The 57671-nt window shown below is 63.3% G+C and carries 49 protein-coding genes and 3 tRNA genes (1 of these 52 cut by a window edge); 25 read left to right on the forward strand and 27 right to left on the reverse strand.

Translation table 11 applies throughout. From position 1 onward, the window contains the following. Positions 1 to 205: 205 nt before the first annotated feature. Positions 206 to 520 (reverse strand): SCP2 sterol-binding domain-containing protein, encoded by a 315-nt coding sequence (locus tag EA795_RS05030; RefSeq protein WP_014852905.1) that lies wholly within the window; start codon positions 518 to 520, stop codon positions 206 to 208. Positions 521 to 583: 63 nt separating this feature from the next. After that, positions 584 to 1297, reverse strand: coding sequence for a histidine phosphatase family protein (locus EA795_RS05035; RefSeq protein ID WP_115027750.1), 714 nt, complete (start codon positions 1295 to 1297; stop codon positions 584 to 586). A gap of 171 nt (positions 1298 to 1468) precedes the next feature. On the opposite strand from EA795_RS05035, the gene sohB reads away from it, so the two are divergent. From sohB to EA795_RS05085, 10 genes are all read left to right on the forward strand, one after another. Continuing rightward, complete coding sequence (gene sohB, locus EA795_RS05040; protein WP_058076835.1) at positions 1469 to 2494, forward strand: protease SohB; 1026 nt, start codon at positions 1469 to 1471, stop codon at positions 2492 to 2494. Between the two features lie 10 nt (positions 2495 to 2504). Continuing rightward, entirely contained in the window at positions 2505 to 3497 is a 993-nt protein-coding gene (locus EA795_RS05045) for a YhdH/YhfP family quinone oxidoreductase (protein ID WP_115027751.1), read from the forward strand. 315 nt (positions 3498 to 3812) lie between these two features. Next, on the forward strand, positions 3813 to 3884 hold the full coding sequence (gene pqqA / locus EA795_RS05050; protein WP_014852901.1) for a pyrroloquinoline quinone precursor peptide PqqA: 72 nt from the start codon (positions 3813 to 3815) through the stop codon (positions 3882 to 3884). A gap of 242 nt (positions 3885 to 4126) precedes the next feature. Continuing rightward, complete coding sequence (gene gacA / locus EA795_RS05055) at positions 4127 to 4771, forward strand: response regulator transcription factor GacA (RefSeq protein WP_014852900.1); 645 nt, start codon at positions 4127 to 4129, stop codon at positions 4769 to 4771. Further along, a complete protein-coding gene (gene uvrC / locus EA795_RS05060; RefSeq protein WP_115028543.1) occupies positions 4768 to 6591 on the forward strand; it encodes an excinuclease ABC subunit UvrC in 1824 nt (607 codons plus the stop codon). Before gacA ends, uvrC begins: the two co-directional genes overlap by 4 nt. Before the next feature lie 33 nt (positions 6592 to 6624). Next, complete coding sequence (gene pgsA, locus EA795_RS05065) at positions 6625 to 7182, forward strand: CDP-diacylglycerol--glycerol-3-phosphate 3-phosphatidyltransferase (protein WP_014852898.1); 558 nt, start codon at positions 6625 to 6627, stop codon at positions 7180 to 7182. Between the two features lie 68 nt (positions 7183 to 7250). Next, positions 7251 to 7326, forward strand: a tRNA-Gly gene (locus EA795_RS05070). Positions 7327 to 7372: 46 nt separating this feature from the next. Then, positions 7373 to 7446, forward strand: a tRNA-Cys gene (locus EA795_RS05075). A gap of 183 nt (positions 7447 to 7629) precedes the next feature. Continuing rightward, positions 7630 to 7716, forward strand: a tRNA-Leu gene (locus EA795_RS05080). 130 nt (positions 7717 to 7846) lie between these two features. Beyond that, positions 7847 to 10207 carry a DNA polymerase II gene (locus EA795_RS05085; RefSeq protein WP_014852897.1) on the forward strand — a complete coding sequence of 787 codons (2361 nt, stop codon included), beginning with the start codon at positions 7847 to 7849 and terminating at the stop codon, positions 10205 to 10207. Positions 10208 to 10228: 21 nt separating this feature from the next. On the opposite strand, the gene EA795_RS05090 is transcribed toward EA795_RS05085, so the two are convergent. Further along, positions 10229 to 10474, reverse strand: coding sequence for a PA2433 domain-containing protein (locus EA795_RS05090; protein WP_014852896.1), 246 nt, complete (start codon positions 10472 to 10474; stop codon positions 10229 to 10231). A gap of 153 nt (positions 10475 to 10627) precedes the next feature. Here EA795_RS05090 and EA795_RS05095 point away from each other — a divergent pair, with 153 nt between their 5' ends. Then, positions 10628 to 11374 (forward strand): FadR/GntR family transcriptional regulator, encoded by a 747-nt coding sequence (locus EA795_RS05095; protein ID WP_014852895.1) that lies wholly within the window; start codon positions 10628 to 10630, stop codon positions 11372 to 11374. An 87-nt stretch (positions 11375 to 11461) separates the two neighbouring features. Here the strand turns inward: EA795_RS05095 and EA795_RS05100 are convergent, their stop codons facing one another. The 7 genes from EA795_RS05100 to EA795_RS05130 form a co-directional block, all read right to left on the reverse strand. Then, a complete protein-coding gene (locus EA795_RS05100; RefSeq protein WP_122075902.1) occupies positions 11462 to 12394 on the reverse strand; it encodes an EamA family transporter in 933 nt (310 codons plus the stop codon). Positions 12395 to 12469: 75 nt separating this feature from the next. Then, a complete protein-coding gene (locus EA795_RS05105; RefSeq protein WP_122075904.1) occupies positions 12470 to 13750 on the reverse strand; it encodes a TRAP transporter large permease in 1281 nt (426 codons plus the stop codon). After that, the gene (locus tag EA795_RS05110) at positions 13751 to 14278 is read right to left on the reverse strand and encodes a TRAP transporter small permease (protein ID WP_058074808.1); all 528 of its coding nucleotides are present in this window, start codon (positions 14276 to 14278) and stop codon (positions 13751 to 13753) included. A 65-nt stretch (positions 14279 to 14343) separates the two neighbouring features. Next, positions 14344 to 15318, reverse strand: coding sequence for a TRAP transporter substrate-binding protein (locus EA795_RS05115; RefSeq protein WP_014852891.1), 975 nt, complete (start codon positions 15316 to 15318; stop codon positions 14344 to 14346). 81 nt (positions 15319 to 15399) lie between these two features. Continuing rightward, on the reverse strand, positions 15400 to 16290 hold the full coding sequence (locus EA795_RS05120; RefSeq protein WP_122075906.1) for an SMP-30/gluconolactonase/LRE family protein: 891 nt from the start codon (positions 16288 to 16290) through the stop codon (positions 15400 to 15402). Positions 16291 to 16331: 41 nt separating this feature from the next. Continuing rightward, on the reverse strand, positions 16332 to 17153 hold the full coding sequence (locus EA795_RS05125) for an NAD-dependent epimerase/dehydratase family protein (RefSeq protein WP_122076044.1): 822 nt from the start codon (positions 17151 to 17153) through the stop codon (positions 16332 to 16334). A 393-nt stretch (positions 17154 to 17546) separates the two neighbouring features. Continuing rightward, a complete protein-coding gene (locus EA795_RS05130; RefSeq protein WP_122075908.1) occupies positions 17547 to 18938 on the reverse strand; it encodes an enolase C-terminal domain-like protein in 1392 nt (463 codons plus the stop codon). Positions 18939 to 19268: 330 nt separating this feature from the next. Between EA795_RS05130 and kdgD the strand changes: the two genes are divergently transcribed. The 6 genes from kdgD to EA795_RS05160 all read left to right on the forward strand — a co-directional run bounded on the left by kdgD (position 19269) and on the right by EA795_RS05160 (position 26621). Continuing rightward, positions 19269 to 20180, forward strand: coding sequence for a 5-dehydro-4-deoxyglucarate dehydratase (kdgD, locus tag EA795_RS05135; protein WP_014852887.1), 912 nt, complete (start codon positions 19269 to 19271; stop codon positions 20178 to 20180). A gap of 77 nt (positions 20181 to 20257) precedes the next feature. Then, the gene (locus EA795_RS05140) at positions 20258 to 21700 is read left to right on the forward strand and encodes an aldehyde dehydrogenase family protein (protein WP_122075910.1); all 1443 of its coding nucleotides are present in this window, start codon (positions 20258 to 20260) and stop codon (positions 21698 to 21700) included. Between the two features lie 73 nt (positions 21701 to 21773). Then, entirely contained in the window at positions 21774 to 23117 is a 1344-nt protein-coding gene (gene gudD, locus EA795_RS05145; RefSeq protein ID WP_122075912.1) for a glucarate dehydratase, read from the forward strand. A gap of 22 nt (positions 23118 to 23139) precedes the next feature. Next, positions 23140 to 24693 (forward strand): galactarate dehydratase, encoded by a 1554-nt coding sequence (gene garD / locus EA795_RS05150; RefSeq protein WP_122075914.1) that lies wholly within the window; start codon positions 23140 to 23142, stop codon positions 24691 to 24693. A 75-nt stretch (positions 24694 to 24768) separates the two neighbouring features. Beyond that, on the forward strand, positions 24769 to 25698 hold the full coding sequence (locus EA795_RS05155; RefSeq protein WP_122075916.1) for a 2-hydroxyacid dehydrogenase: 930 nt from the start codon (positions 24769 to 24771) through the stop codon (positions 25696 to 25698). Positions 25699 to 25727: 29 nt separating this feature from the next. After that, on the forward strand, positions 25728 to 26621 hold the full coding sequence (locus EA795_RS05160) for an aldose 1-epimerase (protein ID WP_122075919.1): 894 nt from the start codon (positions 25728 to 25730) through the stop codon (positions 26619 to 26621). A gap of 152 nt (positions 26622 to 26773) precedes the next feature. Here EA795_RS05160 and EA795_RS05165 read toward each other — a convergent pair whose 3' ends face one another. The 5 genes from EA795_RS05165 to EA795_RS05185 all read right to left on the reverse strand — a co-directional run bounded on the left by EA795_RS05165 (position 26774) and on the right by EA795_RS05185 (position 34029). After that, positions 26774 to 28048, reverse strand: a complete 1275-nt coding sequence (locus tag EA795_RS05165; RefSeq protein WP_122075921.1) for an OprD family porin — start codon at positions 28046 to 28048, stop codon at positions 26774 to 26776. 290 nt (positions 28049 to 28338) lie between these two features. After that, on the reverse strand, positions 28339 to 30612 hold the full coding sequence (locus EA795_RS05170) for an ATP-dependent DNA helicase (protein ID WP_122076046.1): 2274 nt from the start codon (positions 30610 to 30612) through the stop codon (positions 28339 to 28341). Beyond that, a complete protein-coding gene (locus tag EA795_RS05175; RefSeq protein ID WP_122075924.1) occupies positions 30609 to 32255 on the reverse strand; it encodes a VRR-NUC domain-containing protein in 1647 nt (548 codons plus the stop codon). Before EA795_RS05175 ends, EA795_RS05170 begins: the two co-directional genes overlap by 4 nt. 106 nt (positions 32256 to 32361) lie before the next feature. Further along, the gene (locus EA795_RS05180) at positions 32362 to 32775 is read right to left on the reverse strand and encodes a hypothetical protein (RefSeq protein WP_058076848.1); all 414 of its coding nucleotides are present in this window, start codon (positions 32773 to 32775) and stop codon (positions 32362 to 32364) included. Positions 32776 to 33015: 240 nt separating this feature from the next. Continuing rightward, positions 33016 to 34029 carry a LacI family DNA-binding transcriptional regulator gene (locus tag EA795_RS05185; RefSeq protein ID WP_122075926.1) on the reverse strand — a complete coding sequence of 338 codons (1014 nt, stop codon included), beginning with the start codon at positions 34027 to 34029 and terminating at the stop codon, positions 33016 to 33018. Between the two features lie 184 nt (positions 34030 to 34213). Here EA795_RS05185 and EA795_RS05190 point away from each other — a divergent pair, with 184 nt between their 5' ends. From EA795_RS05190 to pgm, 4 genes are all read left to right on the forward strand, one after another. After that, positions 34214 to 35374 carry a Gfo/Idh/MocA family protein gene (locus EA795_RS05190; protein ID WP_122075927.1) on the forward strand — a complete coding sequence of 387 codons (1161 nt, stop codon included), beginning with the start codon at positions 34214 to 34216 and terminating at the stop codon, positions 35372 to 35374. 9 nt (positions 35375 to 35383) lie between these two features. Further along, on the forward strand, positions 35384 to 36472 hold the full coding sequence (locus EA795_RS05195; protein WP_122075929.1) for a sugar phosphate isomerase/epimerase family protein: 1089 nt from the start codon (positions 35384 to 35386) through the stop codon (positions 36470 to 36472). 43 nt (positions 36473 to 36515) lie between these two features. Beyond that, on the forward strand, positions 36516 to 37754 hold the full coding sequence (locus tag EA795_RS05200) for a nucleoside permease (RefSeq protein WP_122076048.1): 1239 nt from the start codon (positions 36516 to 36518) through the stop codon (positions 37752 to 37754). 201 nt (positions 37755 to 37955) lie between these two features. Next, on the forward strand, positions 37956 to 39620 hold the full coding sequence (gene pgm / locus EA795_RS05205; protein ID WP_122075931.1) for a phosphoglucomutase (alpha-D-glucose-1,6-bisphosphate-dependent): 1665 nt from the start codon (positions 37956 to 37958) through the stop codon (positions 39618 to 39620). A gap of 87 nt (positions 39621 to 39707) precedes the next feature. On the opposite strand, the gene EA795_RS05210 is transcribed toward pgm, so the two are convergent. The 4 genes from EA795_RS05210 to EA795_RS05225 all read right to left on the reverse strand — a co-directional run bounded on the left by EA795_RS05210 (position 39708) and on the right by EA795_RS05225 (position 43278). Beyond that, entirely contained in the window at positions 39708 to 40328 is a 621-nt protein-coding gene (locus tag EA795_RS05210) for a LysE family translocator (RefSeq protein WP_122075933.1), read from the reverse strand. 143 nt (positions 40329 to 40471) lie between these two features. Next, positions 40472 to 41767 (reverse strand): TRAP transporter large permease, encoded by a 1296-nt coding sequence (locus tag EA795_RS05215; protein WP_122075935.1) that lies wholly within the window; start codon positions 41765 to 41767, stop codon positions 40472 to 40474. After that, the gene (locus tag EA795_RS05220; protein ID WP_014852870.1) at positions 41757 to 42233 is read right to left on the reverse strand and encodes a TRAP transporter small permease; all 477 of its coding nucleotides are present in this window, start codon (positions 42231 to 42233) and stop codon (positions 41757 to 41759) included. The genes EA795_RS05215 and EA795_RS05220 overlap by 11 nt, the downstream gene beginning before the upstream one ends. 49 nt (positions 42234 to 42282) lie before the next feature. Continuing rightward, positions 42283 to 43278, reverse strand: a complete 996-nt coding sequence (locus EA795_RS05225; protein ID WP_058076854.1) for a DctP family TRAP transporter solute-binding subunit — start codon at positions 43276 to 43278, stop codon at positions 42283 to 42285. Positions 43279 to 43949: 671 nt separating this feature from the next. On the opposite strand from EA795_RS05225, the gene EA795_RS05235 reads away from it, so the two are divergent. Further along, the gene (locus EA795_RS05235) at positions 43950 to 44348 is read left to right on the forward strand and encodes a DoxX family protein (protein ID WP_058076855.1); all 399 of its coding nucleotides are present in this window, start codon (positions 43950 to 43952) and stop codon (positions 44346 to 44348) included. A 108-nt stretch (positions 44349 to 44456) separates the two neighbouring features. Here EA795_RS05235 and EA795_RS05240 read toward each other — a convergent pair whose 3' ends face one another. The 6 genes from EA795_RS05240 to EA795_RS05265 form a co-directional block, all read right to left on the reverse strand. Beyond that, positions 44457 to 44843: a MerR family transcriptional regulator gene (locus EA795_RS05240; protein ID WP_014852867.1), complete on the reverse strand. Its 387-nt coding sequence runs from the start codon at positions 44841 to 44843 to the stop codon at positions 44457 to 44459. Positions 44844 to 44938: 95 nt separating this feature from the next. Then, complete coding sequence (locus EA795_RS05245) at positions 44939 to 45841, reverse strand: hydroxymethylglutaryl-CoA lyase (RefSeq protein WP_122075939.1); 903 nt, start codon at positions 45839 to 45841, stop codon at positions 44939 to 44941. 170 nt (positions 45842 to 46011) lie between these two features. Then, positions 46012 to 47991, reverse strand: a complete 1980-nt coding sequence (locus tag EA795_RS05250; RefSeq protein ID WP_122075941.1) for an acetyl-CoA carboxylase biotin carboxylase subunit — start codon at positions 47989 to 47991, stop codon at positions 46012 to 46014. A gap of 228 nt (positions 47992 to 48219) precedes the next feature. Continuing rightward, a complete protein-coding gene (locus EA795_RS05255; RefSeq protein ID WP_122075943.1) occupies positions 48220 to 49023 on the reverse strand; it encodes a gamma-carboxygeranoyl-CoA hydratase in 804 nt (267 codons plus the stop codon). 74 nt (positions 49024 to 49097) lie between these two features. Then, positions 49098 to 50705 carry a carboxyl transferase domain-containing protein gene (locus tag EA795_RS05260; protein ID WP_122075945.1) on the reverse strand — a complete coding sequence of 536 codons (1608 nt, stop codon included), beginning with the start codon at positions 50703 to 50705 and terminating at the stop codon, positions 49098 to 49100. Positions 50706 to 50798: 93 nt separating this feature from the next. Then, positions 50799 to 51962, reverse strand: coding sequence for an isovaleryl-CoA dehydrogenase (locus EA795_RS05265; RefSeq protein WP_122075947.1), 1164 nt, complete (start codon positions 51960 to 51962; stop codon positions 50799 to 50801). Between the two features lie 205 nt (positions 51963 to 52167). Between EA795_RS05265 and EA795_RS05270 the strand changes: the two genes are divergently transcribed. The 3 genes from EA795_RS05270 to EA795_RS05280 are packed head-to-tail and all read left to right on the forward strand — an operon-like array spanning position 52168 to position 55288. Then, positions 52168 to 52935 (forward strand): 3-hydroxyacyl-CoA dehydrogenase, encoded by a 768-nt coding sequence (locus EA795_RS05270; protein ID WP_122075949.1) that lies wholly within the window; start codon positions 52168 to 52170, stop codon positions 52933 to 52935. A 13-nt stretch (positions 52936 to 52948) separates the two neighbouring features. Beyond that, positions 52949 to 54136 carry an acetyl-CoA C-acyltransferase gene (locus EA795_RS05275; RefSeq protein ID WP_122075951.1) on the forward strand — a complete coding sequence of 396 codons (1188 nt, stop codon included), beginning with the start codon at positions 52949 to 52951 and terminating at the stop codon, positions 54134 to 54136. 9 nt (positions 54137 to 54145) lie between these two features. Beyond that, positions 54146 to 55288 (forward strand): acyl-CoA dehydrogenase, encoded by a 1143-nt coding sequence (locus EA795_RS05280; RefSeq protein WP_122075953.1) that lies wholly within the window; start codon positions 54146 to 54148, stop codon positions 55286 to 55288. 186 nt (positions 55289 to 55474) lie between these two features. Here the strand turns inward: EA795_RS05280 and EA795_RS05285 are convergent, their stop codons facing one another. Together EA795_RS05285 and EA795_RS05290 are read right to left on the reverse strand one after the other, a co-directional pair. Beyond that, positions 55475 to 56626, reverse strand: coding sequence for an acyl-CoA dehydrogenase family protein (locus EA795_RS05285; RefSeq protein ID WP_122075955.1), 1152 nt, complete (start codon positions 56624 to 56626; stop codon positions 55475 to 55477). 20 nt (positions 56627 to 56646) lie between these two features. Further along, positions 56647 to 57671: the 3' portion of an enoyl-CoA hydratase/isomerase family protein gene (locus tag EA795_RS05290; protein WP_122075958.1), read on the reverse strand. Its footprint extends 31 nt past the window's final position; only the last 1025 of its 1056 coding nucleotides appear in the window; its start codon lies off the right edge, out of view — the gene reads right to left on this strand; it ends in the stop codon at positions 56647 to 56649.

A 57671-nucleotide genomic window follows, 5' to 3' on the forward strand; every position in this document is an offset into this window, starting at 1 on the left:
CCTTGCCAGGTACGGCTGCTCGGTCCGCGAAGGAGCCGTCCGCTGGCATTTCGTAATCTAATGCGAGGCAGGTGCTTAACCAAGCGAACGCGGCCGTTATAGGCCTGGGTGTTGCCGGTTGATCAGGCTGCCTGATACATGCGTCCGATAAATCGCGGGCAAAAAAAACCGAAGCCAGGGGCTTCGGTTTTTCGTAGCGCTACGCTCAGGCCGGGAACAGTTCGCTGAGCTTCAGCGCCAGCATCATGTCGCCTTCGGCGCGCAGCTTGCCGGCCATGAATGCCTGCATGCCGTCGGTCTCGCCGCTGATCACGCCCTGCATGGTTTCGCTGTCCATGATCAGGGTGACGTTGGCGTCGGCCGATTCGCCCTGATGAAAGTCACAGGTGCCGTCCTTGACGATCAGGTAGTAGTCGTCCGCGTCGGTGATGTTGAACTGGAAAACCAGGTCCAGGCCGGCGGCAGCGCTGGCATTGAACTTGGACTTCATACCCTGGATGGTTTCGGCGACGTTGCTCATTGAAGGTATTCCTTTGTTATCGTGGACGTAAAGCGCAGCCGAAGCCGCAGTTGGGGCTGGAGCTCATCGATAGGTGATGAGTTCCGGATTCTTCATCAGTTCCAGATGCACATGGCTGTTGAAGGAAGCCAGTGCAAGCTCTCGATCGCGAAATTTCAGCTGGCTGAGGGATGTGTTGATGATCTGCCAGTTCATCTCGAACGCCTTGATTGGCGGCACCTCGATGGCCAATTGAAGCAGTGCGGTGATGGTCCCGCCAGATGTGAAGATGGCGATGCGGTCCTTCCTGTCTGCTTCGTTGAGCAAGCGCTCGAGTCCTTGCCTGACTCGTTCGACGAACCCCTGCCAGCTTTCCAGGCCTTCCTTCTCATGCTCGCCGGAAACCCAGCGCTGAATGACGTAGCTGAACAGCCGCTGGAATTCGCGACGATGACTGGCGGCGTTGCTCAGTATGTGCAGGGCATTGGGTTCTACCTGCAGCAACTCCGGCATGTGCGCCTGGATCACGGCATCGGCCGGAAACTCGTTGAATGCGGGATCGACCTCGATGGGCGGCAGCTCCCGGTCATCGCGATCGGCGATACGCTGCAGCGTTGCACGAGCGGTATCCTGCTGGCGTTTCATGGCTCCGCTGACACAGCGATCGAAGCGGATATCCAGTTGCGACAGGTAATCGCCCAGCGCGGCGGACTGGCGGTGGCCGAGCGGCGATAGCACGTCATAGTCTTCGGCGCCGAAAGAGGCCTGACCATGCCTGATCAGGTAGATGCTACCCATGTACTGCTCCGGCCTGTTTTTCGCGAGGGTAGGGTGATCACAAAGGAGTGTCAACGTTAAATCATACGTTTGTTTGAACTCGCTACTGCTGGCTCCGGTCGTCAGGCTGCCGGTATGCTAGAGCGCTATCGCCATCTGCAGAGATGAGCGAATCCGATACGAGGAGGGTGTGTGGAATTTCTGGCTGACTACGCAAGCTTTCTGGCCAAGACCGTGACACTGGTGGTTGCCATCCTGGTGGTGCTGATCGCAATCGCTTCGTTGCGGCGGGGGCGCGGCAAGCAATCGGGCGGTCACCTGGAGGTGCACAAACTCAACGACTTCTACAAGTCGATGCGCGAGCGCCTGGAGCAATCGGTGCTGGAAAAAGAGCAACTGAAAGCCCTGCGCAAGCGCGAGGCGAAGGCCGCGAAGCAGGCGAAGAAAACCGACGACAGTCGTCCTCGGGTGTTCGTGCTTGATTTCGATGGCGACATAAAGGCGTCGGCGGTGGAGAACATGCGCCACGAGATCACGGCGTTGCTGACCCTGGCCACGCCTCGGGACGAGGTGGTGCTGCGTCTGGAGAGCGGTGGTGGCATGGTGCATGGATACGGCCTGGCGGCGTCACAGCTGGTGCGTATCCGTGAAGCCGGCATCCCACTGACGGTCTGTGTCGACAAGGTGGCGGCCAGCGGCGGATACATGATGGCCTGCATTGGCGAGAAGATCCTCAGCGCGCCGTTCGCCATCCTGGGCTCGATTGGCGTGGTGGCGCAGCTGCCCAACGTTCACCGGCTGCTCAAGAAGCACGACGTCGACTTCGAAGTGATGACCGCGGGTGAATACAAGCGCACCCTGACGGTGTTTGGTGAAAACACCGAGAAGGGAAGGGAGAAGTTTCAGGACGACCTGGAAACCACCCACGAACTGTTCAAGAACTTCGTCGCCCGTTATCGCCAGCAATTGTCGATAGACGACGTGGCCACTGGCGAGGTCTGGCTCGGAGTCGCCGCGCTTGGTAAGCAGTTGGTGGACGAGATCAGGACCAGCGATGAATATCTCGCCGATCGTGCACGCAATGCCGATCTGTTCCAGCTGCATTACGCGCACAAGAAGAGTCTTCCCGAACGATTCGGTATGGCGGCCAGCGCTACCCTGGAGCATGGTCTCCTGAAGGGCTGGAGCCGTTTGAATGAACAGCGATTCTGGCAATAAGGAGTACGGCATGGGTAGCTTCAAGGCATTGCAAACCAGCGAGAATGCGGACGGGCGCTTCGAAACGCGCGTGTTGGAGCGTGAAATCGAAGAGTTGCCTGCCGGAGAGGTGCTGATCCGGGTGCGCTACTCGTCTTTGAACTACAAGGATGCGCTCTCGGCCAGCGGCAACCGTGGCGTGACGCGCAACTTCCCGCATACACCGGGCATCGATGCGGCCGGTGTCGTGGCCGAGTCGAGCGTGTCCGAGTTCGCTGCGGGCGACGAAGTCATAGTGACCGGCTACGACCTGGGCATGAACACCGCGGGAGGCTTTGGCCAGTACATTCGGGTTCCGGCCGCCTGGGTGATCAAGCGTCCGGCGGGGTTGTCCCTGCGCGATGCCATGGTGCTCGGGACCGCCGGCCTGACGGCTGCGCTTTGCGTGGACAAGCTGGAACAGGCCGGCCTCGAGCCCGGCGACGATCCGGTCCTGGTCACGGGCGCGACCGGTGGAGTCGGCAGCATTGCCGTCGCGCTGCTGGCCAGCCTCGGTTACAACGTCGCGGCGGTCACCGGCAAGGCGGACCAGGCAGATTTCCTGACCAGGCTCGGAGCCAAACAGGTGGTCGAGCGCGGTGCGCTGCAGGCCGGGCTGGAAAAGCCGATTCTGAAAGAGCAATGGGCGGGTGCGGTGGATACCGTCGGCGGCGAGATACTCTTCAACGTCGTCAAGTCGCTACGTCGCGGAGCCAGTGTCGCCTGTTGCGGCCTGACGGCCGGTACGAACTTCCAGGCCAATGTGCTGCCGTTCATCCTGCGCGGGGTCAACCTGCTTGGAGTCGACTCGGTGGAAATCCCGCTGATTACCAAGGCATCCATGTGGGACAAGTTGTCGCTGCAGTGGAAACTTCCCAATCTGGATGAGCTGGTTCACGAGATCACGCTTCAGGAGCTGCCGGACGCGATCGAGCGGATTCTGGCAGGGCAGCAGGTCGGCCGTGTTCTGGTGCGCCTGGACTGATCCGGTCCCACGGCTATCAGCCCCATAGGCAAAAGCGAATATTCCTGCGGTGGCCATTGGCAGACACTTCTCGCCACTGAGTCGACACACCGCAGGAGGTTGCATGAAAAGTTTCGTAGAAAAGTTCAAGAGCGCTTTTATTGGCACGAAGGCCGCCAGCGAGCCCGCAAACGAAGATCATCCCAACTTCTGGATGTATTCCTGAGCGGGACATCACGCCGGTCGCCTTCGTCGCACTAGCGGTATCCGATGTTGTCTTCATCGATAGCTGATTGCGAAAACGCAGCAGTCATCCATCTGAACGAGGAGCACACCATGTGGACCAAACCTGCTTTCACCGATCTGCGTCTTGGTTTCGAAGTCACCCTGTATTTTGCAAATCGCTGATCAGTTGCCTCGGGCTTTGCCAGGCGTTGCCGGCTCATAGCCCGACTGGCCGGCCTTTGCCAGCGTCGGCTGATGTCGACGCGCCAGCGCGGCGTTTGTCTCAGCTGAATGAAAGGACGAATGTACTGTCGATTTGCCACAATTTGACTCTGCATCGAGTAACACGCCCCGTTCTTTGGTAAAGTTCGGCCTTTACAGAGCGAGCAGTCAGCAGCTTTGACTTTGCATTACGAGGTGTCTGCTTGATTAGGGTGCTGGTGGTCGATGACCACGATCTGGTGCGCACAGGCATTTCCCGCATGTTGGCCGATGTCGACGGGCTACAGGTGATCGGGCAGGCCGATTCGGGGGAGATGGCAATCAGGAAGGCGCGGGAACTCAAACCCGATGTCGTGCTGATGGACGTGAAGATGCCGGGCATCGGCGGCCTCGAAGCGACCCGCAAGCTGCTGCGCAGCTACCCCGACATCAAGGTCATCGCCGTGACTGTCTGCGAGGAAGATCCCTTCCCGACCCGCCTGTTGCAGGCAGGCGCCGCGGGCTACCTGACCAAGGGCGCCGCGCTGGAAGAAATGATCCAGGCCATTCGCATGGTCTTTGCAGGGCAGCGCTATATCAGTCCCCAGATCGCCCAGCACCTTGCACTCAAGGCGTTCCAGCCACAAAGCAATGGTTCGCCCTTCGATCTGCTCTCCGAGCGGGAAATCCAGATCGCGCTGATGATCGCGAACTGCCAGAAGGTGCAGACGATTTCCGACAAGCTTTGCCTGTCGCCCAAGACGGTCAACACTTACCGTTATCGCATCTACGAGAAGCTCACGATTACCAGCGACGTAGAGCTGGCATTGCTGGCGGTTCGCCACGGTATGGTCGACACGATCAACTGATGAGCAACTTCGATTCTGCTGCTTTCCTGGCGTCCTGCAGTGGCCGGCCGGGCGTCTATCGCATGTTCGACGCGCAAGCCAAGCTGCTCTACGTCGGCAAGGCGAAGAATCTGAAAAAGCGCCTGGCCAGTTATTTCCGCAAGACGGGACTGGCGCCCAAGACGGCAGCGCTGGTGGCGAAGATCGCCCAGGTGGAAACCACCATCACGGCGAATGAAACCGAAGCGCTGTTGCTCGAGCAGACGCTGATCAAGCAGTGGCGCCCGCCGTACAACATCCTGCTTCGCGATGACAAATCCTACCCCTACGTCTTTCTTTCCAGCGGCGATTTTCCCCGCCTGAGCATTCATCGCGGCTCGAAGAAAGAGCCGGGGCGCTACTTCGGCCCCTACCCAAGCGCCGGGGCCATCCGCGAGAGCCTGGGGCTGTTGCAGAAGGCATTCTTCGTGCGTCAGTGCGAGGACAGCTTCTATCGCAACCGGACCCGGCCATGCCTGCAGTACCAGATCAAGCGCTGCAAGGCGCCCTGCGTGGCGCTGGTCGACCGCGAGGAATATGCCGAGGACGTTCGCCATTCCGTGATGTTTCTCGAAGGACGTAGCAATGCGCTGGCGGAGGAGCTATCGAGAAGCATGGAGGAGGCGGCGCTGTCGCTGAACTTCGAGCGCGCGGCCGAAATCCGCGATCAGATTGCATTGCTGCGTCGCGTGCAGGACCAGCAGAGCATGGAGGGCGGTACCGGTAACGTGGACGTCGTGTCGGCCACCGTCAGTCCGGGCGGGGCCTGCGTTCACCTGATCACGGTGCGCGGGGGGCGGGTGCTGGGCAGCAAGAATTTCTTCCCACAGGTGGCGATCGAGGAAAGCACCAGCGAGGTGCTGCAAGCGTTTCTCGAACAGTATTATCTCGGCGCCGCGGACAGGGACTTGCCGAGCGAGCTGATCGTCAACGTCGTTCATGAGGACTTCGCCACCCTGATCAGCGCTATCGTCGAATTGCGCGGCGTGGAACTGAGCATCACCCACCGCGTGCGCGGTACTCGGGCGCGCTGGCAGCAACTGGCACTGACCAATGCCGAGCAGGCGCTGGCCGCGCGCCTGGCCAATCGTCAGCATCTGGCAGCGCGCTTCCAGGCATTGGCCGAGGCCCTGGAGCTGGACGAGCCGCCGATGCGCCTGGAATGCTTCGATATCAGTCATTCAAGCGGCGAGGCGACAGTCGCCTCCTGCGTGGTGTTCGGCCCCGAAGGCCCGTTGAAGTCCGACTACCGCCGCTACAATATCGAAGGCGTGACCGCCGGAGACGATTACGCAGCCATGCACCAGGCGCTGTCGCGACGTTTTCGCAAGGCGGCCGAGGGCGAGGGCAAGCTGCCGGATGTGCTGCTGGTGGATGGCGGCAAGGGGCAACTCAACATGGCCCGCGAGGTGCTTCAGGAACTTGCCGTGCCGGAGCTGATCCTACTCGGCGTCGCCAAAGGCGTGACACGCAAGCCGGGGCTGGAAACGCTGTACCTGAACGATGCCGAGCACGAATTCACCCTGCCGGGCGATTCGCCTGCACTGCATCTGATTCAGCAGGTGCGTGACGAAGCGCACCGATTCGCGATCACTGGGCACCGCGCACGTCGCGGCAAGGCGCGAACCACGTCGACCCTGGAAGACGTCCCGGGGATCGGACCGAAGCGTCGCCGCGAGTTGCTCAAGCATTTCGGCGGCTTGCAGGAACTGTCCAGGGCGAGTCTGGAGGAGATCGCCAAGGCGCCCGGCATCAGTAAAAAGCTCGCCGAGTCGATTTATGCGGCGCTGCACTCTGAGTAGAATCACCTTCAAATTGGCGGATCAGTAGTATCGATGAATATACCCAACCTGCTCACGGTGCTCCGTGTCCTGCTGATACCGATCATCATCCTGCTGTTCTATCTGCCTTTCGCGTGGAGCTACCTGGCTGCCAGCGCGGTATTCACCATCGCCGCCGTGACGGATTGGCTCGATGGCTACCTGGCCCGGCGCCTCGAGCAGGGCACGCCCTTCGGCGCCTTTCTCGATCCAGTCGCCGACAAGCTGATGGTGGCGGTGGCCCTGGTGTTGCTGGTCGAGGAACATGCCAACCTGTGGCTGACCCTGCCGGCGGCGATCATCATCGGTCGCGAGATCGTCGTATCCGCATTGCGTGAATGGATGGCCGAACTGGGCGCGCGGGCGCAGGTGGCGGTGTCCAACCTGGGCAAGTGGAAAACCGCTGCACAGATGGTGGCGCTGGTCATCCTGCTGGCCAATCCGCCGATGCTGACCATCTGGGTTGGCCTGGGCTACGCGTTGCTGATCGTGGCGGCGGCTCTGACGCTCTGGTCGATGGTCAATTACCTGATGGCGGCCTGGCCCCATCTCAGTGCTACGGAAAAGAAATAAAACTTTTTTAATCAAAGGCTTGACGCGCCGTCACGAAGATATAAAATGGCGCCCGTCACCAAGACGATGCGGGAATAGCTCAGTTGGTAGAGCACGACCTTGCCAAGGTCGGGGTCGCGAGTTCGAGTCTCGTTTCCCGCTCCAGTTTGTTGACGATGACGCCGCCACAGTTTGCGGCGTTATCGTTTGAGGCCGGTTGGCAGAGTGGTTATGCAGCGGATTGCAAATCCGTGTACGCCGGTTCGATTCCGACATCGGCCTCCAGTGTTGAAAAACCCGCAAGTTAACGCTTGCGGGTTTTTTTTCGAGTGCACTATGGCCTGCGCACGGGCCTGGAAGCGGCTTTGCCGGCGTGCACGCAAAGGCCATTCGTTCGGGTTGCGTGAGCCTGGAGGGCTGGTTATAGTCCTGCGCCGCTTGCAACATCGCGTGTAACGCTCCTCATTTGCCCGGATGGCGAAACTGGTAGACGCAAGGGACTTAAAATCCCTCATCCGAAAGGGTATGCGGGTTCGATTCCCGCTCCGGGCACCATCATCAGCCATCGCTGTTCTCATGTTATCCATGCGCGGTCCTTGCAGCCGCCACCTTGCGCGCTGTCGAGGCGAGTGTTCCTGCGGGTGCGCCATGAATTGCCTCTGGGGCAGGTTTCGAGAGTGATCCGGTGAATCTTCGGCAGGGGTTTGTCCTGACCCGTCACTGGCGTGACACGCCGGCGGGCACGTACGTCGAGTTCTGGCTGGCGACCGATAACGGGCCGCAACGGCTCAGCCTGCCGTATCAGACCTCCATCGGCTTCATTCCTGTCGAGCAGCGCGAGCTGGCCGAGCCATTGTTGCGCGACGAGCAAGGCGTGGAGCTGCGCGAGCTGGAGCTTGCCGATTTCCGGCACCGCGCGGTGCTGGGCCTGTACTGTTCGCAATATCGCCAGCTGCGGTATTTGGACAAGCGCCTGCGCGCGGCGGGTATCGCCGTCTACGAAGCGGACATCCGGCCACCGGAGCGTTATCTGATGGAGCGCTTCATCACCGCGCCGGTGTGCTTTGGCGGTGTCGTCCAGGCCGATGGGAGCCTGCATGAGGCGCGGATGAAGCCGGCGCCAGGCTATCGGCCGCACCTGCGCCTGGTGTCGCTGGATATCGAGACCGATGCCCGTGGCGCGCTGTATTCCATCGGGCTGGAAGGCTGTGGCGAGCGTCAGGTCTACATGCTGGGACCGAAGAACGGCAGCGACGCGGCCGTCGATTTCAAGCTCGACTACTGCGACAGCCGTGGCCAGCTGATCGAACGGCTGAACGACTGGTTCGCCCGGCATGATCCCGATGCGATCATCGGCTGGAACCTCGTGCAGTTCGATCTGCGTATCCTGCGCGATCATGCCGAGCGCCTGAAGATACCGCTGCGCCTTGGCCGTGGCGGCGAAGAACTGGAGTGGCGCGAGCATGGCAACGCTCATCACTTTTTCGCCGCGGCGGCGGGGCGCCTGATCATCGATGGTATCGAGGCGCTGCGTTCGGCCACCTGGAGCTTTCCCTCGTTCAGCCTGGAAAATGTCGCACAGACGCTGCTGGGCGAAGGCAAGGCGATCAGTACGCCGTACCAGCGCATGGATGAAATCAACCGCATGTTCGCCGAGGACAAGCCCGCCCTGGCGTACTACAACCTCAAGGATTGCGAACTGGTCACGCGGATATTCGAGAAGACCGAACTGCTGACCTTCCTCTTGGAGCGTGCCGCGGTGACAGGCTTGCCGGCTGATCGCAGCGGTGGCTCGGTGGCCGCGTTCGAGCACCTGTACATCCCCCTGATGCACCGGCAAGGCTTCGTGGCGCCCAACCTTGGCGAGCGGCCGCCGGAGGCGAGCCCGGGCGGCTTCGTGATGGACTCGCGCCCCGGCCTCTACGACTCGGTGCTGGTGCTGGACTACAAGAGTCTGTATCCCTCGATCATCCGTACCTTTCTGATCGACCCGGTGGGCCTGGTCGAAGGCATGCACGAGCAGGACGAAGAGGCGTCAGTTCCGGGATTTCGTGGCGCGCGTTTCTCGCGCACACGGCATTGCCTGCCTGCGATCGTCGAGCGCGTCTGGCAGGGACGTGAAGCGGCCAAGCGCGAGCACAACAAGCCGCTTTCGCAAGCACTGAAGATCATCATGAACGCCTTCTACGGTGTGCTCGGCTCCAGCGGCTGCCGGTTCTTCGATCCACGCCTGGCTTCGTCCATCACCCTGCGTGGCCATGAAATCATGCGGCGAACCCGCGAGCTGATCGAAGCGCAGGGCTACGAGGTGATCTACGGCGACACCGACTCGACGTTCGTCTGGCTTGGCCAGGCCCACGGCGACGAGGCCGCAGCAGCCATCGGCCGCATGCTCGCGCAACGCGTCAACCGCTGGTGGAGCGACCACCTGTTGGCCGAGTTCGGCCTGCCGAGCGCGCTGGAACTGCAGTTCGAAACCCATTTTCGCCGTTTCCTGATGCCGACCATCCGCGGGGCGGAGGAGGGCAGCAAGAAGCGCTACGCCGGCCTGGTTACCCGCGCCGATGGCAGCGATGGCCTGCATTTTCGCGGGCTGGAAACGGTACGCACCGACTGGTCGCCGCTGGCGCAGCAGTTCCAGCAGGAACTCTATCTACGCATCTTCAAATGCCAGCCATACCAGGACTTCGTGCGTGACTATGTGCAGCGAACGCTGAGCGGTGAGCTCGATGAGTTGCTGGTCTATCGCAAGCGTCTGCGCCGGCGGCTGAGCGACTATCAGCGCAACGTTCCGCCGCATGTCCGCGCAGCGCGAATGGCCGACGAGTACAACGACCGGCACGGCCGCCCGCGCCAGTACCAGAACGGCGGCTGGATCCGCTATCTGATCACTGTGGCCGGGCCGGAGCCGCTGGAAGCACATCGTGCGGCAATCGATTACGACCACTACATCAGCCGGCAGCTCAAGCCCGTGGCGGATGCGATTCTGCCGTTCGTGAACGACGATTTCTCCAGGTTGATCGACGGGCAGCTCGGCCTGTTCTGAGACGTTATGCCAGGCTGGTGATCATGGGTTGGCATCCAGCAGTTCCTGAGCCTGACCCAGCACTTGCAGCGACTGCGTATGGTCGCCGGCGTTGTGCAGTTCCTCGCCCTCGGCTCTCAGCTTCTTCACCTGCGCAAGGACGGCCGGATCTTCAGGCGGGTCGGTTTCCAGTCGTTCGTCGATCTTGGCCATGTCCATGGGGCAGTGCATGGCCCACAGCGGTGCGCTTGCCAGCGCGGCTACAAGGAAAATCGATATGCGGCGCATGATGATTCCTCCCGATTGGAATTTCGAGTATAGAAGTCGGCTGCCGGCATGCCTGGTTCCTGGATAAAAGGCGGGGCTTGCTTCGATCACGATAGTTATCGTACAACCGCTGGGCTATGATAGAGACCGTAGTTTTTCCGAGAGATGAACCCTATGGACGACCAGACAGCTCAGCCTCGCGCCCGTCGCAAGCACCGCAGCCTCGCTCAGGAGCTGGTTGCGGAACTCTCCCAGCAGATCCGTGATGGGCTGATCAAGCGCGGCGACAAGCTGCCTACCGAGTCCGCGATCATGCAGGCCCAGGGCGTCAGTCGAACGGTAGTCCGCGAGGCGATTTCGCGACTGCAGGCATCCGGCCTGGTGGAGACGCGCCATGGCATCGGCACCTTCGTGCTCGATATGCCCAATACCACCGGTCTGCGAATCGACCCGGCGACCATCGGCACGCTACGCGACCTGCTGGCGATCATGGAGTTGCGCATCAGCCTCGAAGTGGAATCGGCCGGCCTGGCGGCGCAACGGCGTACGCCCGAGCAACTGGCCGGCATGCGCGGTTTTCTCGATGAGCTGAACGAAAGCATGGCGCATTCCAGCGAGGCGTCGAGTTCGGATTTCCAGTTTCACCTGCAGATCGCGCAGGCCACCGGAAACCGTTATTTCACCGACATCATGAATCACCTGGGAACCGCGCTCATTCCGCGCAGCCGGGTCAACTCCGCCCGGCTGGCGCATGATGACCAGCAGCAGTACCAGCTGCGGCTGTGCCGCGAGCATGAGCAGATCTACGATGCCATCGCCCGGCAGGACCCCGAATCGGCGCGTGCGGCCATGCGCCTGCACCTCACCAATAGCCGCGAGCGGCTGCGCCAGGCGCACGAAGAGGCGGAGTCGCAGGATTAGCACGGATGCTACAGAAAAGCCCCCGATCACCCTGATTCGGGGGCTTTTTCGTATGCGGCCTTCTCAGGCCTGGTTTTCAACGTCCCGTCATCCCTGCCGGCGATAGGTCAGCAGCACGATACCGGTCACCACGATTGCGCCGCCGAGTAGCTGCCCGGCGCTGAGCATCTGATCCAGCGCGATCCAGCCCATCAGCAGCGTCGCCAGCGGTTCGATGTTCATCACGGGTGCGTTGCGCGGCATGTCCAGACGCGGCGCTGACATGAACAGCACGATGAAACCCGTGCCATACAGCACCATCAGCGTGGCGAGGGCGAACCAGCCGGTCTGGCTGGCGGGCAGGTTGAGCCCGCCGGGGATAGCGCCGCTGATGCCGGCGAGGTTCATGCTGCAGAACACGATCAGAATGGTCAGCAAGCTGCGCACCGAGCCGCGAACCTGGGACAACTTGTGATCGGTGATCCACAGCGCGCAGGCGAACGCGGTGGCAGCTCCGAACGCCAGCATCACACCCGTTAGCCATTCCGGCCCGACGGTATCGCTGCTGCTCAAGCGCGTCGGCACGTCGAGCACGAATACCAGCCCGATCAGAATCACCCCCATCAAGGCAGCGGTGCGCGCGCTCGGGCGTGATCCACCCAATGCCCAGGTCAGCAACGCCAGCAGGATCGGAAAGACGTTCGCCACCAGCAGCGCGACCGCCACCGGAATGCGGGCCACGGCGGAGTACAGGCACAGGCTCTGCGTGGCAATCAACAGGCCGAGCAACAACTGCCAGCGCCATGCGCCTGGCGCCAGACGAATCTTCTGCCGTTGCCAGATCACCAGGCCGGCCAGCACCACCAGCGTGCCACCGGAACGCAGGAGAATCGCCAGCAGCACACCGGCGCCGTCGTCGAAGGCCACCCGTGCAGCCACGTGGTTGCCGGCGAACGAGCAGCCCATGCAGAGCAGGATCAGCACGGCGATATGTCGGGGAAAGACGGATGGGGTGGCGAGTGAGGCAGTGGTACTGGTCATGGATTCCTGCTTTCGACATGGAAACGCCAACCCTGAGGCTGGCGCAAGGGATGGATGCCTCGGCATCCCCGAGGTTTACAGCACGATACTCGGCAACCATAGCGAGATGGCGGGGATGTAGGTCACTGCCATCAGCACCATGAACAGCGCGGCGTAGAAGGGTAACAGCGCCTTGACCGTGTTTTCGATGGTGACTTTGCCGATTGCGGCACCGACGAACAACACCGCGCCCACCGGAGGCGTGATCAGGCCGATGCCCAGGTTGACCAGCATGATCATGCCGAAATGCACCGGGTCCACGCCGATACCGGTGATCACGGGCATCAGGATCGGTGTCAGGATCAGGATCAGCGGCGCCATGTCCATCAGCGTGCCGAGCGCCAGCAGCATGAAGTTTATGCACATCAGGATCACATAGCGGTTGTCCGACAGGGTCAGGAACATCGAGGTGATCTTCGAGGGGATCTGCATCAGCGTCATGATGTAGCCGAAGGCACCGGCGAAGGCGATCAGGATCATTACGATCGACAGGGTGCGCACGGTGCGGTGCAGCAGCTTGGGCAGGTCGCGCCACCTGTAGTCGCGGTAGATGAACATGGTCACGAAGAACGCCCAGATCACCGCAATCGCCGCGGATTCGGTCGCGGTGAAGATACCGCTGAGGATGCCGCCGAGGATGATCACCATGGTGAACAGGCCCCAGAGCGCCTCGACGCAGATCTTCAGGGCCTGGCGCAGCGGGATGGTCTCGCCTTTGGGGTAGTTGCGCTTCTTGGCGAACAGCAGGCACAGGCTCATCATCACCGCGCTGAGCAGCAGTCCGGGGCCGATCCCGGCAATGAACAGCGAGGCGATGGACACGGTACCGCCGGCTGCCAGCGAGTAAAGCACCGAGTTGTGGCTGGGCGGCGTCAGCAGCGCCTGGACCGAGCCGCTCACGGTCACCGCGGTGGAAAACTCGCGTGGGTAGCCCTTGCGTTCCATTTCCGGGATGAGCACCGAGCCGACCGAGGCGGTATCGGCCAGCGACGAGCCGGAAATGGCGCCGAAGAAGGTCGAGGCCATGATGTTGACCAGCGACAGCCCGCCACGGACGAAACCGACCAGCACACCGGCGAAGGCCACCAGCCGGCGAGACATGCCGCCTTCGGCCATGATCGCGCCGGCCAGCACGAAGAATGGAATGGCCAGCAGGGAGAACTTGCTGATGGCGCCGGCGATCTGGATCATCACCGCGTGAAACGGAATATCGATCCACCAGGCGCCGGCCAGTGCGGCCAACCCCAGCGAATAGGCCACGGGCACACGCAGGAAGATCAGGACGATGAAGCTGCCTACAAGAATGAGTGCATCCATTTAGAGGGTTTCCTTGCTGTCTTCGAAAAGCTCGAAACTGACCGAGCGGCGATGGCGCTGATCGCCGAAACAGAGCTTTTCAAGAATGAAGATCAGGCTCAGGAAGCCGCCGATCGCGATGGGGGAGTAAGCGATGCCCACGCGCAGCGACGGCAGTGTGCTCATGTACTGGTTCCAGGTGGCGATGCACAGCTTGATTCCCCAGATGGCCATGAACAGGCAGATCAAGGCCATCAGCAACTGCACCAGAATGTCGATGAAACCTTGCCAGGCAGCCGGCAGGCGATCGGTCAGGGTGGTGACCGCCATGTGCGCGCCGGCCCTGTAGCTGGCTGCCGCGCCGATGAAGGTGAAGATGGCCATCAGCAGGATGGCTACCGGTTCCGGCCATCCGGCCCCGCTGCCGAGCACATAGCGGGCGAAGATGCCCCAGGGAATGATCAGGGCCATGCCCGTGATGGACAGCCCGGCGACCCAGATACAGCCCAGGTAGATCAGGTCGTTGGTGCGTAGCAAAGTGTTTTTCATGAGACTTCACCGCAAGCACGGCGCCGGCGGCGAGCCGGCGCTGCGACGTTCTTCAGGATGGCCCGTTACTGAACGGCTTCGATACGCTTGATCAGGTCGGCGTAGGCCGCGCCGTATTTCTCACGCACCGGGGCGGTGGCCTCATAGAAGGGCTGCTTGTCGACTTCGATGAATTCCACACCGGCGGCCTTGAGCTTCTCTTCGCTGCTGGCGGTTTTCTCGTCCCACAGTTTGCGCTCTTCCAGTTGCGCCTCTTTGGCGAACTTCTTCACCATCTCCTGCTGTTCCGGGGTGAGCTTGTTCCATGTCGTCTTGGACATGACGATGGGCTCGGGCAGGATCAGGTGGCCGGTCAGGGTGTAGTACTTCGCGGTGCGGTAGTGGTTGTGCTCGAGCAGGGTCGGCGGGTTGTTCTCGGCACCGTCGACGACGCCGGTCTGCAGGGCGCTGAAGATTTCGGCGGTATCCATGGCCACGCCCTGGGCGCCCATGGCATTGAGGGTGTCGATGAACAGCGGGTTGCCGATCACGCGGATCTTCATGCCCTTGAGGTCGTCGATGTTGCGCACCGGCTCCTTGCTGTAGAGGTTGCGTACGCCGCCATCCATCCAGGCCAGGCCGACCATGTTGAATTCGGAAGCGGTGATCTTGTCGAGCAGCTCCTGGCCGATCTCGCCGTCGATGATCTTGCGCATGTGCTCGTGGTCGCGGAACACGAACGGCATGTTGAAGGCGTTGACGTCGGATACCACCGGGCCGAGAGTGCCGAGGCTGACGCGGGTCATCTGCACCGCGCCGATCTGCAACTGTTCCACTACCTCCTTTTCCGAACCCAGCACACCGCCGGAGAACATGCGGTACTTCAGCTCGCCGTCGGTGGCTTCTTCGAGTTTCTTGCCGAGGTTTTCCAGCGCCACCACCGTCGGATAGCCGGCCGGATGCACCTCGGCCAGCTTCAGCGTAGTAGCGGCCTGCGCCAGTCCTTGCAGACCCAAAGCGAAGGGAAGGGCGGCGATGAGCAACTTGCGTTTGAAGTTCATGTGAATCTCCATCTTGTTTTTGTTGGGTGCAGCGTTGCGGGCGTCGAGGCGTCGGCAGAGCCAGCCGCCTGGTAATAATGCTTAACGGAAAAACGGCTCCTCCAGTCCGGTGACGCCCGGGTGGAGGGCGAACACGCCGCCGGCCAGCGGCTGGTCGGACAGATCGCCGCTCGGGCGGATGGAGGTGACGAAGAGTGTGTCCAGCCGACTGCCGCCGAATGCGCACATGCTCGGTTTCTTCACAGGGACGGCCAGTGAGCGATCGAGGCGGCCGTCAGGAGTGAAACGATGGATCAGACCGGCGTCGTTGCCGCAGATCCAGTAGCAGCCAGCGACATCCACCGCGGCGCCGTCGGGGCGGCCTGGGTACTGGCTCATATCGACGAACAGGCGGCGGTTGGTGGGCGTGCCGCTGTCCGTGTCGTAGTCGAATGCCCAGATCTTCTGCACGCTGGGGTGAGAATCGGACAGGTACATCGTGCGGCCGTCGGGGCTGAAACTCAGGCCGTTGGGTACGATGAACCCGCGCAGGACCGACTGGGGTTCGCTATCGGCATCGAGACGGTAGAGCGCGCCGGCCGCAATGCCGGCGGCCATGTCCTGGACCATGGTACCGGCCCAGAAACGTCCCTGGCGGTCGCAACGGCCATCGTTGAAGCGCATGCCGGCATGTTCGTGGGCAACATGGGCGATAGGCGTGGCGGCAAGGCTGCCGTCATCCCGCGGGGCGATCTCGAACAGACCGCTTTCCATGCCGGCGACCCAGCGATTATCGGCGCCTTGCCGACGGGCGATGCAGGCAAGCATCTGGTCCCCGGTCCAGCGGTCGAGCAGCTGGTCGACAGCGCGCCAGCGCAGCAGTTGCTGGTTGGGTATGTCGACCCAGTAGAGCGCCTGTTCGGCGGCAATCCATACGGGGCTTTCACCGGTTGCGTTGCGGGCATCGACAATGAGTTCGGCTTGGCTGGGCATCTGCGGTTCTCTTGTTGTTATGGCCGACGATGTTCAGATTCTCAGTCGAAGGGGCCGGCCGCGACGAAGGCGCCGCCCTGGTATATCGCCACCGGGTCACCCGGCTCGGGCGCGGGCTGGGCTTCGACCTTGCTGCGGAAAATCTCCGAACTGTCCTGGGGCTCGAAGCCGAGATGCGCGGCCAGGTGGTTGTCCCACCAGACGTCGCGATTGGCCGACATGCCATAGACGACGGTATGGCCGACGTCAGGCGTGAAGAGGGCGCGCTCCAGCAGATGGGTGAGATCGCGATAGCTGAGCCAGGTGGACATCATTCGTCGATTCTGCGGTTCGGGAAACGAGGAGCCGATCCGGATGCTCACCGTCTCGATGCCGTAGCGGTCGAAATAGAAGCTGGCCAGGTCTTCGCCGTAGGATTTGGAAAGCCCGTAGTAACCGTCGGGACGGCGACGGGCATTGGCATCCAGGGTTTCACTCTGTTCGTAGAAGCCGATGACGTGATTGGAGCTGGCGAACACGATGCGCTTGATGCCATGCCGACGTGCGGCTTCATAGACATGAAAAACGCCGCAGATATTGGCCCCGAGAATTTCCTCGAAGGGGCGTTCCACTGAAACGCCGCCGAAATGGCAGATGGCGTCGACGCCCTCGAGCAACGCATGCACGGCGTTCTTGTCGGACAGGTCGCAAGGCACCACTTCCTCGTGAGGGCTGGCGGCGGGAGCCATGGGGGCGATGTCGGAGAGACGTAGAATCTTGGCGTAGGGCGCGAGCGTTTCGCGCAATACCTTGCCCAGGCCGCCCGCAGCACCGGTGAGCAGGAGGCGATTGAAGGGAGTAGGCGGGGTGGTCTTGCTTGTCATGTGGGTCTGTCCCATCGCTTATTGTTTGTTGTCATCGGTTGTCGTATGACATGGATTATTTGCTCGGCCCTGACGCTTGTCAACCCGCGCAATGCAATCCGTAATCGCTTTTTTTCGATGAGTGAAAACCTTGCATAAGATACGTGTAAGCCTTGATTGACGTGCATTTACCCGAAAGCAGGGAAAGATTACAGACAGGCGTGGGTCTTGCCTGTTCGCCGAATGTCGAATGCCGACGTGCTTTCGTTGTGGTGTGGTACTTCGACAAATCGCATCGAGCGTTGTATGACGACGTGGGGCTTGTCCAATGCCGCGAAGGCCAGGCGGCGCTGGCCGTGCGGCATGCAGGATCGAGATCGAGCCAGCGAGCCCGCGGGAGGCTCGTGCAGGTCGTCATCTGCCCAGGCTTGGCCGCTTGGGATCGTACCGCCAGCCCGGAATCAGATACTGCATGGCCATGGCGTCGTCTCGGGCACCGACCGCGACCTGCTTGTACAGCTCGTGAGCCGCCATGATCCGCTCCATGTCGGGTTCGATGCCAAGACCTGGCTTGTCCGGCACTCGAACCTCGCCGCCGACGATCTGCAGGGGCTCGCGCGTGAGGCGCTCCTGGCCTTCCTGCCAGATCCAGTGAGTGTCGATGGCGGTGATGTTGCCCGGTGCGGCCGCTGCGGCATGGGTGAACATGGCCAGGGAAACGTCGAAATGATTGTTCGAATGCGAGCCCCAGGTCAGGCCGAGCTGCTCGCACATCTGCGCCAGGCGCACCGAGCCCTGCATCGTCCAGAAATGCGGATCGGCCAGGGGAATGTCGACCGCATCCAGGCGCAATGAGTGGCCCATCTGTCGCCAGTCGGTGGCGACCATGTTGGTCGCCGTAGGGATGCCCGTGGCCCGTTTGAATTCCGCCATGATCTCTCGACCGGAGTAGCCGTTTTCAGGCCCGCAGGGGTCTTCGGCGTAGGCGAGCAGGTGGCCCTGGCCTTGGCAGAGCGCGATGGCCTCTTCGAGCGACCAGGCGCCGTTGGGGTCCAGTGTGACGCGCGCCTCGGGGAAGCGCGCCTTGATACCGGCGATGGCCTTCATCTCCTCGTGGCCGGACATGACCCCGCCCTTGAGCTTGAAATCCTTGAAGCCGTAGCGTGCGTAAGCCCCTTCGGCCAGTCGAACGATCGACTCGGGCGTCATCGCTGCCTGGTGGCGAATGTGGTACCAGCTGTGCCCCGAACCCGAGCCAGCGAGGTAGGGAAGGTCGGTACGGCTTCGGTCACCTATGTAGAAGAGGTAGGCCAGCATGGGCACGCTGTCGCGTTGCTGGCCACTGCCGAGCAGTTCTGCCACCGGTACCTCGAGGTGCTGGCCGAGCAGGTCGAGCAGGGCGGCCTCGACGGCGGTGACGACATTGTCCAGGCGCAGGTTGATTTCATGCGGCTGCTTGAGCACGGCGGCCTCGGCATCGGACGTCACCTGGTGTCGGGTGGTTTGCGGCCCGCCGGCGGCGCCTCCGGCAATCGCGCGTCGCAGATCGTTGAGAATGCCGTTGTAGCGCCCCAGCGGCTGACCGATCACCAGCGCCCGGCTGTGCTCCAGTGCGCGCCGAATCCCTTCGCCGCCCGGTACTTCTCCCAGCCCCGTGCGGCCGGCGCTGTCCTTGAGGATCACCAGGTTGCGGGTGAACCAGGGGGCATGAGCGCCACAGAGGTTGAGCAGCATGCTGTCGTGACCGGCGACGGGAATGACCTGCATGTCCTGCACCACCGGGGTTGTCTTCTTTTGTTCTGGCATCTTCCGTATTGCTCCGTTTCTGACTGACGACCGTAGTCGGGAAGGGATATCCATCGTCGAGCCCGCGCGGTGCCGTCGATGCGAGCCACCTAGAAATAACTTATAAGTTGTCATATGACAATGCGAATTTTTCTACCAGTGAGCGCTTTCCTGTCAAACGGGCCTGAAGCTGACATCAGCTGATTTACTGGCCTATCCGGATTTCATCGGGCATTCGGCGGCGCGAAGAATAATTCGAGAGGAGTGGTGACAACTCTAAAGTTGTACGATAACGTATATCCAAGGCCATGTCCTTACCCCTCTCTGGAAATGTCTAAGGATGCTAGAACAATGAACCCACAAGAACTGAAGGCCATTCTCTCTTCTGGTCTGCTGTCCTTTCCGGTCACCGATTTCGACCAGCAGGGCGACTTCAGTCGCAGCGGCTATATCAAGCGCCTCGAATGGCTGGCGCCATACGGGGCCAAGGCGCTGTTCGCTGCGGGTGGCACCGGCGAGTTCTTCTCGCTGACTCCGCAGGAATACCCCGAAGTCATCAGGACGGCTGTCGATACCTGCGCAGGGCAGGTGCCGATTCTGGCCGGTGTCGGCGGCCCGACCCGTCAGGCGATCGCCTATGCCCAGGAAGCCGAGCGGCTGGGCGCCAAGGGCTTGCTGCTGCTGCCGCATTATCTGACCGAAGCCAGCCAGGATGGCGTTGCGGCGCATGTCGAGCAGGTCTGCAAGTCGGTGAAGATCGGTGTGGTGGTGTACAACCGCAATGTCTGCCGCCTTACCGCCAGCCATCTGGAACAGCTGGTCGAGCGCTGTCCCAACCTGGTCGGTTACAAGGACGGCCTCGGCGACGTCGAGCTGATGGTATCGATCCGCCGTCGCCTCGGCGATCGCCTGGCCTACCTCGGCGGCTTGCCGACTGCGGAAGTCTATGCCGCCGCCTACAAGGCGCTTGGCGTGCCGGTGTATTCGTCGGCGGTATTCAACTTCATCCCCAGGACCGCGATGCGCTTCTACGAAGCCGTCAGCCGTGACGATCACGAGACCGTCGGCAAGCTGATCGATGATTTCTTCCTGCCGTACCTGGACATTCGCAACCGTCGCAAGGGCTACGCGGTCAGCATCGTCAAGGCCGGCGCTCGTATCGCGGGGCACGATGCGGGGCCGGTGCGTGCGCCGCTGACCGAACTGCTGCCCGATGAATACGAGCGGCTTGCCGCGCTGATCGAGAAGCAAGGCGCGCAGTGACGGTCCATCCCACCCATCCATCGCCCGACCACCAGAAAGCCGCCGGCTGACTGGTGGCAGCCCAGAAGGAGCGCTCCGTGGCAGACCTGCAACGTTACGACAACTACATCGACGGCCAATGGGTCGCTGGCAACCAGTACCAGGCCAACATCAACCCATCCGACCTGTCCGATGTCATCGGTGAATACGCCCAGGCCGACGCGGCACAGGTGGACGCGGCGATAGCAGCGGCGCGCAAGGCGTTTCCCGCCTGGTCCGCCGGCGGCATCCAGGCGCGTGCCGATGCGCTGGAAAAGGTCGGGCTGGAAATCCTCGCCCGACGCGAGGAGCTGGGCACGCTGCTGGCGCGCGAGGAGGGCAAGACCCTGCCCGAAGCCATCGGCGAGGTCGCCCGCGCGGGCAATATCTTCAAGTTCTTCGCCGGCGAATGCCTGCGCCAGGCCGGGGAAGTGCTGCAGTCGGTTCGCCCGGGCGTGAGTGTCGAGGTGACACGCGAGCCGCTGGGGGTGATCGGCCTGATCACGCCATGGAATTTCCCCATCGCCATTCCCGCCTGGAAGATCGCCCCAGCGCTGGCCTACGGTAACTGTGTGGTGATCAAGCCGGCCGACCTGGTACCGGGTTGCGCCTGGGCCATCGCCGAGATCATCTCGCGCGCGGGTTTCCCCGCCGGGGTGTTCAACCTGGTGATGGGCAAGGGGAGTGAAGTCGGTGAGGCGTTGGTCAAGGATGCGCGAGTCGATGGCATCAGCTTTACCGGCTCGGTGGGTGTCGGCCGCGGCATCGCCGCTGCCTGCGTCAACCGCGGGGCCAAGGTCCAGCTGGAGATGGGCGGCAAGAACCCGCAGATCATCCTCGATGATGCCGACCTCGATACGGCCGTCGAACTCGCGACCCAGAGCGCCTTCTACTCCACCGGCCAGCGTTGCACGGCATCCAGCCGCCTGATCGTCACAGAAGGCATCTACGACCGCTTCGTCGCGGCCATGGTCGAGCGTATCGGCAAGATCAAGGTCGGTTCGGCGCTGGAGAAGGGCATCCATGTCGGCCCCGTGGTGTCCCAGGCCCAGCTCGATCAGGACCTGAACTACATCGCCGTTGGCAAGCAGGAAGGCGCTCGCCTGGCCTGCGGCGGCGAACGCGTGAACTGCGGTAGCGAGGGATATTTCCTGGCGCCTACGCTGTTCGTCGACGCCACGGCCGACATGCGTATCAGCCGCGAGGAGATCTTCGGCCCCGTGGCCAGCGTGGTACGCGTCAAGGACTATGACGAAGCACTGGCCATGGCCAACGACACCGAGTTCGGTCTGTCGGCAGGCATCTGCACCACCTCGCTGAAATACGCCAATCACTTCAAGCGCCACGCCCAGGCAGGCATGGTGATGGTCAACCTGCCGACCGCGGGCGTCGATTACCACGTGCCGTTCGGTGGTCGCAAAGGTTCGTCGTACGGCCCGCGGGAGCAGGGGCGCTATGCCCAGGAGTTCTACACCACGGTGAAAACCACCTACGTCGGATAAGGGCAGTAGCCAGGTCGAGCCGCCCGACCTGGCTGCATCGACAAAGGCACAAGAACAAAATAGAGGGATGTGTATGAGCAACCCGATACATCAAGGCACCCCGGTGATTACCGACCTGCAGGTGGTCCCGGTCGCCGGGCAGGACAGCATGCTGCTCAACCTGAGCGGTGCCCACGGCCCCTGGTTTACCCGCAACATCCTGATTCTCAGGGACAGCGCCGGCCATGTCGGCGTGGGCGAAGTGCCGGGCGGCGAAGCCATTCGCCAGACCCTTGAAGATGCGCGAACCCTGGTGCTCGGCCGCTCCGTCGGCGACTACAACGGCGTACTCAACCGCGCCCGGCAGGCGTTCGCCGACCGCGATTCGGCAGGCCGCGGCTTGCAGACCTTCGATCTGCGTGTCGCCGTGCATGCCATCACCGCACTGGAGTCGGCGCTGCTCGATCTGCTTGGTCAGCATCTTGGCGTACCCGTCGCGGCGCTGCTCGGCGATGGCCAGCAGCGTGACGAAGTGGAAATGCTCGGTTATCTGTTCTTCATCGCCGATCGCAACAGGACCGACCTGGGCTATCGCGACGAATCGGACGCCTCCGAGGCCTGGTTTCGCGTGCGCAATGAAGAGGCGCTGACCCCGGACGCCATCGTCCGCCAGGCCGAAGCGGCATACGCGCGTTATGGCTTCAAGGACTTCAAGCTCAAGGGCGGTGTGTTGCCCGGCAGCGAGGAGGTCAAGGCCGTGCGCGCGCTGGCCAGGCGCTTTCCCGAGGCGCGCGTCACCCTCGACCCCAACGGCGCCTGGTCATTGGCCGAGGCCATCGATCTGTGCCGGGACCTGCACGGCGTGCTGGCCTATGCCGAAGACCCCTGTGGCGCGGAAAACGGCTACTCCGGTCGCGAGGTCATGGCCGAGTTCCGTCGTGCCACCGGGCTGCCGACCGCCACCAACATGATCGCCACCGACTGGCGGCAGATGGGCCATGCGATTGCGTTGCAGTCGGTGGACATTCCGCTGGCCGATCCGCATTTCTGGACCATGAGCGGCTCGGTGCGGGTCGCGCAGATGTGCCACGACTGGGGCCAGACCTGGGGCTCGCATTCGAACAACCACTTCGATATTTCCCTGGCCATGTTCACCCATGTCGCCGCCGCCGCGCCCGGCAGGATCACCGCCATCGACACCCACTGGATCTGGCAGGACGGCCAGTACCTGACGCGCGAGCCGCTGCAGATCGTCGGGGGCAAGGTGACGGTGCCGCACAAGCCGGGCCTCGGCGTCGAGCTGGACTGGGACGCGCTGGCCAAAGCGCACGCGCTGTATCTGGAAAAGGGTCTGGGCGCTCGTGACGATGCCATCGCCATGCGCTTCCTGTTCCCGGACTGGGCCTTCGACAACAAGCGGCCCTGCATGGTGCGCTGAGCGAATGGAAGAGACAGAACCCATGCAGTTGATTCCTCATCAGGATTCGCCTCGCCATATCCGCCTGAACGACGCGGACAACGTCGCGGTGATCGTCAATGACGGCGGCGTTCCGGCCGGTGCGCGGTTCGAAGACGGCCTGGTCGCGCTCGAACCCATCCCGCAAAGCCACAAGATCGCGTTGACGGACATCGCCACCGGCCAGCCGGTGATTCGTTACGGACAGGTCATCGGCTACGCACTCGAACCCATCGCTCGCGGCGGCTGGGTCAGGGAAACCCAGCTGCGCATGCCGTCGGCACCGCCGCTGGACAGCCTGCCCATGGCCGACGCGGTTCCAGCAAGACTGGAGCCGCTGCAGGGCTACAGCTTCGAAGGGTATCGCAACGCCGATGGCTCGGTTGGCACACGCAACATCCTTGGCATCACCACCACCGTGCAGTGCGTCGCGGGTGTGCTCGAACATGCGGTGGCGCGCATTCGCAGCGAACTGCTGCCGCGCTATCCGAACGTCGACGACGTGGTGGCGCTGACTCACAACTACGGCTGCGGCGTGGCGATCACGGCCAAGGATGCCTACATCCCGATTCGCACCGTGCGCAACCTGGCACGCAACCCGAACCTGGGCGGCGAAGCGCTGGTCATCGGTCTGGGCTGCGAAAAGCTGCAGGCCGAGCAGGTCATGCACGAGGACGATGCGTCGGTGGACCTGAGCGAGCCCTGGCTGTATCGCCTGCAGGAATCGAGCACCGGTTTCGGCGAGATGATCGAGCAGATCATGGCCTTGGCCGAAACGCGGCTGCGCAAGCTCGACCGCCGGCGGCGCGAAACCGTACCGGTATCCGAGCTGATTCTCGGCATGCAGTGCGGCGGTAGCGACGCCTTCTCCGGCATCACCGCCAACCCGGTGCTGGGTTTCGCCTCGGACCTGCTGATTCGCGCCGGCGCCACGGTGATGTTCTCCGAAGTCACTGAGGTGCGGGATGCCATCTACATGCTGACCGCGCGCGCCGAAACGCCGGAGGTCGCCCAAGCGCTGGTGCGCGAGATGGACTGGTACGACCGCTACCTGGCGCGTGGCGCCGCCGACCGCAGCGCCAACACCACGCCCGGCAACAAGAAGGGCGGCCTGTCGAACATCGTCGAGAAATCGCTGGGCTCCATCGTCAAGTCCGGCAGCAGCGCCATCAATGGCGTGCTCGGCCCTGGCGAGCGCTACAACCGCAAGGGGTTGATCTATTGCGCCACGCCAGCCAGCGATTTCGTCTGCGGCACGTTGCAACTGGCGGCGGGAATGAACCTTCACGTGTTCACCACCGGACGCGGCACGCCTTATGGGCTGGCCATGGCGCCCGTGGTCAAGGTCTCGACCCGCACCGAACTCGCCGAACGCTGGCCGGATCTGATCGACATCGATGCCGGGCGCATCGCAGCAGGCCGCGCCAGCATCGAGGAGCTGGGCTGGGAGCTGTTCCACTACTACCTGGACGTGGCCAGCGGTCGCACGCGAACCTGGGCTGAGCGGCATCGGCTGCACAACGATATAGTGCTGTTCAACCCGGCGCCGGTTACCTGAGGCTGACGACTGTGCGTTTCGCACAAGGGCCGCGCCAGGTCACCGGCAAACTACAGCCTCGACCAAGGATTCTTCATGACCTGCATTCTGCAACTCGGCCCGCTCAGCGAACGTTTCAATCGAACCCTGGCCGCCGAGCACGAGGTATTGCCGATCTGGCAGGCGGATGCCGAAGCGCTGCTCGCCGAGCATGCGCAGCGCATCGAGGTGGTGGTGACTTCCGCGCGTTTCGGCTGCAGTGCGGCGCTGATCGAGCGATTGCCTCGATTGCGTGCCATCTGCAGCTTCGGCGTGGGTTACGACTCCATCGATGTCGCCGCGGCGCGAGCGTGCGGCATTCCGGTCAGCAATACACCGGATGTGCTGAATGATTGCGTCGCCGATCTCGCGTTCGGGCTGCTGATCGACTGCGCGCGGCAGATGTCCCGCGCCGACCGTTTCGTACGCGACGGCAACTGGGGCAGGGCGCAGCTACCGCTCGGACACAGGGTCAGCGGCAAGCGCCTGGGCATCCTCGGCCTCGGTCGGATCGGCGCGGCCATAGCCAGGCGGTCGAGCGGTTTCGAGATGCAGGTGCGCTACCACAACCGGCGCCCGCTCGCCGGCTGTGACTATGTCTATGAAGCGAGCCTGCACGAACTGGCGCGCTGGAGCGACTTCCTGATCGTGGCCTGCCCGGGCGGCGAGAATACACGCAACCTCGTCGACCGCCCGGTAATGGATGCATTGGGTTCGCAGGGCGTGCTGATCAACGTGTCGCGCGGCTCGGTGATAGACGAGCCGGCCCTGGTCAGCGCGTTGCAGGATGGACGCCTGGGCGGGGCAGGACTGGACGTTTACGTGCACGAGCCGCAGGTGCCGCCGGCGCTGCTGGAAATGCCCAATGTGGTACTGCTGCCGCACATCGGCAGCGCCACAGAGGAAACCCGGCTGGCGATGGAAGAATTGCTGTTCGACAACCTCCGTTCCTTTCTCGAGCGGGGAGAAATGCTGACGGCGGTCTGACGCCCCGCCACATTGCCAGGGGCCTTGCCATGCAGAGTTCTTCAACGCTGCCGGAAATTCATCTGCAACGAGGCCCCCTGAGCCTCTCGGTTTGCCCCGAGCTCGGCGGCGCCATCACCCGACTGGCTTATCAGGGCTTCGATCTGCTGCGACCCTGGAATGGCGAGGCCAACGTGCGATGCAGTGGCTGCTTCGTCCTGGCGCCTTTTTCCAACCGGATCGGCGATTCAGGGTTCGAGCATGAGGGCGTGCATTACCCGCTGCGCCCCCTCTCAGCGGATTTCTCCCTGCCGATCCATGGCCTTGCCTGGCAGCGACCCTGGACCCTGGTCCATCAGGACGAAACCGGCATGACCCTGCGGCTGACCCATCGCCCCGTCGGAGACCAAGCGCTGGACTGGCCCTTTGCGTTCGAGCTGGAGCACGAACTGCAGCTGCACGAGACGCGCATCGAACTGCGGCTGACGTTGCGTAGCCTCGATGAACGCAGCATGCCGGCGGGGCTGGGCTGGCATCCGTATTTCGCGCGCCCTGGCGTGCCGCACGTGCAGTTCCGGGCGCAATCGGTATGGCTGAGCGACGAGGCGAACCTGCCTCGCGTGCGCTCCGATATCCCCGGCTATTGGGATTTCCACGACGCAAGGCCGCTGCACGAACCGGGGCTGGACAACTGTTTCAGCGGATGGGACGGCAAGGCGAGGATCCGGTGGCCGCAGCGAGGCATCGAGTTGCGGATCAACGCTTGCCACGCGCTGGATCATCTGGTGGTTTTCACCCCGCAGGCTGAAAGAGGCCTGTTCGCGCTGGAGCCGGTGTCCCATGCCAACAATGCCCTGGGCATGCCGGACCCGCTGGCGAATGGCATGCGGGTGCTGGGGCCGGGCGAGACGATGACAGCGAGCTGCAGCCTGCACCTGACGTAGGCTGAACCTGTTCGGCCGTGACGGCAAGGACGCTGGCCGAATGAATTCGGCCCTACGAAAGCGTCACTGTTGAAAAAAAGCCCGTCACGAAGACGGGCCGAAATTTTACGCAACAGGAACGAGGAGAGTTGCGTCTTGCCAGGAGCCTGGATCTACAGCAGCGAGATCGGGTAGTTGAAGATCAGACGGTTTTCGTCGAACTCGTTGCGGCTGAATGAGCTGTCGCGGCGCATGCTGGAGTTGCGCCATTTGATGTTCAGGCTCTTCAGCACGCCGCTTTGCACGGTGTAGGCCAGTTCGGTTTCACGACCCCATTCCTTGCCATCGTCGATAGTGGCGGTATGGATGTTGTCGCCACTGATGTAGCGGTTCATCAGGGTCAGCCCGGGAATACCGAGCCCGGCGAAATCGTAGTCGTGACGCAGTTGCCAGGAGCGCTCCTTGCCGGCGTCGTAGGCGGAGTTGAAGCTGTCGTTGGCCAGCGACGCGCCGCTGGTGCCATTGACGCGCATCCAGCCGTTGTCGCCGCTCACTTTCTGCAGGCCGACATAGATTGTGTGGGCGCCTGCATGCAGGCCGAACATGCCCGAGTAGGTCTTGTTGTCCAGTTCGCCCGCCAGGGCACTGCCTTCATCCTTGCCGGTGAAATAGCCGAGGTTGGCGGAGAGCGCCAGGCTTTCGCTCAGCGGATGGACGTGCTGGAACTGGACGTAGCTCTGCTGATAGATGTCCTCGAGGCGCGCATGCCAGAGGCCGACCTTGCTTTTCTCGCCGAAGGCATACTCGGCGCCGGCGAAGTTGAAGCGGTCGGAGGTGGCGGTGATGCCGTTGATGCCGTCCCGGTAGATCATGTCTTCCATGCTGCCATCGTCACGCGGGCTGTTCTGGCGCATCTGGCCGCCGTAGAGCGTGAAATTGGTGATTTCCTTCGAGGTGACCATGCCGCCCTGGAAGGTCTGCGTCAGCGAGCGGCCATCGTCCGAGCGCAGCACCGGCAGCACGATGGGCCATTCGCCTATCCGCAGCTCGGTCTCGGAGAACTTGGCCTTGGCCGCGACTGCCAGCCGCCCGAAGCTGTCGGCGGGAGTGCCGTCGGTGCCACGTGGGAGCAGGCCGGTGCCGTAGGTGCCGCCACCGCCATCGAGCTTGACGGCGACCATTCCCAGCACATCGACGCCGAAACCGACAGGCCCCTGCGTGTAACCGGACTGAAGGTTGAAGATGAAGCTCTGCGTCCATTCTTCAGCCTTGCTCTGGCCGTAGAGCGGGTCGACGAAATTGCGGTTGATGTAGAAGTTGCGCAGGTTGAGCGTTGCGCTGCTGCCGTCGATGAAGCCTGCGGATTCCTGGGCGAGGGCGGGCATGCCAAGCGCCATCGACAGTGTGCCTGCCAGCACGGAGGCTGAGAGGGGCGTGCGTGGGATCATTGTTGTTGTACTCCCTGGTTCTGGTAGCCGCCACGGCGCATGGGCTGGAACGAGGCGGATGAAGCGCGACTGCTTGCTACCTGCGCTGTAGTTTAGTGTTATCAGTTGTCGTATGACATGAGCGATTATCGCTGGGAGTGATGGTTTGTCAATCTCGTTTCAGAAAGAATTTGAGGTCCGAAGATTATTGGCTTTTGTGTGTAGCCATTGAATTGTGCGGGGTAGAGCAGGAAAGGGTGTGTTGGAAAAAGCAATCCAAAACAATCATCAGGTGATGGGATGACGTATCTCTAATCGCTCGAATCAGTGACTTGCCACCAGCCGGGCAACAGGCGCCGCACCTGCGGACGGGCGAAGCGATCGTCGATCAGGTGCACCACGCCCTGGTCCTCGGTGGTACGGATGACGCGCCCGGCCGCCTGCACCACCTTTTGCAGACCGGGGTAGAGGTAGGTGTAGTCGTAGCCCTTGCCGAACAAGGCATCCATGCGGATCTTCAGTTGCTCGTTGACCGGATTCATCTGCGGCAGCCCAAGGGTAGCGATGAAGGCGCCGATCAGCCGTTCGCCGGGCAGATCGATGCCTTCGCCGAACGCTCCGCCCAGTACGGCGAAGCCGATGCCGCGACTGTCGCAGGTGAAGCGCTCCAGAAAGACTGCGCGCTCGGCTTCGCCCATGCCGCGCGTCTGCTCCCAGAACGGCAGGTCGGGATGCTGTGCGGCCAGCATGGCGCTGACCTGCTGCAGGTAATCGAAACTGCTGAAGAATGCCAGGTAGTTGCCCGGGCGCGCCCGGTACTGGCGCGCCAGCAACTGCACCACTGCCTGCAGCGAGGCGCTGCGGTGCTCGTAGCGCGTCGAGATGTGCCGCGCGAGTCGGACCTGCAATTGCTCGGCGCTGAACGGCGACTGCGCTTCGAGCCATACGTTGTTCACCGGCAAGCCCAGCGTATCGGCGTAGAACTGACGTGGGCTGAGCGTTGCGGAGAACAGCACGGCGGTGCGCGCCTGCCGCAAGCGTGGCTCCAGAAAAGGCGCCGGTAGCACGTTGCGAATGCACAGGAGCGAACCCCGGCCGGCGTTCTGCCGGTGCGCTGACAGCAGGCTGCAATCGAACAGCGAATGTTCGCCGAACAGCTCGGCGATACGGCAGAAGTGCGTCGCCTCGAAGTAGGCGTTTTGCAGCGCCGGGTCGAGTCCGCTCGGATGCTCGCCGAGGTATTCGGTGATGGCGCTGATGGCCTGCTGCAATGCGAAAATCAATTTGCCCGGTAATTGCGAATGGACGACATAGGACGTGTTCTGTTCAGCGTGCAGCTCGCGCCAGCAACGCAGAATACGCCGCAGGGACTTCTTCAGAACTTCTGGAGAAGAGGAAGGCAAGTCCTTGAAATTGCGGAAATCCAGACTGGCGCTGTACATGCTTCGGCCACGCTCCAGCAAATTGTGCGCTTCGTCCACCAGCACGCAGATGCGCCACTGGTTGGCCTGCGTCAATCCATGGAGCAGGGCGCTGACGTCGAAGTAGTAGTTGTAATCGCCGATGACCACATCGGCCCAGCGCGCCATTTCCTGGCCGAGGTAATAGGGGCAGACCTGATGCTGCAAGGCGATCTCGCGTAACGCGGCCTGGGTCAGATGAGGGCATGACAGTGCGGCCGCGCGAGCCGCCGGCAAGCGATCGTAGAAGCCCTTCGCCAGCGGACAGGATTCACCGTGGCAGGCTTTATCGGGGTGCTCGCAGGCCTTGTCGCGGGCAACCAGTTCCAATACCCGCAGCGCAAGTGGCGCATCGCTTGGCGCCAGGCGGCTCAAGGCATCCAGCGCCAGGCGCCGCCCCGGAGTCTTGGCGGTGAGGAAGAACAGCTTGTCCAGCTTCTGGCCGGGAAAGGCCTTGAGCGGCGGAAAAAGCGTGGCCAGCGTCTTGCCGATGCCGGTAGGCGCCTGGGCCATCAGGTGGGTGCCGGTACAGACGGCCTTGTACACCGCTTCCGCCAACTGGCGCTGGCCGGCACGGAATTCACGATAGGGGAACCGAAGGGTGTCCAGCGCCTGATCGCGGCAGGCGCGATGCGCCATTTCCTGCTCGGCCCAGTCGATGAATCGCTCGCACTGCATCTCGAAAAAGGCACGCAGAGATTCGGCCGCGAAGGTCTCGACGATCGCCGTTTCCTTCTGCGTGACGACGTCGTAGTAAACCAGGGCGATGCTCAGCGATGGCAGGCCGCGGGCCTTGCACAGCAGCCAGCCGTACACCTTCGCCTGCGCCCAGTGCAATTGACGATGGTTGTCCGGCTGACGGGTGAGGTCGCCCCGGTAGGTCTTGACCTCTTCCAGGCGGTTGGCTGCCGGGTCGTAGCCATCCGCGCGACCACGTACCTGCAGGTTGCGGTAGTGGCCTTCCAGCGCCACTTCCCGTTCATAGCCTTCGCCACGGCGAGCCGCGACCTGCCCATGGCCGGCGATACCTTCCTGCGCGGTGGGCGAGGGGGTGAAACGCAGGTCCAGATCGCCCTGCTTGGCGGTGAACTCGCAGAGCGCGCGAACGGCGACCCGATAGCTCACGGCGACGCCCCGGCCCATTGCACGTAGCAGACCGCCACCGGAATTTCGTGCCGGCGGGCATGGGCGAGCCAGCGCTTCTGGTTATCCTGCAGGCGATCGCCCGGTCCCTTCACCTCGATCATTCGATAGCGTCGCTCGCATGGCCAGAACTGGATCAGGTCCGGCAGACCGCTGCGGTGGTTGGGTACATCCAGCAGGATACGTCTGAAGCAGGCATCGAGGTGGGTTGCGGGCAGGCAGTCCAGCGCGAGCTCCAGCAGCGTTTCGTCGAGCAGCGTCCAGCTGACGAACTGGGACTGGATGCCGAATTTCTCGCGGTAGCGCCGGCGGATGCGCTCGCCGTAGCTGCCATCCTGAAGTGATTGCAGACAGGCTTCGAAGGCTTCGGCGCGGCGTGAATAGAAATCCGCACGTGCCAGATCGGCCGGCGCGGCGTGAAAGGGATGAAAGAAGGCGCCCGGCAGTGGCGCGAAGATGGCTTCCCAGCAAAGCAGGCCGAGCAGCGAATTGAGCAGGGTGTTTTCCACGTAGAAGACCGGCGCATCGGCGCAGCTCAGATGCTCGAGCACGACCTGTTCGACGCAGATACCCAATGTCGGCTGGGGCAGCTGCAGATTGATGCGTTCCACCTCTGCCGCCGGCTCGCGACGTGGTGGTGTCTGCCCCAGGCTGCGACGCAGCCGCGGCAGCATGCGCTGCACCTGCTGAGCCTCGGCTTCGCTTTTCGGTGCGGCCAGGGCGAGCAATGCCAGCTGCAACGCCGCCTCGGTCTCGCCACCGAGTTCCAGCACCCGGATATGGCGCTGGCGCGCACCGGGATAGCGAATGCCGGCATACAACCCCAGGGCCCGGCGCAGTTCACCGTCGCGCTCGTACTGCCGGGCCACGCTCAGCAACAGCTTGCCGCGACGGTTCTCCAGCCATTCGTTGGGGTACGCAGAAGGGGGAATCTGGGCCAGCACTTCGTCCAGCGAATCTCCCGCCTCGAAGCGCTCGCGGCAGCGATGCAGGCGCAGGTAGGCGTCGACGTCCTCGCGGCTGGCGAACGCGCGGGAGGTAGGCGCGAACGCCACCTGCTCGTAGCGGTAGATGCCCAGGTCGGCCAGCACGAACTCGCTCCAGTCCTGGTGGATGTTGCCGAAGAACATCAGCCGCAGCCGCTCGCACAGCGGGTCTATGCGCAGCTCGAACACCTCGTCGTCCAGCGCTGGGTGCCATTGCGCGAGCGGGCGCGGGTCGTGCTGTCCGTCAGCCATGGCTCCGAGCAGCTCGGCCTTGCGTACACCGGAGGCAGCGGTCAGGCCCAGTGCGAGGATGCATTCGTCCTTTTTCAGCAGGCCGAACAGCTGGGAGATATCCAGTAACGGGGCGGCGTCCACCCAACCTAGCGCGACGAGCGCCCGAGCCGCTGCCCGAGGGCAGCCGATTTCGGCATAGCGCAACTTGCTGGCACGGAACAGCTGGCCCTTGCGCATGATCATGCGCACCAGCAGCGCCCGCGAGGCCTGGGGAAGCTGCCCGAAACGGTCGATGAAGCCGCGCTCTTCGTCGTCCAGCAGGTCGCCGTGATGCAGGCCCACCCAGGCCAGCACCTGCTGAAAGTTGTCGAGGTAGTAGAAGGGGTTTTCCAGCGGCTGGCGCATCGAACGTCCGGTTCGGTAGAGCGGTCTCGGAGACTGTGTATTTATACAGTTTGCCGTCAGGTTGGCAACGACTGGACGATCAGTGGCGCAGAGCAGCCAGCGATTCTCACAAAGCCTGGTTCTGTCCCGATTCCGGCTCCAGCACCGCAATGGTCTGGTCGCTGTTCCTGTACGACACCAGTGCGGCGAGCCAGCCTTGCAGTACGGGTGATCGATTCTTCTGGCTGCGCATCGCGCTGACGATGATTTCCCGGGCGATCACCACCATCGCCCCTTTGCTGCCCAGGAAGTGCCAGTTGAACCAGCCATCGCCATAGGTGAGCGGCGTCTTCTGCCCGGGTGCGAGGGGGATGTAGACCTTCACCGACAGATCGAACAGCACCTCCGGTTTGGAGATGATCAGCAACTTGACGTCCGCCACCTTGCTCAACCAGTAGCGATGATCGAAACGGCTGCCAGTCAGTGCCGCCGACTGGCTCAGGGCATCGTTGATCAGCGCTCTGTTATCGATGAGTTGCACGGCAAAGGCTTCCGTTTGCAGAGGGTGATACCGGCGTTTCGAGCATTGCTTCATGCGAAGCCGCGACGAGACCGGCGACAGACCGCGAAGTCGGGACGTTCGCCCACTTCGCCTGGCATCCGGGTTATCGGTCCGTTGGCGCTTATGTTTAACGCCGGGCGACGGAATGTCCGTTGGGAGCTGGAGAGGCCGGCGCGAATCGGATCCTTCAGAGGGCGTCCACGAAGCAGCGAGCGAAGATCAGGCAGGGCATCGGGGCGCCGCCGCCGTGCTGCCGCGCACCACCAGGCTGTACGGCAGAATCAGGTGAGGGGTATCGAGCGGGCGCTGTTCGAACTGTGCCACCAGCATCTCGACCGCGTGCCTTCCGAATGCCTCGGCGGGCTGTGCGATGGTCGTCAGCGGTGGGTCGCAGAATGCGGCGAAGGGGATGTCATCGAACCCGGCGACCGATACGTCCTGGGGGACGCGAAAACCGCCCTGACGGATGCGCTGGATGGCACCGATCGCCATCTCGTCGTTCTCGCAGAAAATCGCCGTGGGTCGATCCGCACAGCGCATGAGCAGGCCGGCAGCTTCGTAGCCGGCCTGCAGTGTGAAATTGCCGCGGCACAGCAGCTCGGGGTCGGGGGCGATGCCTGCTTCCCTCAGGGCATCTTCGTAGCCGGCGATGCGCTCGCGCGTCAGCGGGCTGCCTTGTGGGCCCTTGATCAGGCCGATGCGACGATGGCCCAGTGCGAGCAAGTGTTCAGTCATCGCGCGGGCCGCGGCGCGGTTGTCCAGGCGAACGCTGGGGCAGGGTGGCGCATCGAGCACTTCGCAGGCGTTGACCATCGGTGGCAGGCTGTCGCCGTGACGACAGGTTTCGCCGAAAGGATTGAAGGCGCGAAGCTGGATCACGCCATCTGCCTGGTGGGCGTGAACCAGTTCGGCATAAGCGGTCTCGACTTCTTCGCGCCCCCAGGTATCGCACAGCAGTACGCGGTAGTTGAACGATTGCGCGGCCTCTTGTATGCCGCTGATGACGCGGGCGAAGAACACATTGGCAATCACAGGGACCAGCACCACGAGGTTGCGTGTTTTGCGCGAGCGGAACTGCACGGCCATCAGATTCGGGCGATAGCCGGCCTGTTCGACTGCCGAGTGCACCCGGTCGCGGGTCTGCGGAGAAACCCTTTCGGGCGTCTTCAATGTGCGTGAGACGGTCGCGACGGATACTCCGGCCAGTTCGGCCACCTTGCGAATGTTCGGCATAACCCCTCGATGGTCGTTGCTGGCCCAATCGGCTCAGCCCGCAGCGTAACGCAGCGACGTCACCGCGGTCGCTCGCTTGTTGCGTCCTATTCCAGCTTGACAGTGACGGCTTTGCTGCTAGCGTCTGATGCAATGTAACCGGTTACATTGCAAGTGATCAAATCTCGAGAACTGGAGCAAAGGCATGGATTCAACCGGTCAATCGAAGGTTCGGGTGGGTATGGTCGGTGGCGGTGACGGAGCGTTCATCGGCGAGGTGCACCGACAGGCGATGCGCCTCGATGGCCTTATCGAGTTGGTCTGCGGTGCCTTCAGCCGCGACCCTGGCAACAACAACCGCAGTGGTGCGGTTCTGCATCTCGAACCGGGGCGTTGTTATGACGCCTGGGAGACGCTGCTGGCGGCCGAGCAGGCGCGCCCGATGGATCAGCGCATGGAGCTGCTGGCCATCGTGACGCCCAACCATCTGCATGCGCCCATTGCCGAGGCGGCCTTGCGTGCCGGCTTCCATGTGTTTTCCGAGAAGCCGGCAGCACTGTCGCTGGCTGACATGCAGGCGCTTGCCGCCACCCAGGCCGACAGTGGCCGACTGTATGGGCTGGCGCATACCTACCAGGGATATCCGATGGTCTGGCAGGCGCGGCATATGGTGCAGACCGGCACGCTCGGTCGACTGCGCAAGATATTCGTCGAGTATCCGCAGGGCTGGCTGAGCGAAGACCTGGCGGGGCAGGGCAACAAGCAGGCGACCTGGCGCGACGAGCCAGCCAAGGCAGGACCGAGTGGGTGCATGGGCGACATCGGCATTCACGCGTTCAACCTGGCCGAGTTTGTCAGCGGCCAGCGCATCGAGCGACTGTGCGCGGATCTTGGCGTGCATGTCGCGGGACGGCAGCTCGACGATGACGGTGCCGTGCTGTTCCGGACCGACGGTGGCGCCAGCGGCGTACTCGTCGCCAGCCAGGTCTGCACCGGCGAAGAGAACGGCCTGACGCTGCGCCTGTACGGCGAGCGCGGCGGACTCGACTGGCGTCAGGAGGAGCCGAACAGCCTGGTTCACCGGCCGCTTGGCGAGGCGTTACGGGTGCTGCGGGCCGGAGTCGACCAGCGTTGGCTGTGCGATGAGGCGCTTCGGCGTCTGCGCCTGCCCGCCGGGCATCCCGAGGGGTATCTCGAAGCGATGGCCAATCTCTATACCGACTTCGCCACGTCCATCCGCCTGGGGCGCACGCCCGAAGTGCCGGGTGTCGCTGCCGGTCTGCGCGGCATGGCCTTCATCGAGACGGTCGTTGCCAGCCATCACGGCGCCAACAAGTGGACGACGCTGGCCGTTACCGAACGATAGGAGCCCAAGATGCAGCAGCCCACGACACCCAGCGGTACTCGCGGTCCGGCCATTCGTGGCCCGGCCATCTTCCTTGCGCAGTTTCTCGGGTCGCAGGCGCCGTTCGACAACCTGCCGAACCTGGCGCACTGGGCGGCCTCGCTCGGTTATAGCGGGATTCAGCTGCCAACGCTCGGAACGCAGTGCCTGGACCTGCAACGCGCCGCGGAAAGCCAGACCTACTGCGACGAGCTCAAGGGGCTCTGCGCCGAGGCCGGCGTCGAAATCAGCGAACTTTCGACCCATCTGCAAGGCCAACTGGTGGCGGTGCACCCGGCGTTCGATGGTCTGTTCGATGAGTTCGCGCCGGTGGAACTGCGTGGCCAGCCAAAGGCCCGTAGCGCGTGGGCCATCGAGCAGTTGCACCTCGCGGCCAAGGCCAGCCAACGTCTGGGGCTCAGCGCCCATGCGACGTTTTCCGGTGCGTTGTTATGGCCGTACATGTATCCCTGGCCACAGCGACCGAGCGGCCTGGTCGAGGAGGGCTTCGCCGAATTGGCGCGGCGTTGGCGGCCGATCCTCGATGCGTTCGGGGAGGCCGGGGTCGACCTGTGTTTCGAGATCCACCCCGGCGAGGATCTGCACGACGGCGCCTCGTTCGAGCGTTTTCTCGATGCAGTGGACCAGCACCCGCGCGCAAAGATTCTCTACGACCCGAGCCACATGCTGCTGCAGCAGATGGATTACCTCGGCTTCATCGACCGCTACCACGAACGCATCGGCATGTTTCACGTCAAGGACGCGGAGTTCCGCCCGGACGCCCGTTCTGGCGTCTACGGCGGTTACCAGGGCTGGCTTGAGCGCCCCGGACGGTTTCGCTCGCCGGGCGACGGCCAGATCGATTTCAAGCAGATATTCAGCAAGCTGACGCAGTACGGCTATGACGGCTGGGCAGTACTCGAATGGGAATGCTGCCTCAAGGATGCAGGGCAGGGAGCGGCGGAAGGCGCCCATTTCATTCGGCAGCAACTGATCGACCGCGCCACGCGAGCCTTCGACGATTTCGCTGGCGTTGAAGGCAGTACGTCGAGTAACCGCCGGCTGTTGGGGCTCGATTAGGCGCTTTTTCACGACAGGCGTGCACAACAACAAGGACAAGACCATGAGCACACTCAATGTACGGCTGAGCCTGATGATGTTCCTGCAGTTCTTCATCTGGGGCGGCTGGTTCGTCACCCTCGGCACCTTTCTCGCCAACAACCTGAGCGCGACCGGCGGCCAGATCGGCATGGCCTTCTCGACCCAATCATGGGGCGCGATCCTGGCGCCGTTCGTGATCGGGCTGATCGCCGATCGTTATTTCAATGCCGAGCGCCTGCTCGCCATCCTGCACCTGGTCGGTGCGGTACTGTTGTTCCAGCTTTACCGGGCCAGCGACTTCGCGGCGTTCTACCCATTCGTGCTGAGCTACATGATCGTCTACATGCCCACATTGGCCTTGGTGAACGCAGTGGCCTTCCGGCAGATGCGCGATCCGGCGCAGGAGTTTTCGAAGATCAGGGTGTGGGGCACAGTGGGCTGGATCATCGCTGGGCTGGTGATCAGTTTTCTGTTCGGCTGGGATTCCCAACAAGCCATCGCGGCCGGTGCGCTACGCAACACCTTCCTGATGTGCGCCATCGCGTCCGCGTTGCTTGGGCTGTACAGCTTCAGCCTGCCCAGCACGCCACCACTGGCCCGGCGCGAGCAGGGCGGTCTGAGAGCGATCCTCGGCCTGGATGCGCTCAGGCTGCTGAAGGATCGCAGCTTCGCCATCTTCTTCGTCGCCTCGGTGCTGATCTGCATTCCACTGGCCTTCTACTACCAGAACGCCAACCCCTTCCTTGCCGAGATCGGCGTGGACAACCCGACCGGCAAGATGACCCTGGGGCAGATTTCCGAGGTGCTGTTCATGTTGCTGCTGCCGCTGTTCATCCAGCGTTTCGGCATCAAGAAGACGCTGCTGCTGGGCATGCTCGCCTGGACGTTGCGCTACGCGCTGTTCGCCTACGGCAATAACGGCGATCTGCTCTTCATGCTGGTGGTCGGCATCGCCTTGCACGGGATCTGCTACGACTTCTTCTTCGTTTCCGGACAGATCTATACGGACACCAAGGCCGGCGAAACCTTCAAGGGCTCGGCACAAGGGCTGATCACACTGGCCACCTATGGCGTCGGCATGCTCATCGGCTTCTGGGTGGCCGGCAAGGTGACCGATCATTTCGCCGCAGTCCCGGGGCACGACTGGCAGAGCATCTGGCTGTTCCCGGCGGTGTTCGCGCTCGGTGTCTTCCTGGCATTTTTGGTTGCGTTTCGAGAGCAGCGTCCGGCCAGTCTCTCGGCAGCCGCCAAGACCGCTTAGCCTGCTTGCAACGAGATTTGGCAGCGGTGGCTGCCGGCAATATCATCCGCGGGCGGCCAGCCCCGAACGTTCACGGGAACCAAAACCCAAGGGGTGGGGGTCTTAGCGCCTAGGTTGAGCAATACCTTTTGCGTTTGCTGCTTCCCGTGCCGCCCGTGATTTATTCGAGGTGGCGTTTCCATTTTCTCTAAGGAACGACAGATGAGCCTCGACCTCAACGCAGGACGCCTGCCTGACGACAGCACCCTGACCAATATTCCGCGCCTGATTTCGCGCTACTACAGCGAGCGCCCCGAGCCGTCGGACCCCGCCCAGCAGGTCGCTTTCGGCACGTCCGGGCATCGCGGCTCCTCGCTCAAGAACAGCTTCAACGAATGGCACATCCTGGCGGTGACCCAGGCGATCTGCGATTACCGCCGTGAGCAGGGCATCGACGGCCCGCTGTTCGTCGGCATGGATACCCACGCGCTGTCCGAGCCGGCGTTCGTTTCGGCGCTCGAAGTGCTGGCTGCCAACGGCGTAGAGACGCGCATCGATTCCGGTTGTGCCGAAACCAATGGCGAGCCCGGCTATACGCCGACCCCGGCGATCTCCCATGCGATCCTGGAGTACAACAAGGGCCGCAGCAACGGGCTGGCCGATGGCATCGTCATCACGCCGTCGCACAACCCGCCGGCCGACGGCGGCTTCAAGTACAACCCCTGCAACGGCGGGCCGGCCGATACGGGCGTGACCAGATGGATTCAGGACCGCGCCAATGCCTTGCTGGTGGCTGGACTCCGGGGCGTCGAACGGATGGATTTCGCCCAGGCGCTGAAATCATCCCATGTCCGCCGTTTCGACTTCATCGATCACTACGTGAGCGGCTTGGGGCAGGTGATCGATCTGGAGGCGATTCGCCGTTCCGGGCTGAAGTTCGCGGTCGATCCGCTGGGTGGTGCCGGTGTGCATTACTGGTCGCGCATCGCTGAGCGCTACGCTTTGCCGCTGGAGGTGCTGTCGACCCGCATCGATCCGACCTTCCGCTTCATGCGTCTGGACTGGGACGGCAAGATCCGCATGGACTGCAGCTCACCCCACGCCATGGCCGGGCTGATCGAAAGCAAGGACCGCTTCGATGTGGCCTTCGCCTGCGACACCGATCATGATCGGCATGGCATCGTGGCCCGCTCCAGTGGGCTGCTCAACCCTAACCATTACCTCGCCGTGGCCATCGAATACCTGTTCACCCACCGCCCCGAATGGAGCGCCCAGGCGGCCATCGGCAAGACGCTGGTGTCCTCTTCGATGATCGACCGCGTGGCCAGCGGGATCGGCCGACAGGTGATCGAGGTACCGGTCGGCTTCAAGTGGTTCGTCGACGGCCTGATGGACGGCAGCCTTGGCTTCGGTGGCGAGGAGTCTGCCGGGGCTTCGTTCCTGTGCAAGAGCGGCAGCGCCTGGTCGACCGACAAGGACGGCATCATCCTCGGCCTGCTGGCGGCGGAGATAACCGCCGTCACCGGCAAGGACCCGGGGGAGCGCTATCGGGCATTGACCGAGCGCTTCGGCGCGCCGGTGTATCAGCGCATCGATGCGCCGGCTGATCGCGAGCAGAAGGCCAGGCTGGGCAAATTGTCGGCCTCGCAGGTCTCGGCATCGGAATTGGCCGGTCAGCCCATCACCCAGATTCTCACCGAGGCGCCGGGCAATGGCGCAGCGATTGGCGGATTGAAGGTGGTCACCGATAACGGCTGGTTCGCTGCGCGGCCATCCGGCACCGAGGACGTCTACAAGATCTACGCCGAAAGCTTCGAAGGCCAGGCGCACCTGGAGCGCATCCAGGCGGAAGCCAAGGCGCTGGTCGATAGCGTGCTGGCGGGTTGAGAGAGTGGCTTGGCTCTTGTCGGTGAACGGTGGCAGCTAGGGACTGCCGCCGTTTCGGCGCGAGCCGCGTACCAATGGCAACAGACCCTAGGCATCACGACCGGATAACGCGAGCTGCGCGCCAAGCCCGGCAAATGCACCGGCAAAGCCCCGCCGCAGCCAGGCCTGGACACGAGCCGACTCGATGACGGCCGTTCGAAAGGTATCGGCCAGCAAGCCATACACCGCGAATACCGCGAAGGTCATCAGCATGAACACGGCACTGAGCGACAGCAGTTGCAGCGATGGTGACGAGCTGCCGGGCTCGACGAACTGCGGCAGGAAGGCCAGGAAAAAGATCGTGAGCTTGGGGTTCAGGATGTTCAGCAGAAAGGCTTTCGTTACCAGGCCAGACGGCCCGTGTTCGTCCTTCACCGTCTGCACCGTGAATGCCGAACGGTCCCTCCAGGTGGCGACTGCCAGATAGAGCAGATAGGCCGCGCCGGCGTACTTGAGCACTTCGAAGGCCAGGGCGCTCGCATGCATGACCGCTGCAAGTCCCAGTACCGTCGCGAGCAGGTGCGGAATGATACCCAGCGTGCAGCCGATCGAAGCCAGAAAAGCAGCGCGGCGGCCCTGCATCAGCCCGGCCGAAACGGTGAAGATGACACCGGTTCCGGGAATGAGCACGACGATGAGCGAGGTGATCAGGAACTCCGTGGTGGGCATGACAAGGCGACTCCCTTGCAGGGCAGGTGGATGAGGCGGTCGACGTCAGCATAGCCAAGCCGATACTGGCGGGCGAGGCGGGAGACGTCACATCAAAGGGCTACGCGGACGGCAACCATGGCTACCGTCCGCTTCGGGTGGCGCTACACCGCGTAACCCAGCACTCGCGGCAACCACAGTGCGATTTCCGGGAAGATTGCGACCAGTACCAGCGCGCTACCCATCACCAGCACGAACAGCAGGGCCCAGCCGACCGTCTGTTCCAGGCGGATCCTGGCGACCTCGGCGGTGACCATCAGGTTGATCGCGACCGGCGGGGTGAACTGGCCGATGGCGATGTTCATCGCCAGCAGAATGCCGAACCATACCGGGTTCCAGCCGAAGTGCTGCATTACCGGAATCAGAATGGGCATCAGGATCAGGTAGATCGAAATGGCATCGAGCAGCATGCCCGCCAGCAACACCGCCACCATCACCAGGATCAACAGCACCGCACCATTGTCTGATAGCGAGATCAGCCATTCGGCCAAGTGGCGGAAGGTGCCGAGCATGGTTCCGGCCCAGGCGAAGATGCCGGCCAGGGCGATGATCAGCATCACCACGCCGGAAATCACACCTGCTTCACCGCAGAGCTTCCAGAGGTTGCGCCAGTTCAGCTCACGAGTGACGAACAGGCCGACCAGCACGCCGTAGGCGACGCCGGCCACGGCCGCTTCGGTGGGTGTGAACAGGCCGCTGCGCAGCCCTCCGAGGATCAGCACCGGCGCAAACAGCGCGGGCAGGGCCTGGCGGAAGCTTTCGCCCAAGGGCGGGCGTTCGGCTCCTTCGGGGTTTTCCCAGCCATAGCGTCGGGCCAGCAGCCAGGCCGGCAGCACCAGCACCAGGCCGGCGATGATTCCCGGAAACAGGCCCGCGGCGAACAACGCACGCAGATCCACGCCCGGTACCACGATCGAATAGAGGATCAGCGCGATGGAGGGCGGAATCAGGATGGCAGTGGAGGCGGAGGCGGCAATCAACGTCGCCGAGAAGGGCTTCGGGTAGCCCGCCTTGGTCATGCTCGGCAGCATCACCATCGCCACCGCGGCAGCATCTGCCGGGCCCGAACCGCTCATGCCGCCCATGATCAGGCAGACGAGAATGGCCACCATCGCCAGACCGCCGTGGCGCGGGCCGATCAGTGCCTGGGCGAAGCGCACCAGACGCAAGGCGACGCCGGATTTCTCGAAAACGAGACCGGTAAGGATGAACAGCGGGATGGCGATCAGCGGATACTTGGCGACGCCGTTGTAGGTATTGGTACCCAGCGTGGCGAGCATGTCCGGCGTGAGGCCGACGAGAATGCCTATCGCGCCGGATAGCGCCAGGGAAAATGCAACCGGCACGCCTATCAGCAGCAACAGCAGGAAGCTGACGAGCATCCAGAAATCAGGGCTCATCGGTGAGCCTCCCGCGCAGTCGGTCCAGGGTCATCTGGCTCAGTCGCACGATCATCAGCAATGCCAGCAATGGCAGCCAGACGACATACCACCAGTTCGGCAAACCGAGCCCCGGCGACTCCGATTCCCATTGGTACTCTTCCAGCGCGAATTGCCCGGCGAACCAGACCACCAGACCCAGCACGGCCACACTGGCCAGCCACTGCAGCACGATCAGCGGCACGCGCAACCGCGGGAACAGTCGCTCGAGAAAGCCGATGCGAATATGCCGATTGCTGCGCATCGCTACCGAGGCGCCGGCAAAGGTCAGGATGACCAGGAGAAAGACTGAAAGCTCTTCGGTAAACGCGAAAGAAGCATCGGTAAAGTAACGCACTACCACGTTGGCCAGGCTGATCAGGCTGATGATGACCAGCGCCAGGGTAGCCAGTACGCGCTCAAGGCGCGCGTCCTGTCGATTGTTCATGGGTTTCCTCGACCCCGGCGGCATGTAGCCGCCGAGGCAAAACGGTTTTTTACTCGGCGATGGCGGTGCGGGCAGCGTCCAGCAACTCGGTGCCGATCTTCGGCGCCCAGGTTTCATGCACGCTGCGGGTGGCCTCGACGAAGGCCTGGCGTTGCTCGTCGGTCAGTTCGATCACTTCGACGCCACGCTCGCGAATATCGGCCAGACGCTTGACTTCAGCGCTGCGCGACATCTCGATTTCCCATTTGCCAGCGTCGATTGCCGCCTGGCGCAACAGTTCGCGGTCGGCTTCAGGCAGTTTCTTCCAGACACGCTGGTTGACGGCGAAAATCAGTGGGTCGGCCATGTAGTGCCAGAGGGTCAGATACTTCTGTCCGACCTGGTCGATGCGCGCCACGTCGAATACCGAGAGGGGATTTTCCTGGCCATCCACGGCGCCGGTAGTGAGTGCCGGCTTGGCATCGGCCCAGCTCATCTGGGTGGGGTTGGCGCCCAGGGCGTTGAAGGTGTCCTGGAACAGGGGCGAGCCGACTACGCGAATTTTCAGCCCGGCCAGGTCCGCGGGTGTCTGCACCGGCTTGGCCGAGTTGGAAAGCTCACGGAAGCCGTTCTCGGCCCAGGCCAACGGCACGATGCCGCGCTTTTTGATGGCTGCGAAAGCCAGCTTGCCGGCCTCGCCTTGGGTGACGGCATCCAGGTCGGCATTGTCAGCCATGAGGAAGGGCAGGTTGAACAGGTTCAGCTCCGGTACCTGCGGCGACCAGTTGATGGTCGAGCCGACCGCCATGTCGATCAGGCCGGAGCGCATCGCGGAAAATTCCTTGGTCTGGTCGCCGGCGACCAGTTGCGCATTGGGATAGACGCGCAGGGTGATTTCGCCATTGGAGCGTTCCTCGACCAGGTCAGCCCACTTCTGTGCGGCCTGGCCCCAGGGGAAGGCGTCGGAGAGTACGGTGGAAACGGAGTATTCGCGGGCAGAGGCGGCAAAGCTGGCGGACAGCGCGGCGGCAGCGGCCAACGCGGTTAAGCAGCGGGTCAGTTTCATGAGGCGTCCTTGTTCGGATCGGTTCTGGTTTTTATCGGCGAACGGCCAGGCGCTGATGGCAGCGGTGGCACGAGGATGGCTGGTTTAACCATCGGGACGCGCGGATAGCGCGAAAGGACGCTACAGGCTGCGACGGGTAGGGTGCAGCGAGACTTGTGATGCGTCGTGAATGCTATCGGCCTTGTGGGCCGATAGTGTGCCAACCGCTTGGCGGCTGGCCTGCGCAACTATCGCAGAAGGCGTCTGTACGCGCCATTGTCGGACGGTTTGATGCGCGCGATAAGCCCATTGAAGCTGTGCTTTTAGAGCATTGGCGGGTGGGTCGAGGATACAAAACGGAGCAATGGCGCCTGGCTTGATCTAATTTTGCTAGAGCCTAGGGTCTGTTGCCGTTTCGTCGCGAGTCGCGTTGCTGCGAGAAATGGCGCCAGGTTAGGCGTAGGACGCAGGGAATGGTTATTCCCTTGCCAAGTCCTACAACGACAGCTGGCGCCATTTCCCGCGCAACCCTTCGGGCCGGGCCTGTTTTTACGCGATGTGGCGTTACTCGTCGCTTATTCGGAACAACCAAACTTCGCTTCTCGTGCCTTGCCGCGCGTAAAAACAGGCGCCGGCGCGGCCGCGGACGAAATGGCAACAGACCCTAGCTGGGTAAATGAACGAGGCGAGCTATGACTGACGACATGGGAAAACTGGTACTGAGGCTATCTGTGGGGGTGCTGATGTTGTTGCACGGCATCTTCAAACTGCAGAACGGTGTGGGTGGGATCGCAGGAATGCTGGGCAGCCAGGGCCTGCCTGGCTTTCTCGCCTATGGCGTCTATCTGGGAGAGGTGGTGGGGCCGGTATTGGTGATCATCGGGCTATACACCCGAGTCGGCGCAGTCCTGATCATCGGCAACATGCTCGTCGCGCTTGCCCTGGCACACAGTCAGGAGCTGTTCTCGCTCGGTTCCATGGGCGGCTGGGCGCTCGAGCTACAGGGTATGTTCCTCTTCGGCGCGGTGGCGATTGCATTGCTCGGCGCTGGTAAGTACAGCGTCGGCGGCGTGAGCGGTCGCTATAACTAGGGTCTGACTTTCAGGTTGGAGTCTGGAGCGTCCGGGGTCGTCCCCAGGAGCGGGGACGATCCTGTCTGGATGAATCCGACTTACCCCATTGAGCCTCTGGCCCTGGCTTCAGGCCTCGCCGGTTGCCTTGAGCGCCGTGCGGCAGCGTTCCTCGGCGGTATCGAGCTCCAGCTGCATCTGCTGGATATCGAGCAGTTGCTGCTCGAGTTGCTGACGGCGTTCGGCGATCAGTTCGAGCATGCTGTCCAACTGCTTCCGGTTGCCGGCCCGGGGATCGTAGAGTTCGATGAGCGTCTTGCATTCGGCCAGGGAAAAGCCCAGCCGCTTGCCGCGCAGGATCAGCTTCAGCGCGACGCGATCCTTGGGGGCGTAGATGCGCTCCTGGCCTCGGCGCGTTGGCGACAGCATGCCCTGTTCTTCGTAGAAGCGAATGGCGCGGGTGGTGATGTCCAGCTCGCTGGCCAGGTCGGAGATGCTGTAGGTCTGTTTTGCCATGGGGTATCGATCATCCTTTCGCCCGCAACGGGGCTTTCGCGATTGCTGGCACAAGGCTACAGGCTGGCCGCCGCGGTGCACCAGTCTTGCGGGCGCTAGTCCCGGTGTTGCCGGGCCTTTGCCACGCGCGATCCATTCGGCCGGCCCAGTACGTCGCTGATGCGCTGTCCGGCGGCGATCAGCGCCTCGAGGTCGATGCCGGTGTCGATGCCCAGGCCGTCGAGCATGTAGAGCACGTCCTCGCTGGCGACATTGCCGCTCGCGCCCTTGGCATAGGGGCAGCCGCCAAGCCCGGCGACCGAGCTGTCGAACACACAGATGCCTTCCAGCAGGCTGGCATAGATGTTCGCCAGCGCCTGGCCATAGGTGTCGTGGAAGTGCCCGGCCAGCTTGTCGCGGGGTACGGCGCGGCTGACGATATCGATCAGTTGGCGCGTCTTGCCCGGTGTGCCGGTGCCGATGGTATCGCCGAGCGAAACCTCGTAGCAGCCCATGGCAAAGAGTTCGCGCGCTACCCGTGCCACCTGCGCCGGATCGACCTCGCCCTCGTAGGGACAACCCAGCACGCAGGAGACATAGCCGCGCACCCGGATGCCGTTCTCGCGCGCAGCCTCCATCAGCGGGGCGAAGCGCGCCAGGCTCTCGTCGATCGAGCAGTTGATGTTCTTCTGTGAAAAGGCTTCGGATGCGGCGGCGAACACCGCCACTTCACTGACTCCGGCTGCCATGGCAGCTTCCAGGCCCTTGAGGTTCGGCGTCAGCGCGGTGTAGCTCACGCCGGGCTTCTGGGCGATCCGTGCGAACACCTCGGCGGAGCCGGCCATCTGCGGCACCCATTTGGGCGAGACGAAACTGCCGACCTCGATATGGCCGAGGCCGGCGGCGCTGAGGTCGTCCACCAGCCGCACCTTGTCGGCGATGCTGATTGGCTGTTTCTCGTTCTGCAGGCCGTCGCGCGGGCCGACTTCGACCAGGCGGACCTGTTTGGGCAGGCTCATATGACCTCCAGGGTAACGGTGATCGCCGTTGCGTGAGTATCGCTGGAAAATCGCTGCGCGAGTTTTCCATCCTACGGTGTCGTGTTTGGGGCGTAGGGTGGACAACGGCGCAGCCTTGTCCACCTGTGGGCGATTCCGGTGGAAAAGCCTCCGGCGTTTTCCACCCTACGTCAGGCTTGTTCCATTTCCAGCAGCACGGTGCCTTCGCCGACCATTTCACCCTCGCTGCACAACAGGCTTTTGATCACACCAGCCTGGGCCGCACGGATGCTGTGTTCCATCTTCATCGCTTCCATCACGATCAGCACGCTGCCGGCCTCGACGCGTTGTCCGGCTTCGACCAGCACGCGAACGATGCTGCCGTTCATCGGCGCGCTCAGACCACCGTGCTGCTGGTGGCTGGCCTCGGCTGCGGCGATGGGATCGAAAACCTTGATCGCCTGCAGTTCGCCGTTCCATTCCAAGTACAGTGTGGGGCCCTGGCGAATGGCCTTCGGTGAAGATGTGCCCCCTGTAGGAGCGAGCTTGCTCGCGAATGCTGCTTCTATGGGTCTTGCAGTGTCGGTTTCGCGAGCGAGCTCGCTCCTACGTAAAACGGCTTCGTTCGTTACACGTACGGTCCGGCATTCACCGTTGCACGACAGATGCACGCGGATCAGCGCCGGCATGCCGAGGCGCAAGCCGGCCCGCTTGGCCCACGGTGAATGCACGTCGTCGTTGCGTATGTGCGTGGGCTCGGTCTCGACGAACAACTCGGCAGCCAGTTGCCAGAACGCGTCCGACAGCTCGCCGGGCGTGCGCATCAGGTCGGCTTCGTGACGGGGAATGAAGCCGGTGTCCAGCTCCGCCGCCGCGAAGGCGGGGTGGCCAATCACCCGGCGTAGGAAAGCGAGGTTGGTACGTACACCGCCGACACAGGTTTCATCCAGCATGGCCAACAGTCGCAGGCGTGCTTCCTCACGGTTTTCGCCCCAGGCGATCAGCTTGCCGAGCATGGGGTCGTAGAACGGCGAGATGCTGTCGCCCTCGGCCACGCCGCTGTCGACACGCCGGCCTGGCCCGGCGGCGGATTCTCGATACAGGTCGAGAGTGCCGGTGGCGGGGAGGAAATTGTTGTCCGGGTCTTCGGCGTACAGGCGCACCTCGATGGCGTGGCCGTTCAGCGGTACCTGCGCCTGGGTGATCGGCAGCGGCTCGCCCCGAGCGATACGAATCTGCCAGGCGACCAGATCGAGGCCGGTGATGGCTTCGGTGACCGGATGCTCGACCTGCAGGCGGGTGTTCATCTCCATGAAGAAGAACTCGCCGCGTGCATCCAGCAGAAACTCGACCGTGCCCGCGCCGACGTAGCCGATAGCTTGCGCCGCCTTGACCGCGGCCTCGCCCATGGCCCGACGCAGCTCGATGGACAGGCCCGGGGCGGGCGCTTCCTCGACCACTTTCTGGTGGCGGCGCTGGATCGAGCAGTCGCGTTCGTTGAGGTACAGGCAGTGGCCGTGCTGGTCGGCAAATACCTGGATTTCCACGTGCCGCGGCTTGAGCAGGTATTTCTCCACGAGCATGCGCGCGTCGCCGAACGAGGACTGCGCTTCGCGCTGGGCCGATTGCAATGCTTCGACCAGGTCGGCTTCTCGCTCGACGATCTTCATGCCTTTGCCGCCGCCACCGGCAGCGGCCTTGAGTAGCACCGGGTAGCCGATCTGTTCGGCGGCGCGGCGGAATGTTTCCGGATCCTGCGCCTCGCCGTGATAGCCGGGCACCAGGGGCACGCCGGCTTGCTCCATCAGCGCCTTGGCGGCGGATTTGCTGCCCATTGCCTCGATGGCCGAGGCGGGCGGGCCGAGGAAGATCAGGCCGGCCGTCTCACAGGCACGGGCAAACTCGGCATTCTCCGAAAGGAAGCCGTAGCCGGGGTGGATGGCCTGTGCTCCGCTGGCCCTGGCCGCTTCGATCAGCTTGTCCGCGCGCAGATAGCTGTCGGCCGGCTTGGCCCCGCCGAGGTCGATGCGGATGTCGGCCTCCCGGGTATGCCGGGCGTCGGCATCGACCGCGCTGTGTACCGCGACGGTGGTCAGGCCCATGGCCTTGGCGGTGCGCATCACGCGGCAAGCGATTTCGCCGCGGTTGGCGATCAGCAGGGTGGTCAGCATTGTCGTGGTTCCTGCGTGGCCTGGGAGGTTGTTCCCCTCACCCTGGCCCTCTCCCCTGAGGGGAGAGGGGATGACGGAGTGGGGCAGGGAAATGGAGTGAACTCGAAGCACATTGATGGACAAGCACGGCCGTGTGGGGTTGGCTTCGTGGCCAGAACCCTGCCCGAAGCAACCCCCTCGCCCCTTTGGGGAGAGGGCTGGGGTGAGGGGGCGAATGGCCAGCCAACTTCAACCATCAGGCATCTCCTGCCAGCCCGGCTTGCGCTTCTCCAGAAAGGCTTCCAGCCCCTCCTGGCCCTCGGGGCTGACGCGAATGCGGGCGATGCTGTTCTCGGTGTAACGGCGCAGCGCCTGGCTGAGCGTTCCGCTGCTGACCTCGCGCAACAGATCCTTGCCGACGCGCATGGCCTGCGGGCTGTTCAACAGCAGCGTGTCGATCCAGTCGCAAAGGCTGTCATCCAGCGTCTCGGCCGCATAGTTTTCCGACAGCAAACCGAGCTCCCGAGCGCGCTCGCCGCTGAAACGCTCACCGGTCAGGGCATAGCGGCGCGTGGCACGCTCGCCGATGGCCTTGACCACGAAGGGGCTGATCACGGCTGGCGCGAGGCCGATGCGGACCTCGGACAGCGACAGCTGCGCATCGACGGCGCCAATCGCCATGTCGCAGCAGGCGATCAGCCCCACCGCGCCGCCGAAGGCTGCGCCTTGCACCACGGCCAGGGTCGGCAGCTTCAGGTGGTAGAGGCGATACATCAACTCGGCCAGTTCGTGCGCCTCGGTTAGGTTGGTCTCGAAATCCAGCGTGGCCGATTCGCGCATCCAGGCCAGATCGGCGCCGGCCGAGAAGTGCTTGCCGCGACCGCGCAGCAGCAGGAAGCGCAGCGCGTCGTCCGCCTGCACCTCGGCGATGGCGGCGATCAGCTCGCGAATCATCAGGGCATTGAATGCGTTGTTCTTTTCCGGGCGACCGAGCCAGAGGGTGGCGAAGCCGCGCGGGTCCTTTTCCAGTTGTACGGTGGTGAAGTCGGTCATGCTGGCTCTCTGTAGGTTCTTGCCGCCGATCCTGCCGGCAGGGCTCCGGTCGTCAGCGATCGGCGAAGCGCGGCTTACATGCGGAATACGCCGAAGCGGGTGGTCTCGATCGGCGCGTTGAGACTTGCCGAGATTGCCAGGCCCAGCACGTCTCTGGTCTGCGCAGGATCAATTACGCCGTCATCCCACAGTCGCGCGCTGGAATAGTAGGGGTGCCCCTGGCGCTCGTACTGTTCGAGGATCGGTTGCCTGATCGCCGCCGCCTCGTCCTCAGCCAGCACCTTGCCCGCGCGCTCGCTCTGTTCCTGCTTGACCTGCACCAGCACGCCGGCAGCCTGTTCGCCGCCCATCACGGCGATCCGGGCGTTGGGCCACATCAACAGAAAACGCGGGTCGTAGGCGCGGCCGCACATGCCGTAGTTGCCGGCGCCGAAGCTGCCGCCGATGATCACGGTGAACTTCGGCACCCGCGCGCAGGCCACCGCGGTGACCAGCTTGGCACCGTGCTTGGCGATGCCGCCGGCCTCGTATTTCTGCCCAACCATGAAGCCGGTGATGTTCTGCAGGAACAGCAGCGGAATGCCGCGCTGGCAAGCCAGCTCGATGAAATGCGCGCCTTTCTGGGCGGCTTCGGAAAACAGGATGCCGTTGTTCGCCAGGATGGCGATCGGGTAGCCGTGCAGGTGGGCGAAGCCGCACACCAGGGTGGTACCGAACAGCGCCTTGAATTCATCGAATTCGCTGCCATCCACCAGTCGCGCGATCACTTCACGCACGTCGTAGGGCTGTTTGGCCTGGGCCGGGATCACGCCGTAAAGCTCGTCGGCCGGGTATAGCGGCGCCCTTGGCTCGCGCACTTGCAACTGCCCTTGTTTGCGCCAGTTGAGGTTGGCGACGCAGCGCCGAGCGATGGCCAGCGCATGTTCGTCGTTCTCGGCATAGTGGTCGGCCACGCCCGAAATCTTGCAGTGCACGTCGGCGCCGCCCAGCTCCTCGGCGGTCACCACTTCTCCGGTAGCGGCTTTCACCAGCGGCGGGCCGGCGAGGAAGATGGTCGCCTGCTCGCGGACCATGATGGTTTCGTCGGCCATGGCCGGCACGTAGGCGCCGCCTGCGGTGCAGGAGCCCATGACCACGGCGATCTGCGGAATGCCCATGGCGCTCATGTTGGCCTGGTTGAAGAAGATGCGGCCGAAATGCTCGCGGTCGGGAAACACTTCGTCCTGGCGCGGCAGGTTGGCACCACCGGAATCCACCAGGTAGATGCACGGCAGACGGTTTTCCTGGGCGATGGTCTGGGCGCGCAGATGCTTCTTCACCGTCAACGGATAATAGGTGCCGCCTTTTACCGTGGCGTCGTTGGCGATGATCATGCATTCGATGCCTTCGACCCGGCCGATACCGGCGACCACGCCGGCGGCGGCGACGTCCTCGCCGTATACCTCGTAAGCCGCCAACGGGGCGACTTCGAGAAAGGCTGAACCGGAGTCGAGGAGGGCGTCGATGCGCTCGCGCACCAGCAATTTGCCGCGCGCCAGGTGGCGCTGCTGAGCGACCTCGCCACCGCCTTCGCTGACGCGGGCGAGCAGGGCGCGCAGATTCTCGACCTGTTCCAGCATCGCTGCGCTATTGGTAGCGTACTCGGGCGAACGGGGATTGATCTGGGTATGCAGGATGGCCATGGTCAGGCTCCGTAGGGTGGAAATCCGCGAAGCGATTTCCACCTGACTACTGTTGTGGTGGAAAAGGCCTGCGGCCGTTTTCCACCCTACGGGTCATCTGGATTCGTTGAACAGCTCGCGACCGATCAGCATGCGACGGATCTCACTGGTACCGGCGCCGATCTCGTAGAGCTTGGCGTCGCGCAGCAGGCGACCGGTGGGGAACTCGTTGATGTAGCCATTGCCACCAAGGATCTGGATCGCTTCCAGCGCCATCTGCGTGGCGCGCTCGGCGGTGTAGAGGATCACCCCGGCGGCATCCTTGCGGGTGGTCTCGCCGCGGTCGCAGGCCTGCGCGACCGTATACAGGTAGGCCCGGCTGGCGTTCAGCTGGGTGTACATGTCGGCCACCTTGCCCTGGATGAACTGGAATTCGCCGATGCTCTGGCCGAACTGCTTGCGGTCATGGATGTAGGGCAATACTACGTCCAGGCAGGCCTGCATGATCCCGGTGGGGCCGGCGGCGAGCACCACGCGTTCGTAGTCCAGGCCGCTCATCAACACCTTGACGCCGCCGTTCTCGGCGCCCAGCACGTTTTCCTCCGGCACCTCGACGTCATCGAAGAACAGCTCGCAGGTGTTGGAGCCGCGCATGCCCAGCTTGTCGAACTTGTTGCCGCGCGAGAATCCCTTCCAGTCGCGCTCGACGATGAAGGCGGTGATGCCGTGCGGGCCTCTTTCCAGGTCGGTCTTGGCGTAGATCACGTAGGTGTTGGCGTCCGGGCCGTTGGTGATCCAGGTCTTGCTGCCGTTGAGCACATAACGGTCGCCACGCTTTTCCGCGCGCAACTTCATCGAGACCACGTCGGAGCCGGCATTCGGCTCGCTCATGGCCAGCGCGCCGACGTGTTCGCCGCTGATCAGCTTGGGCAGGTATTTTTCTTTCTGCGCTGCCGTGCCGTTGCGGTTGATCTGGTTGACGCACAGGTTCGAGTGCGCGCCGTAGGAGAGGGCGACCGAGGCCGAGCCGCGGCTGATTTCTTCCATTACTACCACATGGGCCAGGTAGCCGAGGCCGGCACCGCCGTACTCCTCGGAAACGGTCACGCCGAGCAGGCCCATCTCGCCGAACTTCTTCCACATGTCCGCCGGGAACAGATTTTCCCGGTCGATGGCCTCGGCGCGGGGCGCCAGTTCGGCGGCGACGAAGGCCTGCACCTGCTCGCGCAGCATGTCGATGGTTTCACCGAGGGCGAAGTTGAGGCTGGAATGGTTCATGGAGCACCTGCTGATCTTGTAGTTGTTATGTCCGGTTCGCCGTGACGACACGTCAGCGGACGTTCGGCCATTTGGCTATCGTTTGGCAAGTTCGTTCGAGAAACAGAACGTGCACGCCTGTAACCTTTACGTTAACGTAAGCCTGTGCTGAGCTGACTGTCAACGCCACCGTGACGGCTGGGGTCACCAACGAAGAGGAACCACCGTGGATATCCAAGACAAGGTTTTTCTGATCACCGGAGGCGCATCGGGACTGGGTGCCGCGACCGTCGAGGTGCTGATTTCAGCTGGTGCCCGAGTGGTGCTGGCGGATATCAATGCCGATCTCCTGGCCGGGCAGGTCAGCCGTCTCGGCGCCAATGCCTGGGGCGTGGTGATCGATGTGCGCAGCGAGACCGAGGCGCAGGCCGCCGTCGATGCGGCACTCGAGCAGTTCGGCGGGCTGCACGGTCTGGTCAACTGCGCCGGCGTCGCCAGTGGCGAAAGGATTCTGGGACGCCAGGGCCCGCATGGGCTGGACGGTTTCGCCCGGGTGATCAACCTCAACCTGATCGGGACCTTCAACATGCTGCGCCTTGCAGCCGAGGCGATGGCGAAGGGCGAGCCGGATGTGCAAGGCAATCGCGGCGTGATCATCAACACCGCCTCCATCGCTGCTTACGACGGCCAGATCGGCCAGGCGGCCTATGCCGCATCCAAGGGCGGCGTGGCCGCCATGACGTTGCCCGCCGCACGCGAACTGGCGCGTCACGGCATACGGGTCATGACCATCGCGCCCGGGGTGTTCGAAACGCCGATGATGTCCGGCATGACCCAGGAAATTCGCGATTCGCTGGCCGCCGGCGTGCCCTTTCCGCCGCGCCTCGGGCGACCGGACGAGTATGCCGCGCTGGTACGCCAGATCATCGAGAACGACATGCTCAACGGCGAGGTGATCCGCCTCGACGGCGCGTTGCGCATGGCCGCGAAATAATCGGAGAGACACGATGAACAACGATCCAATCGTCATTCTCGGCACGGCCCGTACGCCCATGGGCGGTTTCCAGGGCGACCTGAAAAGCCTCAGCGCGCCGGAGTTGGGCGCCGCCGCGATTCGCGCGGCGGTCGAACGCAGCGGCATAGCGGCCGATCAGGTGCAGCAAGTGCTGATGGGCTGTGTGCTGCCGGCCGGCCTCGGCCAGGCGCCGGCACGCCAGGCGGCGCTCGGTGCCGGGCTGGGCAAGACGACTGCCTGCACCACGTTGAACAAGATGTGCGGCTCGGGCATGCAGGCGGCGATCTTCGCCCACGATGCGCTGCGCGCCGGCAGCGTCGATCTGGTCGTGGCGGGGGGCATGGAAAGCATGTCCAACGCGCCCTATCTGCTGGACAAGGCCCGGAGCGACTACCGCATGGGGCACGGCAAGGTGCTCGACCACATGTTTCTCGACGGCCTCGAGGATGCCTACGACAAGGGCCGACTGATGGGCACCTTTGCCGAAGACTGTGCGCAGCATCATGGCTTCAGCCGCGAAGAACAGGACGCCTACGCGCTGACCTCGTTGCAGCGTGCCCGCGAGGCCATTGCCAGCGGCCGCTTCGCCAGCGAGATAGTCCCGGTCGACGTCACTCTGGGGCGCGAGCAGCGCACCATTGGCGACGACGAGCAACCGCCCAAGGCCATGCCGGAGAAGATCCCGACGCTCAAGCCGGCGTTCCGCGAAGGCGGCAGTGTCACGGCGGCCAATTCCAGTTCGATTTCCGACGGCGCCGCTGCGCTGGTGCTGACGCGCCGCTCCCATGCCGAGCAGCTTGGCCTGAAGCCGCAGGCGGTGGTTCACGGGCACGCGGTATTCGCCGATGCGCCCAACCTGTTCCCGACGGCGCCCATCGGCGCCATTCACAAGCTGCTGGAACGTACCGGCTGGCGTCCCGGCGAAGTGGATCTGTTCGAGATCAACGAAGCCTTTGCCGTGGTCAGCATGGTCGCCATGCGCGAGCTGGGGCTGGAACATGCCAAGGTCAACGTCAACGGTGGCGCCTGTGCGCTGGGCCATCCCATCGGCGCCTCGGGCGCGCGGATCCTGGTCACGCTGATCGCCGCGCTGCGTGACCGCGGCCTGCGCAAGGGCATCGCGGCCATCTGCATCGGCGGTGGCGAAGCGACTGCGATGGCTGTCGAACTGCTCGATTGAGGACCGACCATGCTGCTCAATGGGGATCAAACCAGCATCCGCGACATGGCCCGGCAGTTCGCCCGGGAGCGGCTGAAGCCCTTCGCCGCAGACTGGGACCGCGAGCACCGCTATCCGGCAGAGACGATCGCCGAGATGGCCCAGCTCGGCTTCTTCGGCATGCTGGTGCCCGAGCAATGGGGTGGCAGCGATACCGGCTATGTCGCCTACGCGCTCGCACTTGAAGAAATTGCCGCGGGTGATGGTGCCTGCTCGACCATCATGAGCGTGCACAACTCGGTGGGCTGCGTGCCGATCCTGCGTTTCGGCAACGAGGAGCAGAAACGGCGCTACCTGACGTCACTGGCGAGCGGCACACAGATCGGTGCCTTCGCCCTGACCGAACCCCAGGCGGGCTCGGACGCCAGCAGCCTGCGCACCCGTGCCCGGCGCGACGGCGACGGCTACGTGATCAACGGCGCCAAGCAGTTCATCACCTCCGGCCGGCATGCCGGTACGGTGATCGTCTTTGCCGTGACCGACCCGGATGCCGGCAAACGCGGCATCAGCGCCTTCATCGTGCCGACCGACACGCCGGGCTATCAGGTAGTGCGCGTCGAGGACAAGCTCGGCCAGCACGCGTCCGACACCTGCCAGTTGGCGTTCGAAGACATGCGCATACACCAATCCCAGCGGCTGGGCGAGGAGGGCGAGGGTTACCGCATCGCTCTGGCGAACCTGGAAGGCGGGCGCATCGGCATTGCCTCCCAGGCCGTCGGCATGGCGCGCGCAGCCTTCGAAGCCGCCCGCGACTATGCCCGTGAGCGCGCGGCGTTCGGCAAGCCGATCGTCGAGCACCAGGCGGTCGCGTTTCGCCTGGCGGACATGGCGACCCAGATCGCCGTCGCCCGGCAGATGGTGCTGCACGCAGCCGCGCTTCGCGAGGCGGGCCAGCCTGCGCTGGTGGAAGCGTCCATGGCCAAGCTGTTCGCTTCGGAAATGGCAGAGAGGGTCTGTTCGGCAGCGATCCAGACGCTGGGCGGTTACGGTTATCTGCAGGATTTCCCGGTGGAACGCATCTATCGCGATGTGCGGGTGTGCCAGATCTACGAGGGCACCAGTGACATTCAGCGTTTGGTGATCGCACGCAACCTTGGAGGTGATGAGTATTGATGGGTATCGCTGCGCTCAACCCATCCTACGGTAGCGATGCCGCATCGATGTAAGGTTGATGGTGCCCACGCTCCTGCGTGGGCACCACTCGGGGCTAACATTTTGATATCGAGCGCGCGTTCCCCGCTCCTGCGTGGGCACCATCGATGTAGGGTGGGTTGAGCGCGGCGATATCCTCCAGGCGATCTAAAGACCGTAATTATTCAGCTCCCGGGCAATCAGCAGCCGCTGGATCTCGCTGGTGCCCTCGTATATCTGCGTGATTCGCGCGTCGCGGTAGTAGCGCTCCACGGGATAGTCCTCGAGATAGCCGTAGCCGCCATGGATCTGCACGGCCTTGGAGCAGACGTATTCGGCGACTTCCGAGGCGAACAGCTTGGCCTGGGAAGCTTCGGACAGGCACGGCAGTTCGGCACTGCGCAGGCGGGCGGCATGCAGGATCAGCAGGCGCGCCGCGTTGAGCCGGGTATGCATGTCGGCGAGCATGTTGGCCACGCTCTGGTGCTCGATGATCGGCTTGTCGAACTGGACCCGCTCGCGGGCGTAGCCCAGTGCCGCTTCGAAGGCTGCCCGGGCGATCCCCAGCGCCTGGGCAGCAATGCCGATGCGCCCGCCCTCCAGGTTCGACAGGGCGATGGCGAGGCCCTTGCCTCGGGGGCCGAGCAGGTTGGCTTGGGGAATACGGCAGTCGCGCAGCGTCACGCCACAGGTATCCGAGGCGCGTAGGCCCATCTTGCTTTCCATGCGATCGACGATGAAACCGGGATTGTCGGTGGGCACCAGAAACGCCGACAGGCCTTTCTTGCCCAGCTCCGGGTCGGTGACGGCGAAGACGATGGCAAGTTTTGCCCGCTTACCATTGCTGACGAACTGCTTGGCGCCGTCGATCTGCCATTCGCCGTTCTCCAGCACCGCGCGGGTGCGCAGGTTGTGCGCTTCGGAGCCGGCCTGGGGTTCGGTCAGGGCGAAGCAGCCGATGATGCGGCCGGTGGCCAGGTCCGGCAGCCACCGGTTTTGCTGTTGCGCTGTGCCGTACTTCAATAGCGGCCCGCAACCGACCGAGCTGTGAATGCTCATCAGCGCACCGAGGGCACCGTCAGCGGCGGAAATTTCCTCCACGGCCAGGGCGTAGGCGACATAGTCGGTATAGGTGCCGCCCCATTGCTCGGGCACGATCATGCCGAGCAGGCCCAGTTCGCCCAGCTGCGCGACGGTCGCGTCGTCGATCCAGCCGGCCTGCTCCCAGGCGCGGGCGTTGGGCGCGACTTCGCTACGAGCGAAATCGCGCGCCATGTCGCGAACCATGCGTTGCTCTTCGGTCAGTTCGAGGTCATGCATGGTGCGTCCTCTGTTACGGGTCAGATGCCAGCGAAGAATCCTGCGATACGCTGTGGCGTGACTTCGGCCAGCGTGGGCGGATTCCAGCGTGGGTTCTTGTCCTTGTCGACGATCAGCGCACGCACGCCTTCCATGATGTCGCCCTGGTCGAACCATTGCCGGTCCAGGTGCAGTTCCATGCGAAAGCAATCGGCCAGGGACAGTTCGCGGCCGCGACGGAGCATTTCCAGGGTGACGCTGACCGCCAATGGCGAGCGGCTGTCGATGACCTTCAGGGTTGCGGCCGCCCAGTCGCGGTATTCGGGCCGTGTTTCGCTGGCCAGGGACTCGCGGATCGCCGGGATGTTGTCGTGGGCGAAGTGCTGCTCGATGGCGGGCGCCAACGATGCGAACGAGGCTGCCGGCAACTCGTCGGTGGCCAGCGAGGCGAGCAGGGCGTCGAGGGTTTCGGCGGGCGGAGCGCTCCAGTCCTGCTGGTCGAGGCGCTGCTGGAGTTCGGCGAAGCGCTCATGAGGCACGCAATGATCGGCAAGCCCGGCATGCAGTGCATCGGCCGCATCCACGTGACTGCCGGTCACGCCCATGTAGATGCCCAGATTCTGCGGCAGGCGCGGCAGGAAATAGCTGCCGCCGACATCGGGGAAATAGCCGATGCCGACCTCCGGCATGCCCATGCGCGTGCGCTCTGAAATCACCCGCAACGAGGCGCCCTGGACCAGGCCCATGCCGCCGCCCAGGACGTAGCCGTTCATCAGCGCCAGCAGCGGTTTGGCGTAGGCATGAATGTACTGGTCAAGCGCGTACTCTTCCTCGAAGAAGTCCCAGCGCAGGCTGTCGCCGTTCAGATGGCTGTCGTACAGCATGCGGATGTCGCCACCCGCGCAGAAGGCCTTTTCCCCGGCGGCGCGCAGCACCACGGCGACGACGTCCCGGTCGTCGGCCCAGTCCTGCAGTTGTCGATGGAGGAGGCGCACCATCGGCAGTGTCACGGCATTCAGGCCGGCGGGGCGATTGAGGGTGAGGTAGCCGACGCGGTTGCGCACTT

It is taken from the genome of Stutzerimonas nitrititolerans, from assembly GCF_003696285.1.
Taxonomy (GTDB): Bacteria; Pseudomonadota; Gammaproteobacteria; order Pseudomonadales; family Pseudomonadaceae; genus Stutzerimonas; species Stutzerimonas nitrititolerans.

Excerpts from the sequence above, each read along its gene's own strand:
- EA795_RS05030 (WP_014852905.1), bottom strand. The coding sequence starts at position 520 with ATGAGCAACGTCGCCGAAACCATCCAGGGTATGAAGTCCAAGTTCAAT.
- EA795_RS05035 (WP_115027750.1), bottom strand. The coding sequence starts at position 1,297 with ATGGGTAGCATCTACCTGATCAGGCATGGTCAGGCCTCTTTCGGCGCC.
- EA795_RS05045 (WP_115027751.1), top strand. The coding sequence starts at position 2,505 with ATGGGTAGCTTCAAGGCATTGCAAACCAGCGAGAATGCGGACGGGCGC.
- pgsA (WP_014852898.1), top strand. The coding sequence starts at position 6,625 with ATGAATATACCCAACCTGCTCACGGTGCTCCGTGTCCTGCTGATACCG.
- EA795_RS05090 (WP_014852896.1), bottom strand. The coding sequence starts at position 10,474 with ATGCGCCGCATATCGATTTTCCTTGTAGCCGCGCTGGCAAGCGCACCG.
- EA795_RS05095 (WP_014852895.1), top strand. The coding sequence starts at position 10,628 with ATGGACGACCAGACAGCTCAGCCTCGCGCCCGTCGCAAGCACCGCAGC.
- EA795_RS05100 (WP_122075902.1), bottom strand. The coding sequence starts at position 12,394 with ATGACCAGTACCACTGCCTCACTCGCCACCCCATCCGTCTTTCCCCGA.
- EA795_RS05105 (WP_122075904.1), bottom strand. The coding sequence starts at position 13,750 with ATGGATGCACTCATTCTTGTAGGCAGCTTCATCGTCCTGATCTTCCTG.
- EA795_RS05110 (WP_058074808.1), bottom strand. The coding sequence starts at position 14,278 with ATGAAAAACACTTTGCTACGCACCAACGACCTGATCTACCTGGGCTGT.
- EA795_RS05115 (WP_014852891.1), bottom strand. The coding sequence starts at position 15,318 with ATGAACTTCAAACGCAAGTTGCTCATCGCCGCCCTTCCCTTCGCTTTG.
- EA795_RS05120 (WP_122075906.1), bottom strand. The coding sequence starts at position 16,290 with ATGCCCAGCCAAGCCGAACTCATTGTCGATGCCCGCAACGCAACCGGT.
- EA795_RS05125 (WP_122076044.1), bottom strand. The coding sequence starts at position 17,153 with ATGACAAGCAAGACCACCCCGCCTACTCCCTTCAATCGCCTCCTGCTC.
- EA795_RS05130 (WP_122075908.1), bottom strand. The coding sequence starts at position 18,938 with ATGCCAGAACAAAAGAAGACAACCCCGGTGGTGCAGGACATGCAGGTC.
- kdgD (WP_014852887.1), top strand. The coding sequence starts at position 19,269 with ATGAACCCACAAGAACTGAAGGCCATTCTCTCTTCTGGTCTGCTGTCC.
- gudD (WP_122075912.1), top strand. The coding sequence starts at position 21,774 with ATGAGCAACCCGATACATCAAGGCACCCCGGTGATTACCGACCTGCAG.
- garD (WP_122075914.1), top strand. The coding sequence starts at position 23,140 with ATGCAGTTGATTCCTCATCAGGATTCGCCTCGCCATATCCGCCTGAAC.
- EA795_RS05155 (WP_122075916.1), top strand. The coding sequence starts at position 24,769 with ATGACCTGCATTCTGCAACTCGGCCCGCTCAGCGAACGTTTCAATCGA.
- EA795_RS05160 (WP_122075919.1), top strand. The coding sequence starts at position 25,728 with ATGCAGAGTTCTTCAACGCTGCCGGAAATTCATCTGCAACGAGGCCCC.
- EA795_RS05165 (WP_122075921.1), bottom strand. The coding sequence starts at position 28,048 with ATGATCCCACGCACGCCCCTCTCAGCCTCCGTGCTGGCAGGCACACTG.
- EA795_RS05175 (WP_122075924.1), bottom strand. The coding sequence starts at position 32,255 with ATGCGCCAGCCGCTGGAAAACCCCTTCTACTACCTCGACAACTTTCAG.
- EA795_RS05185 (WP_122075926.1), bottom strand. The coding sequence starts at position 34,029 with ATGCCGAACATTCGCAAGGTGGCCGAACTGGCCGGAGTATCCGTCGCG.
- EA795_RS05190 (WP_122075927.1), top strand. The coding sequence starts at position 34,214 with ATGGATTCAACCGGTCAATCGAAGGTTCGGGTGGGTATGGTCGGTGGC.
- EA795_RS05195 (WP_122075929.1), top strand. The coding sequence starts at position 35,384 with ATGCAGCAGCCCACGACACCCAGCGGTACTCGCGGTCCGGCCATTCGT.
- EA795_RS05200 (WP_122076048.1), top strand. The coding sequence starts at position 36,516 with ATGAGCACACTCAATGTACGGCTGAGCCTGATGATGTTCCTGCAGTTC.
- pgm (WP_122075931.1), top strand. The coding sequence starts at position 37,956 with ATGAGCCTCGACCTCAACGCAGGACGCCTGCCTGACGACAGCACCCTG.
- EA795_RS05210 (WP_122075933.1), bottom strand. The coding sequence starts at position 40,328 with ATGCCCACCACGGAGTTCCTGATCACCTCGCTCATCGTCGTGCTCATT.
- EA795_RS05215 (WP_122075935.1), bottom strand. The coding sequence starts at position 41,767 with ATGAGCCCTGATTTCTGGATGCTCGTCAGCTTCCTGCTGTTGCTGCTG.
- EA795_RS05220 (WP_014852870.1), bottom strand. The coding sequence starts at position 42,233 with ATGAACAATCGACAGGACGCGCGCCTTGAGCGCGTACTGGCTACCCTG.
- EA795_RS05225 (WP_058076854.1), bottom strand. The coding sequence starts at position 43,278 with ATGAAACTGACCCGCTGCTTAACCGCGTTGGCCGCTGCCGCCGCGCTG.
- EA795_RS05235 (WP_058076855.1), top strand. The coding sequence starts at position 43,950 with ATGACTGACGACATGGGAAAACTGGTACTGAGGCTATCTGTGGGGGTG.
- EA795_RS05240 (WP_014852867.1), bottom strand. The coding sequence starts at position 44,843 with ATGGCAAAACAGACCTACAGCATCTCCGACCTGGCCAGCGAGCTGGAC.
- EA795_RS05245 (WP_122075939.1), bottom strand. The coding sequence starts at position 45,841 with ATGAGCCTGCCCAAACAGGTCCGCCTGGTCGAAGTCGGCCCGCGCGAC.
- EA795_RS05250 (WP_122075941.1), bottom strand. The coding sequence starts at position 47,991 with ATGCTGACCACCCTGCTGATCGCCAACCGCGGCGAAATCGCTTGCCGC.
- EA795_RS05255 (WP_122075943.1), bottom strand. The coding sequence starts at position 49,023 with ATGACCGACTTCACCACCGTACAACTGGAAAAGGACCCGCGCGGCTTC.
- EA795_RS05260 (WP_122075945.1), bottom strand. The coding sequence starts at position 50,705 with ATGGCCATCCTGCATACCCAGATCAATCCCCGTTCGCCCGAGTACGCT.
- EA795_RS05265 (WP_122075947.1), bottom strand. The coding sequence starts at position 51,962 with ATGAACCATTCCAGCCTCAACTTCGCCCTCGGTGAAACCATCGACATG.
- EA795_RS05275 (WP_122075951.1), top strand. The coding sequence starts at position 52,949 with ATGAACAACGATCCAATCGTCATTCTCGGCACGGCCCGTACGCCCATG.
- EA795_RS05280 (WP_122075953.1), top strand. The coding sequence starts at position 54,146 with ATGCTGCTCAATGGGGATCAAACCAGCATCCGCGACATGGCCCGGCAG.
- EA795_RS05285 (WP_122075955.1), bottom strand. The coding sequence starts at position 56,626 with ATGCATGACCTCGAACTGACCGAAGAGCAACGCATGGTTCGCGACATG.